The sequence below is a fragment of the Ureibacillus thermosphaericus genome (genome assembly GCF_012396605.1).
GTDB lineage: Bacteria > Bacillota > Bacilli > Bacillales_A > Planococcaceae > Ureibacillus > Ureibacillus thermosphaericus.
The window spans coordinates 1-43,886 of record NZ_JAAXPW010000028.1 but is presented as its reverse complement, the minus strand read 5'-3'; the positions used below and the strand labels follow the sequence as shown (position 1 = coordinate 43,886).

40 protein-coding genes are annotated in these 43,886 nt (G+C 33.5%); 10 read left to right on the top strand and 30 right to left on the bottom strand.

All coding sequences use genetic code 11. From position 1 onward, the window contains the following. Positions 1-131: 131 nt before the first annotated feature. Positions 132-770, bottom strand: a complete 639-nt coding sequence (locus HF990_RS11140) for an HAD-IIIA family hydrolase (protein WP_168412609.1) — start codon at positions 768-770, stop codon at positions 132-134. Positions 771-988: 218 nt separating this feature from the next. Next, a complete protein-coding gene (locus tag HF990_RS11135) occupies positions 989-1,753 on the bottom strand; it encodes an SDR family oxidoreductase (protein ID WP_016838455.1) in 765 nt (254 codons plus the stop codon). Positions 1,754-2,031: 278 nt separating this feature from the next. Between HF990_RS11135 and HF990_RS11130 the strand changes: the two genes are divergently transcribed. Further along, complete coding sequence (locus HF990_RS11130; protein ID WP_016838457.1) at positions 2,032-2,151, top strand: YjcZ family sporulation protein; 120 nt, start codon at positions 2,032-2,034, stop codon at positions 2,149-2,151. An 83-nt stretch (positions 2,152-2,234) separates the two neighbouring features. Here the strand turns inward: HF990_RS11130 and HF990_RS11125 are convergent, their stop codons facing one another. Next, complete coding sequence (locus HF990_RS11125; RefSeq protein WP_016838459.1) at positions 2,235-2,963, bottom strand: YqjF family protein; 729 nt, start codon at positions 2,961-2,963, stop codon at positions 2,235-2,237. 136 nt (positions 2,964-3,099) lie between these two features. Between HF990_RS11125 and HF990_RS11120 the strand changes: the two genes are divergently transcribed. Both HF990_RS11120 and HF990_RS11115 read left to right on the top strand, forming a co-directional pair. Beyond that, entirely contained in the window at positions 3,100-3,279 is a 180-nt protein-coding gene (locus tag HF990_RS11120; RefSeq protein WP_016838461.1) for a small acid-soluble spore protein H, read from the top strand. A gap of 194 nt (positions 3,280-3,473) precedes the next feature. Continuing rightward, positions 3,474-4,418 (top strand): TRM11 family SAM-dependent methyltransferase, encoded by a 945-nt coding sequence (locus tag HF990_RS11115; protein ID WP_168412608.1) that lies wholly within the window; start codon positions 3,474-3,476, stop codon positions 4,416-4,418. Between the two features lie 218 nt (positions 4,419-4,636). Here the strand turns inward: HF990_RS11115 and HF990_RS11110 are convergent, their stop codons facing one another. The 6 genes from HF990_RS11110 to HF990_RS11085 form a co-directional block, all read right to left on the bottom strand. Beyond that, entirely contained in the window at positions 4,637-4,843 is a 207-nt protein-coding gene (locus HF990_RS11110) for a zinc ribbon domain-containing protein (protein WP_016838465.1), read from the bottom strand. 146 nt (positions 4,844-4,989) lie between these two features. Beyond that, positions 4,990-5,490 carry a CarD family transcriptional regulator gene (locus HF990_RS11105; protein WP_168412607.1) on the bottom strand — a complete coding sequence of 167 codons (501 nt, stop codon included), beginning with the start codon at positions 5,488-5,490 and terminating at the stop codon, positions 4,990-4,992. A gap of 614 nt (positions 5,491-6,104) precedes the next feature. Further along, positions 6,105-6,908, bottom strand: coding sequence for an MBL fold metallo-hydrolase (locus HF990_RS11100; protein ID WP_016838469.1), 804 nt, complete (start codon positions 6,906-6,908; stop codon positions 6,105-6,107). Between the two features lie 67 nt (positions 6,909-6,975). Continuing rightward, on the bottom strand, positions 6,976-7,221 hold the full coding sequence (locus HF990_RS11095) for a hypothetical protein (protein ID WP_016838471.1): 246 nt from the start codon (positions 7,219-7,221) through the stop codon (positions 6,976-6,978). A 144-nt stretch (positions 7,222-7,365) separates the two neighbouring features. After that, a complete protein-coding gene (locus tag HF990_RS11090) occupies positions 7,366-8,130 on the bottom strand; it encodes a formate/nitrite transporter family protein (protein WP_096551410.1) in 765 nt (254 codons plus the stop codon). A 137-nt stretch (positions 8,131-8,267) separates the two neighbouring features. Beyond that, positions 8,268-8,708 (bottom strand): GNAT family N-acetyltransferase, encoded by a 441-nt coding sequence (locus HF990_RS11085; protein WP_184656238.1) that lies wholly within the window; start codon positions 8,706-8,708, stop codon positions 8,268-8,270. A gap of 377 nt (positions 8,709-9,085) precedes the next feature. Here HF990_RS11085 and HF990_RS11080 point away from each other — a divergent pair, with 377 nt between their 5' ends. The 3 genes from HF990_RS11080 to HF990_RS11070 all read left to right on the top strand — a co-directional run bounded on the left by HF990_RS11080 (position 9,086) and on the right by HF990_RS11070 (position 11,385). Continuing rightward, positions 9,086-9,886: an amino acid ABC transporter substrate-binding protein gene (locus tag HF990_RS11080; protein ID WP_168412606.1), complete on the top strand. Its 801-nt coding sequence runs from the start codon at positions 9,086-9,088 to the stop codon at positions 9,884-9,886. Between the two features lie 84 nt (positions 9,887-9,970). Beyond that, positions 9,971-10,627: an amino acid ABC transporter permease gene (locus HF990_RS11075; protein WP_016837228.1), complete on the top strand. Its 657-nt coding sequence runs from the start codon at positions 9,971-9,973 to the stop codon at positions 10,625-10,627. Positions 10,628-10,638: 11 nt separating this feature from the next. Further along, entirely contained in the window at positions 10,639-11,385 is a 747-nt protein-coding gene (locus HF990_RS11070) for an amino acid ABC transporter ATP-binding protein (protein ID WP_168412605.1), read from the top strand. Between the two features lie 35 nt (positions 11,386-11,420). On the opposite strand, the gene HF990_RS11065 is transcribed toward HF990_RS11070, so the two are convergent. Further along, a complete protein-coding gene (locus HF990_RS11065) occupies positions 11,421-11,906 on the bottom strand; it encodes a hypothetical protein (protein WP_168412604.1) in 486 nt (161 codons plus the stop codon). 169 nt (positions 11,907-12,075) lie between these two features. Between HF990_RS11065 and HF990_RS11060 the strand changes: the two genes are divergently transcribed. Further along, positions 12,076-12,534, top strand: coding sequence for a DinB family protein (locus HF990_RS11060; RefSeq protein ID WP_168412603.1), 459 nt, complete (start codon positions 12,076-12,078; stop codon positions 12,532-12,534). A gap of 38 nt (positions 12,535-12,572) precedes the next feature. On the opposite strand, the gene HF990_RS11055 is transcribed toward HF990_RS11060, so the two are convergent. Continuing rightward, complete coding sequence (locus HF990_RS11055; protein ID WP_168412602.1) at positions 12,573-13,073, bottom strand: hypothetical protein; 501 nt, start codon at positions 13,071-13,073, stop codon at positions 12,573-12,575. 284 nt (positions 13,074-13,357) lie between these two features. Between HF990_RS11055 and HF990_RS11050 the strand changes: the two genes are divergently transcribed. Beyond that, complete coding sequence (locus tag HF990_RS11050; protein ID WP_168412601.1) at positions 13,358-14,389, top strand: hypothetical protein; 1,032 nt, start codon at positions 13,358-13,360, stop codon at positions 14,387-14,389. A gap of 187 nt (positions 14,390-14,576) precedes the next feature. Beyond that, positions 14,577-15,101 carry a hypothetical protein gene (locus HF990_RS11045; protein ID WP_016837221.1) on the top strand — a complete coding sequence of 175 codons (525 nt, stop codon included), beginning with the start codon at positions 14,577-14,579 and terminating at the stop codon, positions 15,099-15,101. A gap of 805 nt (positions 15,102-15,906) precedes the next feature. Here the strand turns inward: HF990_RS11045 and HF990_RS11040 are convergent. The 17 genes from HF990_RS11040 to HF990_RS10960 form a co-directional block, all read right to left on the bottom strand. Beyond that, positions 15,907-17,898 carry a methyl-accepting chemotaxis protein gene (locus tag HF990_RS11040; RefSeq protein WP_016837220.1) on the bottom strand — a complete coding sequence of 664 codons (1,992 nt, stop codon included), beginning with the start codon at positions 17,896-17,898 and terminating at the stop codon, positions 15,907-15,909. Positions 17,899-18,242: 344 nt separating this feature from the next. Next, positions 18,243-19,151 carry a glycine betaine ABC transporter substrate-binding protein gene (locus HF990_RS11035; RefSeq protein WP_016837219.1) on the bottom strand — a complete coding sequence of 303 codons (909 nt, stop codon included), beginning with the start codon at positions 19,149-19,151 and terminating at the stop codon, positions 18,243-18,245. 443 nt (positions 19,152-19,594) lie between these two features. Continuing rightward, the gene (locus HF990_RS11030) at positions 19,595-19,732 is read right to left on the bottom strand and encodes a hypothetical protein (protein ID WP_168412600.1); all 138 of its coding nucleotides are present in this window, start codon (positions 19,730-19,732) and stop codon (positions 19,595-19,597) included. Between the two features lie 72 nt (positions 19,733-19,804). Beyond that, complete coding sequence (locus HF990_RS11025) at positions 19,805-20,797, bottom strand: DUF4179 domain-containing protein (protein ID WP_168412599.1); 993 nt, start codon at positions 20,795-20,797, stop codon at positions 19,805-19,807. Continuing rightward, a complete protein-coding gene (locus tag HF990_RS11020) occupies positions 20,790-21,341 on the bottom strand; it encodes a sigma-70 family RNA polymerase sigma factor (RefSeq protein ID WP_016837216.1) in 552 nt (183 codons plus the stop codon). The genes HF990_RS11025 and HF990_RS11020 overlap by 8 nt, the downstream gene beginning before the upstream one ends. 151 nt (positions 21,342-21,492) lie before the next feature. Next, on the bottom strand, positions 21,493-22,347 hold the full coding sequence (locus HF990_RS11015) for a Gfo/Idh/MocA family oxidoreductase (RefSeq protein ID WP_016837215.1): 855 nt from the start codon (positions 22,345-22,347) through the stop codon (positions 21,493-21,495). After that, complete coding sequence (locus HF990_RS11010) at positions 22,325-23,608, bottom strand: hypothetical protein (protein WP_096551424.1); 1,284 nt, start codon at positions 23,606-23,608, stop codon at positions 22,325-22,327. The genes HF990_RS11015 and HF990_RS11010 overlap by 23 nt, the downstream gene beginning before the upstream one ends. 66 nt (positions 23,609-23,674) lie before the next feature. Next, positions 23,675-24,721 (bottom strand): dihydrodipicolinate synthase family protein, encoded by a 1,047-nt coding sequence (locus HF990_RS11005; protein WP_168412598.1) that lies wholly within the window; start codon positions 24,719-24,721, stop codon positions 23,675-23,677. Then, positions 24,721-25,737, bottom strand: a complete 1,017-nt coding sequence (locus HF990_RS11000) for an NAD-dependent epimerase/dehydratase family protein (protein ID WP_168412611.1) — start codon at positions 25,735-25,737, stop codon at positions 24,721-24,723. The genes HF990_RS11005 and HF990_RS11000 overlap by 1 nt, the downstream gene beginning before the upstream one ends. A 14-nt stretch (positions 25,738-25,751) precedes the next feature. Next, complete coding sequence (locus HF990_RS10995; RefSeq protein WP_168412597.1) at positions 25,752-27,011, bottom strand: Nramp family divalent metal transporter; 1,260 nt, start codon at positions 27,009-27,011, stop codon at positions 25,752-25,754. A gap of 898 nt (positions 27,012-27,909) precedes the next feature. Beyond that, positions 27,910-28,482, bottom strand: coding sequence for a PepSY domain-containing protein (locus HF990_RS10990; protein WP_168412596.1), 573 nt, complete (start codon positions 28,480-28,482; stop codon positions 27,910-27,912). A 1,529-nt stretch (positions 28,483-30,011) separates the two neighbouring features. Beyond that, a complete protein-coding gene (locus HF990_RS15320; RefSeq protein ID WP_210730801.1) occupies positions 30,012-32,003 on the bottom strand; it encodes a response regulator transcription factor in 1,992 nt (663 codons plus the stop codon). Positions 32,004-32,348: 345 nt separating this feature from the next. Beyond that, entirely contained in the window at positions 32,349-33,383 is a 1,035-nt protein-coding gene (gene cheB / locus HF990_RS10980; RefSeq protein ID WP_168412595.1) for a chemotaxis-specific protein-glutamate methyltransferase CheB, read from the bottom strand. An 8-nt stretch (positions 33,384-33,391) separates the two neighbouring features. Beyond that, entirely contained in the window at positions 33,392-34,195 is an 804-nt protein-coding gene (locus HF990_RS10975) for a CheR family methyltransferase (RefSeq protein WP_168412594.1), read from the bottom strand. Between the two features lie 70 nt (positions 34,196-34,265). After that, on the bottom strand, positions 34,266-37,991 hold the full coding sequence (locus HF990_RS10970) for a methyl-accepting chemotaxis protein (protein ID WP_168412593.1): 3,726 nt from the start codon (positions 37,989-37,991) through the stop codon (positions 34,266-34,268). 25 nt (positions 37,992-38,016) lie between these two features. Then, a complete protein-coding gene (locus tag HF990_RS10965; RefSeq protein ID WP_168412592.1) occupies positions 38,017-40,530 on the bottom strand; it encodes a chemotaxis protein CheW in 2,514 nt (837 codons plus the stop codon). A gap of 11 nt (positions 40,531-40,541) precedes the next feature. Then, complete coding sequence (locus HF990_RS10960) at positions 40,542-40,991, bottom strand: chemotaxis protein CheW (protein ID WP_168412591.1); 450 nt, start codon at positions 40,989-40,991, stop codon at positions 40,542-40,544. A 417-nt stretch (positions 40,992-41,408) separates the two neighbouring features. On the opposite strand from HF990_RS10960, the gene HF990_RS15245 reads away from it, so the two are divergent. Beyond that, positions 41,409-41,543 (top strand): hypothetical protein, encoded by a 135-nt coding sequence (locus HF990_RS15245; protein ID WP_281727724.1) that lies wholly within the window; start codon positions 41,409-41,411, stop codon positions 41,541-41,543. Positions 41,544-41,862: 319 nt separating this feature from the next. On the opposite strand, the gene HF990_RS15390 is transcribed toward HF990_RS15245, so the two are convergent. Both HF990_RS15390 and HF990_RS10950 read right to left on the bottom strand, forming a co-directional pair. Beyond that, entirely contained in the window at positions 41,863-42,069 is a 207-nt protein-coding gene (locus HF990_RS15390; protein WP_409373617.1) for a phage terminase large subunit family protein, read from the bottom strand. Positions 42,070-43,314: 1,245 nt separating this feature from the next. Beyond that, positions 43,315-43,695, bottom strand: a complete 381-nt coding sequence (locus HF990_RS10950; RefSeq protein WP_168412589.1) for a hypothetical protein — start codon at positions 43,693-43,695, stop codon at positions 43,315-43,317. Positions 43,696-43,886 lie beyond the last annotated feature (191 nt).

The window sequence follows — 43,886 nt, the reverse complement described above, 5'->3', positions numbered from 1 at the left end:
GGCTTGAGCCGTGCCCGCGGAAAGCGTCGGCCGGAACGGAGAACAACGTTTTCCATAAAAAATCGTCACTTCATGAAAAATCATAAGTGACGATTTTTTATTAGCTAGGGTTTTGTCCCAAGCTCTTCTATTTATGTAGTAATTGTTAACTTACTTAATTCCTCCACAATTTCTTTAGGCGTATGGACTACATAAGTTGGATTCTCCTTCATGATAAGCTCAAAACTATCCAATCCCCAACTAACCCACATAAAAGGCACTCCCACTTTGTTGCACGCTTCAATATCTCGCAATTCATCTCCAACATAAAGTATACTTTGAGGTGTAATTTGATGATGCTTCATAAACTTTTTCATCGCTCGATCTTTACCAAACAGCTTTTTTACAGAAATCACTTCAGAAACGGTTGAAATTTGTTCTCGTTTTAAAATAGCTTCAATATTTTCCTTTTTATTTGAAGATAAAATAGCAATTGTATATCCCATAGAAGATATGGACTCAAGCATTTCTTTTACCCCATCAAACAACTTCACTTCATGAATATGCTCATGAAAATATTGATAAATTTTTGGTAAGATGAATGTTAGTTTATGCATTGGAAATTGATATTTTTTTGCTTTATTGGCATGGTCAAGATGTCGAATTTGTTGTAAATCCTCCAATTTTAACGGCAAATAGTTGTATTTCTCTGCATAAGCATTCCAAGCATCCACATACACTTCCGCAGAGTTGGCAAGAGTCCCATCAAAATCGAAAATAATGTATCTCACATTTCTATCCCCTTTTCTAATATGCTTCTTTTTATTTAAATTTTGCCGATAGTCAATTCATTCTTATATGGACAACAATACCAAATTCAAAATGAAGAAACAAAAAAACACACCATTTTCAATTAATGGTGTGGGCTAAAAATGTGGAGAAACTCGCTTATTAGAGCTGAAAAAATTTTTTACGACTAGTGTGGAATAGGAAAATGATTCAACCTTCTTTAGAATGCGGAAGTCCAACCGCCATCCACAACTACTACTGTTCCATTCATGAAACTTGAATCTTTAGATGCTAAGAAAAGGGCAACTTGAGCAATTTCTTCTGGTTTTCCTGAACGTGGGGATAGTTTATGAGTTAATCCTGATCGTTCCATCCCCAATTGACTAACGTTCGTAATGCTTGCACCGATATTTGTTTCAACAGCTCCCGGTGCTATTCCGTTTACACGTATTCCTTTATGTGCATACATAAAACCAGCATTTTTCGTTAATCCAACAACTGCATGTTTTGATGCTACATAGGCAGCACCGGCATGAGCACCATTTAACCCCCCAGTTGAAATCGTATTGATAATCACACCTTCTTTGTTTTGTTCCAACCAATAATTAACAGCTTTACGCATAGCACGCATTACACCTTTTAAATTAATATCAAAAATGCGATCCCATTTTTCATCTGTAATTTCTCCTACAGGTTCAAATCCATCCATTATCCCTGCATTATTAACTAAAATATCTAAAGTGCCATATTCATCAATTGCCGTTTGGACCATGTTTTCAACATCTTCTAATTGAGATACATCTGCTTTTACAGCGATACAAGTGCCACCATTTTCTGCAATACTTTCCTCAACCGCCTTTGCTCCTTCTAAATTGTAATCCGCTAAGATGACTTTCGCTCCTTCTTTTGCATATAACTCTGCAATCGCTTTTCCCATTCCTGAAGCTGCACCTGTCACAATGGCTACTTTATCTTGTAATTTCAATTTCATCCCTCCGATTTTGCATTTTTTGAACACCCATCTTAATTTTCATTTTATTTTTACAAAAAAAGTTATTCAAGTTCCACCGATTGATAAATTTGTAAATTTTATGAAACTATTTACATTTTCCATTAATTCTCCTTTTGATACTTGTTTACTTATTCATTGAGCACTAGAAAATGATTAAAAATAATAAGATAAAAATCTCTCTTTATCTACACAAATGTACTTACCCTCTTTCAAAGCAATTCATACATTAGATTCAGAAGGGGGTGAGTTGAATGGGTTACAAATACGATAACTACGGCTATGGCGGTGGATATTGCAATGGCTTCGCTTTACTCGTAGTGTTATTTGTTTTACTAATTATCGTTGGAGCAGGATTCAAAGGATTCTATTAATTCGTCCGATTATACCACCACCTGTCCCAAATCGACACTACGATGAAAGTTAATAAGTCCCAACGAAATTTTTGTTGGGACTTTTAAATTGAAATAAGAGGCCATATATGAACACTCAATTGTTTTGAATAATGAGGAATTGGATTAATAGCTTTAGAACTAATATTCAATGCTGTTGATAAAATATTATGTTCTACTTCCATTAACTCTACATCATGAACAATCCACGGTTCATGATAAATATCACAACGAAGTAATTTTCCTTGTGGATTTGTTGTATAAAAGCAATATCTTTCCAATAACCATTCGCCTAACGTTCCTTGCTTCATACGGGATGCTTGAGAATGAACATTATATTGACATTTGAATGGTAAAGAATAGATTCTACTGCTTTCAGAATGGAATTGCTTTTCTGATTTTAATAGCGACATATCCAAGTATATATACGGTAAATGAAACAACACCTTTGCCAATTTGGCAGTTACCCTATGACGAATCGCCAACTGAAAAAAATAGATACCTGGTTTATTTCCAGCTTTTACATACGTTCGCACATTCAACCCTGGAATTCCTCTACCCATCGGAACAGATGGTATGCCACGAATGCCAATCGCCTTCGTCAAGTATGATACAATCGTAACCCAACCTTGTCCTTCAAATGTATCAAGCATAAGATTTGGAGGAAGGTGTGCTTCTAATACATCTTTTTTTACTGGGTAGTGAAGAAATAAAATATCAGTCCAAGTTTGTTTCATCAACCAAGGGATTTTTTTTGGCAATACATCTTTATTCGCATTATAAATTTCTCCCATATCCATCCTCAATCATCGATAGATTTTTCTATAATATTTACAATTTTTATTGAAATTATGACTAGTAAGCGAAAAGTATGAAATTTTTCAACTTGTCAATAATGATATTAGAATAGAGAAATCGGGAGGCTATTTCATGAATTTACAACGCGCAAAAGAAATCGCCGAATCAGGTGCAATCGCAAATGTTTTATATAACGGACAGCGCATCTACATTCAGCATGTTGATGAAACGAAAGGAACAGCCCGTATTTATCCTTTAGATGACCCAGAAAATGAAAAAGAAGTACCCGTTGAACAATTATTAGAAAATTGATATCCCTCTTTCATTATTGTAAATGTACGCAAAATAGTTGCGCACTTTTATGATTGGCGCAAATGCAAAGAACGAGATATAACAACTTACTTTTACGTTTTTAAAAAAAATATGATATATTTAATGAATGTCAAACAAGACGGTCGAAATGGACTGTCTCTTTTTATTAACATATTTTCAAAAGGAAGATGAAATTGATTAAGCAACCGAAATATATTTATACTTTTGTTTACCATCCTGACGAATTTGAGCTTTGTCGAATGGAAAGGCGCTCTTTATTTGGAATTGATACTGAACAAAATTTTATTATCACCGATCGTAAAATCAATCCTAGCCGTAGTCCTTTTATAGAAGATTTCTTAGAAGTGTATGTTGAGGCACATAGTTTTGAGGAACTAAAACAGATCATTAATGGTATAAAATTTACGGATTCTTCTTACAAAGTCGTATGTCTTAACAAAATGGATATCGGAAATACAAAGAAAATCCATCATCCTGAAAGACGAAAAATTGAAAGGCAAATTGGACAGGCTATTGATGGAGAACCAGATTTAAACCAACCTGATGTTATTTTTGGTTTGCTTTACATAAATGAATGTTGGTATTTTGGAAAAGCGACAAAAGCTGAATCAATTTGGCGTAAACATTTACATAAGCCGAACAGTTATTCAACGGCTCTTAGCACGAGAGTGGCTCGAGCGATTGTTAACATCGCAATTCCCGAACCAGAAGGCATTCGAGCTATTGACCCTTGTTGCGGTATTGGAACAGTATTAATCGAAGCGTTATCTATGAATATTGATATTGTCGGAAGAGATATTAGTCCGCTCGTTTGTGTTGGAGCAAGAGAAAATATCGCCTATTTTGGATACGAAACGACTGTGACAAAAGGCTCCATTGCAGATGTAACAGATTATTACGATGTAGCAATTGTGGATTTACCATATAATATTTATTCTCATCTTTCACCAGAACAAGAATACGATATCATTCAACACGCACGGCGCATTGCTAACCGGGTTTTATTTGTCTCCATCAAACCGATTGATGATTTAGTGCAAAAAGCTGGATTTACTATAACAGATCGCTCAGTTGCAAAAAAATCAACTTTTGTTCGATTTATTTTATTGTGTGAATAAATTCTTTACATTTGGAATACATCCTTAATGAGAATGTTTTTTATGATGATTATCTTTCTTATATTGGCAAAATATGATTAAGTATTTACTAGATTTAAGATTTATTAATTGACTTGCTCATTAATGTAAATGAAAAATCATCCGCTCTTGATTGTCGGATGATTTTTTATTTTAAATTTATATCAACTAATTTTTTTGAAACTATTCTCCTTTTAAAATCATCCTCCAAAGAATAGATCAAGTATGTTCGATGCCGTTGATGATTGTTTATTATAAAATTCTGAATATCCACAGCTTTTACAGTAAACAACAATGAAATGATTATGTTGAATATCAAACATTTTTGATAAACCAGTACCCGACATGGCTACTTCCTTTGTTGCTGCGTTGCGACTTCCACATTTAATACACCCATTTTTTTGCAAAATTATCCCTACTTTCCTTTCCATTCTTTTCTATTCTATACGATTTCAATGTCCCTATAGTTTCAACAATTTGAAAGCTTAATAGAAAAAGGAAAACATCACCTTTGTCTTAAGTGAAAAAGGTGATGTTTTATCTATTTCATCATTTATTGACTTGCAGCTACCATTTCATTAATTTGTTTTGATATGGCATCCTTTGTCGTTGAAAGTGTAATAGCTAGTTCGTTATACAAAAGATTGCTTGCCTCTTCCAATAATTTTGTTTCTTGTATTGGTAACTTTTTTCCTTCATTTTCGAATTGTATTTTTCTTCTTAACAACGTATTCAATAATTCTGCTAGCTCTTTACGATTTTCACTGCTAAAGACGGAATTGAAAAACTGATTGAGATCTGTATTTTTTTCAATCCATTCTTTTGCAGGTTGTTTAAAAATATTCATTAAATTTTTTGCTTCTTCTGCTGACAACATTTTTTTTAATTTCGATTGGTCACCATCTACAGGATAATATAATTTTAAATCTGGATAACTAATAGGATGCAAGACATAATATAATTTTTCTTTACCAGAAAAAAGTTTCTCTGCAACATCATCAATTACACAAACACCGTGACCGCCATATAATAAATATTCACCTACTTGGTACATGAAAAATCCTCCCTGCAAATGTATACCTATCAACTTCGTTAAGGTTTGTAATCATCATTCAGCCGACTATTTAAACCTATTACACTCTATCTCTACATGAAAGATATTGATTGAATGGCGAGTAAAAGTAAAAAAGGAGTTTAATATAACTGCTTATAAGAAGAAGCAATACAATTAACGAGGAAAGCAATGTACCGATATGATTTCAAATTGGCATATTTTATAACATTAATACGTCTATCTATACAGTGTGATTAACAAATAATCAGCACATCAATAATTAAATAGAAACTTCTACATAAAAATCCTATGAGTTTTATACAAAATATGGGAAAAGTTTCCATTTAGATATTATTCATTTAAAGAACGCGGAGTTTTTATATTCAGGAAATTTTCCATTGCTAAAAGAATTGCTGAAATAAAGTTAAGAGGGTATTAGTGAGGAATATGGAATCGAACAGCTTTAATGAAAAGATTATTACGGAAACAGCACACCATATAGTATATGCATGAAATAAAAAAATGATACCATCATGAAATTAACCCAAGAAATGTTGAAATCACCGCATTTCTTGGGTTCTTGCTCTTTCCTATTAAATTACCAATTTACGATTCTACTCCGATAAAATCGAAGTAATCATATGTTTTGAATCCCACTCGCCTCTAGAGATTGTAGAAAGTTGATATTTTCGAGGGAACAATTGTTGATGAATTTCATCAACAGAATACCCTTTCTTTGATAAACTTTTCACCTGATCCGTTAACATATATAAATAATCGAGCTTTTGCCGAAATGCTTTTTTACCATCTTTTATATACCCTGCATGACAACAAAACATTTCTCCGAAATCAAGTTGTAATACTTTTTCGATTGATCGAATGATTTGCGGTATACTTTCTTCACGTAATATAAGCTTTGTACGTGGAGTGACAAATAAATCACCAGCAAATAGTTGGCCAGTTGATTCGTTTAAAAATGACACATGATCTGCTGCATGACCTGGTGTTTCAATGACACGCCATCTATATTTTCGTGATTCGAAACTTTCCTCATGGGGATTTGCACGATATGGAGGCCGAATCCCCCAAAAAAACTTTCGATATAACATATAATTTGCTTTTTTCTTACTTTTTTCAATTGACATAGGATGCAAATATATTGGTATACCTTTATCACTCAAATATTTCGCACAACCTTCATGATCTTCATGGGCATGGGTAATCACAACGCGGTCAATGGAGAGCGGTTCATAAAATCCCATAAACTGTTTTCTCATGACATGTGCTCCGCAGTCAATGACTACACCATCTTGGTAAAATGAATAAACGTTTAACTTGACTTGTGAAAATGCATTCTTCCCTTCAAAAAGTTTAACATCCCCTTGTATGCTTTCGAAAAAACTTTGTTTTAGCAGCAACTAAACCACCCCAATTTGCTCATTTATCGAACGTTGTATATTACTTCAGTAGCGTATTATGTAAACATCAGATTTCTTGAATGAATTGCACTTCGTCATAACCACACTCTTGACATACCATTAAATGTGGACAAACTTGGTCCCGTGCCGTATTCGGATAGCCGTCTCCCATTTTCACCGTCTCTTCGTCATTATAATGTCCATAAGGATCGAAATAATCGGAAACCTTCCCTGAATCCTCCAACTTATTCTTGCAATTTGGACAAAATACTTCTAATTCCTGCAAAGAATTGCAAAGTGGACATTGTGCCATCCTTCATTCACCTCAATCATCATTATTCACATGTAAAGAAAAAAGCATTCCTTCAAGGGAAAGAATGCTTAATATCTTATCCATAAGCTACATTAGATGTACACAATGTAAGCAAATTAAAATCTATTAAAACAAACAGCATTCTCATACATTTTTTAAATAAGCCAAATAGTAAAACAAACTTACAAAAATAGCTCCTCCAACTGAATTTCCCAAAAAGACAGGAACAAAATTTGTTATATACTGACCCCAAGTCATTTCACCTGCAAAAATAGCTGCAGGAATAATAAACATATTTGCTACAACATGTTGAAAACCGATTAATACGAAGATCATGATAGGAAACCAAATGGATAAAATTTTCCCAGAAAATGATGTCGTTCCGTAACACAACCATACAGCTAGCGCTACAAGCCAATTACAACCGATTGCAGAAACGAAAGCTTCAATAAAACTTGCATTTACTTTCGCCAATGCTGTACTTACCGTTTTGTTTAAAAAATCTCCTTCCGTTAGTCCAACGACATGTCCAAAAAAATAAGCTACAAATAATGCACCAATCAAATTAAAAACGGTAATCCAAAACCAATTTCTTAAAAGCTTTGTAAAAGTAATCCTTTTGGCAAAATAGGACATTGCAACTGCCATCATATTTCCAGTAACTAATTCGCCACCAGCTAACAAAATTAATATTAATCCAATTGGGAACACAGTTGCTCCCATGAAGGTTACAAAACTCCCCCATTCATCAGGCATTGTTCCCGTTATCCGAATAAATGCCAGATACCCCATTGAGATAAATGCCCCTCCTAAAAATCCTAAAATCAGCATTTGAAAAAGGGACATATTCGCCTTTTCTTCCCCTTTTTGAACGGTGATTTGGGCTATTTCCTTAGGACTGTAATCCATGTTAGACCTCCCAAGTCCTTTATTTTATAGAATAAGAGCTAGATAGCCCGCGTTAATTTTTATAAATTTAGGAAATTAGTTGTTCAGAATATTTTTAATTCTTTTTATAGATTTAATTATTATTAGGAGACAATATGTTATTCAAAATATTTTACCATTAAATAATGAGGGATACCTTCCTCCAAAAATTCATCCGAATTAATGATATAACCTAGCTTTTCGTAAAAAACTTTCGCATGAGATTGTGCATGTAACTTTACTTTTTGGCAGTCTTTTTCTTTTGCCATCTTCTCTAATTCTTGCACGATTAATTTTCCAATGCAAATTTTACGATATGGTTGTAATACACAAATTCTTTCCAATTTACCAAAACCATCTACGAAGCGTATTCTTCCAGCCCCAACAGGCTTGTCATCGACAACAATCAATAGATGTTCGCAAGGAGAAAGAAGGTTATCATACTCATCTATTTCGCTTTCCATTGGAACACCCTGTTCCTCAACAAATACTTCTTTTCGAATTGAAAAAGCTTTTTCTAATTGTTCCTCTGTCGACACACGAATTACTTCAATCTTCATGTTATCCCCTTCCCATTTTCAATAAAATCTGTATATTAATTTACCATTATTAATATAAAAATACATGTATTTTCAATTGATATAAAAAAAATCTAATATACTAAATAATTAGTACTTGGTAATAAACAGATGGAGTGATATTTATTAGAGTTCATCAAAATAAACATTAATATGTTATAAGATTGTTAAATTTTTAACTAGACATCACCCTCAATGGCGGTTACTATAGTATACGAAGGTATTCTGTAAATCTAAATGTATTAGATTTTGTTTTTAAAAACACGAATCATTAATTTCGTGTTACATTTTTTGCTAATACACTTTAGTTTACTAAACAACTAAATAATTAGATTACTAATATAAGGAGCGTATACTACATGAAACGTAAAATAGCTTTATTTTTCTTCATGACGTTGATCATCTTAGTATTAGCTGCGTGTGGTTCATCATCTAAAGAAGAATCAAATGGCACAAAAGATGAAGCAAAAGATAAAGAAACTTTAATAATTGGTATCGATGATAAGTTTGCACCAATGGGATTCCGTGACGATCAAAACGAAATCGTTGGTTTTGATATCGACATGGCTCGTGCTGCTGCAGAAAAAATGGGTGTTGAAGTGGAGTTCCAACCAATCGATTGGACTACAAAAGAAACTGAATTATCCAGTGGCCGTATCGATTTAATTTGGAACGGTTACACTATAACAGATGAACGTAAACAGAAAGTATTATTTACAAAACCTTACTTAGAAAACGCACAAGTTGTTGTAACATTAGTAGATTCTCCTATTACAAAAATCAATGAACTTGCTGGAAAACAAGTGGGAGTTCAAGCATTGTCTTCTGCATTGGATGCGTTAAATGAACATCCTATTAGCAATGAAGTAAATTTAAATGAATACAAAGATAATGTACTTGCATTAACAGACTTAAAAAATGGTCGCCTTGATGCAGTTGTAATCGACAAAGTTGTAGTTGAATATTACATGACACAAGAACCAGATACATTTACAATTCTTGAAGAAGAACTTGCTCCAGAACAATATGGAGTTGGTGTGAAAAAAGGAAATGAAGAATTACTTGAAAAACTGCAGGCAGCATTAGATGAAATGAATGAAGACGGTACTGCAGCTGAAATATCTGAGAAATGGTTCGGTGAAGATCGAGTATTAAAATAATATATATGCTAAAATAGAATGTCATTATTTTCGATAAGAGTTTCCATGTGACAATGGAACTCTTATTTTTTGGGAGGAAACATCATGGTTGATTACTGGAATCGGATTGTTTGGCCGATGCTTGAAGGAGCTCAAATGACCATTTTGCTCTTTTTCATTGCCATTCTTGTATCAATTCCATTAGGATTTATTCTAACACTTGCGGTACAAAGCCGTTTTAAGCCCCTTGCATGGCTTTCACAAATATATATTACCGTCATGCGAGGCACTCCCCTATTATTGCAGCTCTTATTAATCTGCTTCGGATTGCCGATGCTGCCTGTGGTAGGGGAATATTTAGTATTTGATCGTTTCGTTGCGGCTTGTATTGGATTCGTATTAAACTATGCAGCCTATTTTGCTGAAATCTTTAGAGGCGGGCTCATTTCCATCGACAAAGGTCAATATGAAGCAGCAAAAGTACTTGGCTTAACAAAATGGCAAACGACAACACGCATCATATTACCCCAAATGTTTCGAGTAGCCTTGCCTGCTGTTGCCAACGAATCCATTACGCTCATCAAAGATACCGCGCTACTTTATGCAGTTGCAGTGCCAGAATTATTACACTTTGCACAAACAGCTGTAAACAGAGAGTTTACAATTGTCCCTTACTTTATTGCGGGAGTAATTTACTTAGCGATGACACTCATATTGACGGTATTCTTTAAATGGTTAGAGCGTCGATATAAATACGAATAGAGGTGAAAAAATTGGCGCTAATAGAAGTTACAAATTTGAAGAAATCATTTGGGAACCAGGAAGTATTAAAATCCATTTCATTTTCGGTAGATAAAAAAGAAGTTATTGCAATGATCGGCCCTTCAGGTTCAGGAAAGAGTACATTGTTACGCAGTTTAATTCATTTAGAAGAAATTGATAACGGTAGTATTTGTATCGACGGCGATTTTTTAGTAAAAGATGGGCAATATGCTAACCAAGCAGATATACGAAAAATTACAGGAAAAATGGGAATGGTGTTTCAACACTTTAACTTATTCCCTCACTTAACTGTTAAAGAAAATCTGATTTTAGCCCCGAAACTTAGAAAATCCGAATCGATGGAAGAAATAGAAAAACGCTGTATGGATTTATTGCGAAAAGTGGGATTGTCCGATAAAGCGAATGCTTATCCTAGCAATCTGTCAGGCGGTCAAAAACAGCGTGTTGCTATTGCACGATCCCTTATGTTAAATCCACAAATCTTGCTGTTTGATGAACCTACTTCTGCCCTTGACCCGGAATTAACGGGAGAAGTGTTGAAAGTCATGAAGGATTTAGCAGAAGAACATATGACGATGATTGTCGTAACGCATGAAATGGGCTTTGCAAGAGAAGTGGCAAATCGTGTGATCTTTATGGATGGCGGAGAAATTATCGAATCAAATGAACCTGAACAGTTCTTCCAACATCCTCAACATGAACGTACGAAAGCATTTTTACATAAAAATTGGAAATGAAAAGGTCGTCTATTTTCAGACGACCTTTTGTCATATTAATCTAACACTACAGTTTCGTTAAACAATATTCCTAGATATCGATATTTGATATGTACATTATGAATATCTTCATGATGATTTACAGTTAATCCATAAATTGTATCCTTTTCTATCGCTGAACCTTCATCTAATTTCTTTAACAGTTCTTCCGGTATCGTTCCTTTTGGAATGGAAATATCTTCGATGTTGAAATATTGAATGTGACTAGCTGCAACTGAATTTTCATCAATTGTTCCTGCAAAACCTACCAAAGCATTGCTAACTTGGATTTTTATTTCATTCGGATCCGCATGATTATTGACTTTTACACTAGTGACTTCCAAATCTCCAATCCCTTTATTCCCTATTGCAATTGCAACGGTATGATGATCTTGACCCTTAAAAATCGTTCCTATTACTAATGGTGGTGTCACTTTAATATAGATAAAAAACCCACCAATTAATAAAACGAGTATGAACGCAACAAGTAAAATTTTTTTCAATGTTCTCATCCTTTAAAGTAAATTTCCAAACCAATTATCCCTCTTTCAGTTTATACTACTTTCATGCAGAGAGTAGAATGTAAAATTTAAAACTATGTGAAAAATTTTTCAATGTTTTTAGTCATATCATTAAAATTTTATAGTAAAGATAAATTAAGGGGGAATTTACATGGGAGAATATATTAAAATGCAATTTACTCGTACAAGAATGGTATTAAAGCAAACTTTAGAAAACATTACACCAGAGGTCTATTCTACAATTCCAAAAGGTTTTAATAACAATATTTTATGGCAAGTAGGACATGTATTGATGACTACAGATTTTTTACTCTTCAACAGTAAAGTGACGATACCAAAAAGTTATCAAAAATTATTTGGTCCTGGTACCAAACCAGCAGATTGGCCAATGGATGTACCATATCTTGAAACTTTGCTGCAACAAATTGAAGAACAACTGGAACGTATTCAATCAATCGATACCAATACCTTTAATGAAAAACTGCCAAAAAGTATATTTGGAAATGAAACAAAAGGAGAATTGGCTGCTTTTGCAGCATTCCATGAAGCAATGCATGTTGGACAAATTCAAGTAATGAAGCGATTGATTGAAACTATGAAAACAAAGTAAAAAATGATGAAAACCGCCATCTTCTGGCGGTTTGTTAATCATTGTATGAACATAACTGTTTCACCGATATTATATTCTTTCTGTTTCTCCTCTCCATCTTCTATCCACTTTACGACAAAGACACCTTCTTTTAAACGCTCTTTTATTTCTTCCTCAGTTATTTCACCCGTATAAAGGACGATTTCTTCTTGAACAATATACTCCTTTTTATCGATATTATCGTATTCAAAACCTTCTCCCGTCCAGTATACATTTGATGATAATAAATTTCTAATTGACTCAGACATTTCCGTATTAATGTTTTCTACTTGATTAGAATATTTAAATTTAAACGTAAAAAGCATTTTTCGGAAGTTTTTCTGATCAGGGTGTTCGACATATTCTAATGCCCCAAGGGTTTGATAAGTTTCATCATCGATTGGTGTTATTTCAGTACGAATTTGCATATATGGATTATTTAAATAATACAAATAACCTGATATAAAAAGAACGATAAAAAGAAACATCGTAACAATTAATGCAATCACTTTTCTTTTCATCATATCCCCTCTTTTTCTCGAATTTGTTCTATCAGAAGGTATCCATTTTAAATATTTCTTTTTGAAATCATGTTTCCCTGTTATTAAAATAAAATTTCTTTTGAATAATTTATTTTCTCATCATTAGTATCTCTATTACTCATTCAATTACTCCATATCAATAATCTTAAAATTTCCGTACATAATTTTTAATTCATTCATAACTAAATCAAATGCCTTCATTTGACACTTTTCATAGTACTCTTTATTATCAACTTAAAGTATAAGAAAGGTGAAGAGGTTAAATGAAACCACCATTAACAAAAGAGGAACGAGAATCCCTTTTCCCTTATGCAACTAAAGAACAACTGGATTTTCTCTTAAACCATGTTAAACAAGGCTTCAAAACAAAATTTTTAAATATAATGGCCGATAAAAAAGTAACACTCGTTCGTTCTCAAGATGTCACGTTAGTAGAGATTGAAAAAGATGCTAGTAGCTGGATTCTTGAAGATTATATTGATTATGGAAAAGGCAACTACCTCGGCCGATGTGCCTGCAACAGAAAATTAAGACGAGTATTTACTGTAAAACATGTAGTGACCGGAAGAAGAATTGATTATGGTGAAGATCATCTTATGCAATTTCTCGGCATCGATGAAAATATTTTAAGAGACATTGTTAAAGATGCTTCCATTATTCATTTAGAACTGGATGAATTGCTCATAAAAATCAAAGAAAACCAATACGGCTATGAAATATTGGAAGATTTAGACGGAATGGAAATACCAGAAGATATTCAGGCCCATATCAATGCGAACGTCCCCTTATTAGATCGACAAATAAATCGTTTATATCGAAAATTGCGTGAAATTGAAAGGAATGTAAGAAAACAGCAAGAAGAATCATTAATGAAAGCTCTGTTGGAAGAAAAAAATCGAATGCTTCAACAAATAGAGCGGGAACATAGAAGATTGGAAGCAATAGTGGAAAAAGTTCGTCAAAATCTCCCACCAAACCCAACAAAAGAAATGATTGCACTTCAACTTGTATTCAACGGCTTCTCTAGCACATTAGAAATATGTCACATCTTAATTGATTACTTTGGTCAAGATGGCTCTTTATCTGCCGGAGTCCATAAAAGACCAAGAATTTTTCCATCCATTCTTCAACATTTTCTAGAACAAACAGAAAAGGGAAATTTAATACTTATGGAAAAAATCGGTGTTGAAGATTGTATCTTTATTCCAAATGAAGATGTAAACATCCGATTAGAAATGGAAGATACTATTGAGGAAAATAACGAAGGGGAAGAACAGTTAACTTTATTCTTATAAAATTTTATAAAACTCCTTCGCCATGTCGTTATCTAATTTAATGATGATTTCATCGCTTGTAAGTTCATTTTCATGATGAAATTTTTTGATTTGAATATTTCTAAATAAATAGCAGTAAATCATATAAACAATTTCAGAACAGATTTTAAGCTGTTTATTTAGAAATGTTCTCCTAGGAGGTCGTTCAATGCTGAAAATTTTTACACATCTTTTAATTCCCAATTCCAACAACAGTCAATATGTCCGAATAGATAATGACATAAACATAGAAATGATTTCAAAATACATTTTTAATACATTTAATCAATATTCAATTGAAATTATTTACAATGAAAATTCTTTAACTGAGTTTCAGATTGTAACGATCGAACCATGGGTTACTTATTTATTGCTGATGAAAAATTATTTAATTAAAGATTTCGCCAGAGTCACCGACTTATCTAAACCCATTACTTACGTTTTTACTAAAGACGAACATGGACAATTCGTTTTTCATATCAATGATAAATTAAATCAACTTACACATCAGGTAATACTACCCGAAAAAGAATTTTTTCATACGCTTTATGAAAGTTTAATGATATATTTACAATTCATGAAAAGATGCAATGTGAATTATTACCAATACTGGATGAGTCGATACGAAAAACATATCTATATTGTTAGAAAGCAAATGGAATCAAAGTATTTTCATACATCATTTAATCATTGATGTACATCATGACCTCCCTAAAAAAGACATGCGACGAATTGTCCATGTCTTTTTTATTCAGCTATCATCGGAAAAGGCAAGTAATATTATATCTTTTTTACTTGCCTTTTTTCCTGTGAAAATATGTTTATATTACTAGTAATGAATAGGTAAAGAATACTTCATTCAGCAAATGATTGTTGGTAAAATGCACGTAAAACTTGCTAATCTAATCCTTGTCCATCCTTCTAGATTTTGCGTAATTGGCGAATACGATTAAGGAATGCAAAGTCTAGAATATATGACTGTGGAATGATAGTACTTCCGATAATTGCAGTATTAAGGAATTAGAAAACATTGTCATATTTTAGAATCAAAAACATACTTTTTTACCAGAAAACTTTGCCGAAAAATATTCTTTACACTATTAACTCAATTATCCATTAAATTTGTAATAATGGAAATACTGATATCATAATTGACGATTTTTCTGTCATAAGTGACTTTTTGTATAACTGTTTACTTGGTATTTTTTGTAATTTCTAACAATAAATTCTTGATTACCGCTACAAAATAAAAAATTATCAATGTTAGAAGTTATCTTCCATACTTTTTCTAATATAAAAAAAGTCGAGAGCAATTAATGATGTAAGCAGTCCAACTACTACAAAATTCGGTTCTGATTCATCATTTTTAATTTTATCAAAATAATTTTTACATCGTTGGAATTCTCATTTTTGGTTTACCCTTTAATCTCCCCGATATAATATCGACCCTCATAAAAAAGGCAGTGAACTTACCGCCCACTGCCCTTTAAAATCGTAATTTATTTTCCATCGTCTTCAGTTTTAAATCTTCGAATTAACATGTTCAGTTCCTCTGCCCAAGTAGCTAAAGTTTTTGCAGATGAGGATATTTCCTCCATCGACGCTAGCTGTTCCTCTGTAGCAGCAGCAACCTGTTGAGATGCAGCAGCATTGGATTGAGCAATTTGTGAAAACTCATCTGTCATGATTGATAATTTTTGTACTTCACTAGAAATTTGTTTTGAGTAATTAGCGATTTTTTCCATTTGTGGTGTGATATCTCTTGCACTTTGCAAAATAGCATTAAATTTTTCAATCGCTTCGCTGGAAACTTTGACTCCTACTTCTACGTCATTTTTCACTTTCGTCATCATATTAACGGAGCTCTCTGTATCTTGTTGAATAGCTTGAACAATGGATTGAATTTCTTTTGCGGAAGTTTGAGACTGTTCAGCAAGCTTGCGAACTTCTTCTGCAACTACAGCAAATCCTTTTCCATGTTCTCCAGCTCTTGCTGCTTCAATTGCTGCATTTAATGCCAACAGATTTGTCTGTTCTGCTATATCTGAAATGACGTTTAATATTGAATAGACTTCCTTCGAGCGTACTGCTAAAGAAGATATGATGGCATTGGATTTATGAACTGAATCATGGATATTGTTCATTTGATTCACCGTATTATGTACAGCTAATCCGCCATTTTCCGCATGATTGCTCGCTTGTTGTGCTAATTCTAGTACTTCCATTGTATAATTTGCTATTTGTGTTATATCATTGGAAATTTCTTTTATTGCTTTTGAATTTTGATCCACATTATTTGTTTGTTGCTCTGCACTGCCCGCAATTTTTTGAACAGAATCAGATACTTGTTCTGTTGCCAACATAGTTTGTTCTGCGCTAGCACTTAATTGTTCTGATGAGGAAACAACATGAAATGAATGTTGTTCTACTTCGCGTACTAGACTTTTTAAGCGTTCTTGCATCTCTTTAAAGGCCTTACTCAACTGGCCGATTTCATCATTGGTTTCAACTTCAATTGTTTCAGTTAAATCGCCTTTACTAATCGTTTCCGCTTGTTCTTTTAATCTTTTAATTGGTTTAATAATCGTTTGAATAATGAAAAATAGCAATAATACACCTATAAAAATAGAAATACAGATAATGAGAATCGTTTTAGAAAAAATCGGTGATGCCGTTTCATCAATTTCAGATGTATACAAATTACCAGCCAATTTCCATCCTGTTAAATTATTTGTTGTAAAGGCCATTATATTTTCTTCACCATTTAATTCATATTCAAATTGCCCATTTTCCATTTCATATAGCGCATTGTATAGAAGTTCATCAACTTGTTCGCCACTTTCATATGTAGGATGAACAATTGTTTTTCCATGCTGATCGAATACGGAAGTAAAACCATTTTTTCCAATTTTCACTTGATTCGCTAATTGTTCTAAATAACTTAAACTTAAATCAATTCCTATTACACCCGAAGCATCAGACAGAGTTTTAGATATCGTTACAACGATATGTCCATCACTTGCAGAAACATATGGTTCGGAAATAACAATATTTCCTTGTTTTTCCATCGCTTTTATGTACCAATCTCTAGTCCGTGGGTCAAAATCATTTCCTAAATCGATATTAGGCTCTAAGATAATTGAACCGGCAGTCGTACCAATAAATATCATTTCAATTTCAGGATGTAATTGTCGATACTCATCTAACTTGCCTCGTAATGTTGGAAGATTTTTTTCTTCAAATAATTCAGGTGAAATGATTTCGATGAAATATTCTAAATCATGTATTCTAGACTGTATTTCATTCGTAACAGTAATATTTAGCAATTTTAAATTTTCATCAACACTTGCCAGCATCTCCTTTTTCACAGTCTCTTTTGCAGTCAAAAATGCTGAGAATCCGACTATCATTGATGGTATAACTAAAAAAATTAAAAATGCTAATATGATTCTCGCCTTAAAGTTTTTAAAAATACTAAAGTTATTTTTCATGATTAAAAACCCTCATTTCATCAATCATTCATATGTGAGTAAGTTAATTTATTTATGAGTAACAAACTCTTTTAATTATATAATAAAATGTCGAAAAATGTTCAAATTTATTTGAAAAATATTCTATTCTTTCATCTATTTTCTTTTAAAATAAAAAAGCGATTGATTAAATTGAATCAATCGTTAAAAAGTGTTTGGCAATGGGGTTTGCTGAATTGATGAAAATCATAAGTGCAATTAATAAGCAATTCTTAGTAACCCGTGTCGCTGTACGTGTTTTTCACCCTTATTGCAAGTAATATTTTAGGCTGTCTAAAAAATTTAGACAGCCTATATCTCTTTTTTTATTCTTTTGGCTCTAAATCTTCAATAGAATCTATATCCATATAGCTTGGTACAACTAATCCAACTTTTGCCCCCACCAAATTTTCGCCTAAATCGATTATATCATCTTTGTATTGTTCATAGAACGATCCGTGCGTTACAGGCAACCAAGGAGCAACTGAAGCATCCCCTTCCCCGTTAGCAATTGCTTGGAACATGATAATTGGATCTACTGGTGTGATCGTTACATCATAGCCAAGTTGCTCTAATACAAATTTTACAACATGACTTGATGCTTCTTCCGTTTCCCATGGAGTCGACACCAATTCAAATTTCTCACCGTTAACGGATTGTAAACCTTCCATCCACTCGTTTACTTTCTCTTGGTTTTGTTCTGCCCATTTTTTTGCAGCTTCTTCAAATGTAACTGTTTGGGCATCTAGCATCACTTGCTCCATATCTTCTGGTTCCCAGTAAAAGCGATCCAACATTTCATAAGCAGTTGGGTGTTCTTCTTTTAAGTCTTTTCTAACAATCGTATTAATATTTTCCACTTCACCGAATGTGCCTTTTGGATCTTCTAAATATTTCAAATCATAAGTTGCAAATTTCCAATGAGGATTCCAACCTGTCACAATAATGGGCTCCTCACTTTGAATGGCTTTATCTAACATCGTCAACATGCCAGCAGTTGAACTTTCTGAAACTTTCCATCCTTTTAGATTTTCATATTCATTTAACGCCATTTCTGTTAATTGCATCATTCCAGCGCCCGGTTCTATACCCGTTATTGTATAATCGAGGGCTTGGCTAATACTTACTTGCTCTTCATTGCTTTGAGTTCCCTGAGATGTGTTGTCGCCACAACCTGCTAATACTAAAGATGCGGCGACTCCAAATGTTGCACCAATCGTTTTCACATATTTCATCTTATCTACCCCTCCAAAATGAATATCATTTCGGTAGGTTGTTCAAATCAATCCTATACGAAAAGTTTTATAATGCATTGCAACTGAATAAGCACACCCAACTTCAATTTACCGAATATTCAGATATAAAACTTTGTGATGTACGTTGTAATGCCTGGTAAAACTTCTCATCAACTTATTTTTGCCCAACCGACCGATAGTGTAAGGTTAACATGATTTATATCTCATTACTAGGCATAGGGTTCCAATCGATTGGATTTCGTACTAATTTACTAAATTTTATTGATTTATTTTCTATTTTTTTCAAATATCCCCATCGTTTTTGGCATTCAACCATGCAAAATGAGATGGTGATTTATAATCAAAAATCTCCCAATTAGGAATTAGTTCATTCATTACTTACCTAATTGGGAGAATGACTAAACGGTTTTGGTTACTGTTTATTACGATTTATCATTCGTCTTGCGGTTTCGTTTATTGGCAACATTGTGGTCAAATTCTCTTGCTATCTCTTCTGCTCTTTTTCTTCTGTTATATTTTTGACTGCCTGAATTAAGATTCATTTTATTTTTCTTTTTCATCCTTTTCACCTCCGTTGTCTTATTTTGTACAACTTTAGGTGAAATTGCGTATGCCACAATTTAGCAACATCATTATTTTGAAATTGTTACTTCAAAAGAATCAAAGATGATTTCTTCATTATCATTGTAAAGTTTCGGTGTAATGATTAGTTCTTTTGTTCCGCTTTGAATGTTTGCAAACGTAAAAGACCCTTTCGCCGCGTGTTTCGTCGTACTGCCTGTCAAATTCGTAATCATTTCGTAAGTATTACCGAACTCGTCTTTCACATCAAAACCAGTCACATACGGCAAATTGTATAGCGCGTAATTGGACGGCATCTGAATCTTGTAATGAAGATTGATTGTATAGCCAGTTATATCAAGTGAAGGAACAAAGATTGTAAAACCATTTTTCGAATCTCGATAATTGGCTTTTATTCCTTTCACATCAATCTTTTTTAAGTGAAATTCATAAGCCCAATCACCTTCAAAGTTTTCATTTGTATCATGATTCCAAACACTTCTAGGATTCCAAGTTAGTTTTACAGTGCGTGGCGATCGTCCATTTAATTCAGGTGTCAGCGTAATAACCCCAACATAAGATGTATCTGACCGTTTTTTCGTCCAAGTAACGGAAGAGCCTTCGATTTCTCCATTGATTTTAATAGGCTTATCAAAACTTGGATGTTCACCTAAATCTTTTTCCGTTTCAATGGCAAAGGTAAGCGTTACTGTCGTTCCGTCGTAAATTGCATCAACAATTTCAATTGTAATTCCATTGCTTTCTTGAATGGCATCAATTCCCGTTGCATAGTCTTCAAAATACTGAAATTGCGATGTCTCGCCTTTAAAATATTCGACAATTTGGTTAGCTAATGGGATATGGGAAGCGATTGTTGGCGATAAAAAGACTGCGGTTGAACCAATTCCTCCAGCAAGTAAACAAGATGCAGCGATATATTTCATTGAATGGTTCTTTTTTTTCTGTAAAACAAATTGTAATACTCGTTTTTTCTCAAAACGGCTGACTTTTTCAGGCTCAATTTCATCCACATTTAATTGAAGCATTTTCTTTAATTCATCCATTCTTTTCACTCCCATCAGAAAGGATTTTTCCTAACTTTTTCTTCCCTCGATATAATCGATTTTCAACGGCAGATTTGGTAATTCCTAATGCATCTGCAATTTCTCCATTTGTAAGATCTAAGTAATATTTCATTAAAAATAGTTCACGTTCTGACTCAGGCAATAATTGCATTTTTAATAAAATCCTTTCTTTTTGTTCTTTGTTCAAATAAAGCAATTCCCCCGTTTCGAAATTTATTTGTTCATTGGAATGCTCCAATGAAACCACTTCCATTTTTTTCTGTTTTCGATATATGTCGATCGCTTTATATTTTGCAATTGTGCCAATCCATTTTTTTAATTCTTCTTCACTTCCCCTAAACTTGTCACTATTTTGCCAAACAGCTAAAAAAACATCATTTATACATTCATCAACCGCCCAGTTTCCACATGGTTGTTCTAAAATTTGTTTAGCGATGGCCTTTACATAAGGCATATATGTATCAATAACATAAGCAAGTGCTTTTTCATGTCTTAGCTTCAATTTCGAAATCACATCTTTCACTTGCTTCACTCCTTTCACTTATACCAACGAAAAAAGCTGAAAACACTCTCGTAAAAACAAAAAAACATATCCTCTTTCATGAGAGATATGTTTCATTATATAGAAAATGTTTTAACTTGAAGGAGGCTTTGTAATAAAATTCCGAACTGACCTAAAACTTTTGTAATTCTTCAATCCAAGTAATGATTCTCCGCGTACGTTGGATATTGAATGGAGGGTTTTTACTTTTAAAAAATTCCAATACTTCTTCTAATAAAGAAACATAATAAGATTTCTTCATTTTCCAAAACTCAAGCATTTTTGGAGGCAATCCTTTGCAATGGACAACTCCGCCAAACTGATCATGCCATTCATAATCCCCACGAAAAATTGCACGTCTGCCGTCCTGAAATAAAAATTCAACAATTTCATAACGTTCATATCGTTTTCTTTCAAGTTGTCGAACATCACAATCAAATAAAGCATCCATCCATTCTAGACTATGAATGCCGTACCAATAATATCCTGGCATCTTCTCTTGTAGTGGTAAAGGACCAAACCCATAGAGAAATTCAACGTCATCCTTATGAATGCCTTTTAATAGTTCGCTAAATCTGAGACTTGAAGATGAAAATATAGGCGTTTCATATCGTGTAGCCAACTCAACCATCCGATCAAAATTCTCTAACCCAATGGTAATGGGTTTATCAATGAATATGGGTTTCTGAAAGGAGGCGATTTTTTCAAACCATTGCAAATGATTTCTTCCGTCAACCGTTATAATCCACCAAGCATCTACTTCTTCATTCAATGTCTGAACATCATCAAATTCTGGTATATGATAGGATAGTAATACATTTTTATATTTTTTGGCTCGGTCCCGACTAATCGGCAAATCTTCAGAATAGCTTTCAATAAAACCACTAAACTCCACATCGTTTATATAAAAAGAATGATTTTCATCATGTAACATACTCGAAAATATTTCAACATGGGAAGTATCATTACCGATTAATCCGATTTTCATAACTTGCCTCCTTAAAGACATAACATTGTCTAGGTCTACCTCTGCCATTTACTTTTTCCAAACCGAAAAACTCAATTAAATTGGAATCTAGCCAATTTGAAATAATGCGATTGGCAGTCCGTTTTGTAACGTTTAAATTAATGGCTACCTCATCAGATGTAAAATAATTTAAATTGTTTTTCAATAAATATTTCTTAATTGTTTCAATTTGCCTCGTTTGAAATTCTTTCTCATGATCTGTTAATTGATAAACGGTCGGTATATTAATAATAATTGGCCCGATGACATTACGTTCTTCATTGACGATAAACGCAATATTCGTTGAATGTTGCTGACATTGCTTTAATGCCACATCTGCATGGAAAACTGAAACAGGGATGGACATACCAAATCCTACCCCTAACATCACCTTTAACTCTTTATATTGATTGATTTCTTTAAAGATATTTAGAACTTTATAGCCTTCCGTTATTCGTTCAAAATCGCCTCGATAAGCAATGAAATGATATTCAGTTTCACTCACGGGAATAATATAGCCATACATATCATCAACAAATCGATAAAGGGCTTTTTCTAACTTATTTTTCACTCGTGCTTTTTTATTTAGCGATTGTACATTTTGATCTTTAAATTCTATTAGGAATTTTCCGTATATCACTTGGTTCTCTCTTTTTCTTCTTTGAGTCGAAGAAAGTAAAATTCGTTCAATGCAAACGATAATATCTTGTTGCGTCGGTTTCAGCCAAACGACTGGAAGATGATATTGTTTAAGGGCATCTTGCACTTTCTTAATTGAAGTAATAATTCCTACATTGGATTTCCCTTCAATTGCTTCAAGATGACGTTGTACTATTTTTTCATATCCCTCTACTATTCCTAAATGTTCAACAATTGTATAATCAATTCCTTCAATTTCACAGATCACGCTTTGTATATATTCTTTAGCTAATCCATCGATGCTAATAAATTGAATTGGATGATCTTTAATTAAGTAAAAAAGAGCTTCAAAAAAACCAGAACCTTTTAAAGGGATGTAATATGATTCAATGGAATCATTTATATGATCTTTTACTAATAAGTAGGTTGTCCTACTGGAATACAATATGCAATCGACTTTATTCATTAGCTCTTTTGTAAAAGTAATCGCATCGTAAATTTCATCGGAAAATCGATAGACTACTTCAATATTCGGAAACATTGAAAAACTTTTTTTGATTAGTTTTTCAATCCATGTTGGCCCAATAAAGCCTATTTTGATCATCCCATTCAACCTCCAAATAAAGAATAATCGAATGATTTAATCATAAACCATTCGATTACTATTTTCTTATACTGACTGCTTATTTAGAAAATTTTTTACAAATTCATCATCGTGAAGATGAGGGTACAATTTATAAACTTCATCAATTAATTCCAACTGTCCTTTGCTCAGCACTTCCCGTTCGCTTAAACATTTATTCGAGCGAATTAATCCTTGTCGGCGCAATACTTCATTGATACCTGCAATACTTCCTTTAAAATGATTATGCGAATCGAAAAATGCTGCATTTGCATGGGTTACTTCTTGAGCAATCTTCATCCATTTGGAATGAATAACATCTTTTTCCCGTTCTTCTTTAATGCTACGGAATAGTTCCACAGCTTTTGAAGTCCAGACTGCCCAATGACCTAACAATCCACCGGCAAATCGTTTCTTCCTAATTTCACCATCGACTTCCTCTTCAAATACTGTGAATAAATCATGAATTATTGAATCGTCATTGCCTGTATAAAGGGCAATCTCATTCCAACGGCTTGAGTGTAAGACCGCCCGTGCCACATCTATTGTTAAATACCTGTCGAAAGGAGCGACTTTAATTGCATAGGCATTCGGAATTTCACAAAACTGTTTCCAAAAATCAGTCGTAAATATACGGCCACCAACTGCTGGCTGTAAATAAAATCCTATAATTGGAATAATAGATGCAATTTCCCTTGCTCGTTGCAACAATTCTTCTTCAGTATAATGAAATAGCCCATTATTGCTTAATAATACAAGATCATATCCAATTTCTTTTGCAAATTGTGCTTCTTTTATCGCTTGCTCTATTTCCCCACTGACCCCTGCAATTTTAATAAAATCCGATTTTGCATGAGCAGAAATTTCCTCTATAGCTGTTTTTAATACTTGTTGATAAAACTCGAAAACTTGGTGAATCTCAAACTGTGTCGTATGAACTCCAACCGCTACACCATCTACCCCCGACTCGATATAATATCGTGTCAATAGACGTTGCGATTCTTCATCAAAAGATTTATCTTCAAATAATGCTAACGGGTGAGCAGGTATAAATGCGCCATCCATTAATTTTTCTTTTACCACATCTCTTAACATTAAAACTGCCCCTTTCGCTCTTGGAAATGGCTCGGTTTATTGAGAAGCTCACCATTATGTTGAATCCAATCGGCAATTAATTGAATCATTTCTTTTACAGAAACGGATGGATAACCAAAAGTTTGATGTGCTTTCGACGCATTGCTTAATAATGCTGTATCCGCTTCTTCACCAACGATGTTAGCTTCTTTCCCAAAGATTTTGGCAAATTCATTTGCTAACCAACGTACCGATAACAATTCAGGTCCCGTCACATTAAAAATTGTCGGAGGTGAAGAAGCATGTATTAATGACCGAATCGCAAACTCATTGGCATCACCTTGCCAAATGACATTTACATGCCCCATCGTTACATCTATCGGTTGATTATGATAAACCGCTTTTGCAATTTCCACTAACACGCCATAACGAAGATCAATTGCATAATTCAGACGAAAAATGGACATCTTCGTTTGATTTTTATGAGAAAAATACGTAAATACTCTCTCTCTTCCTAAAGTCGATTGACCATACTCTCCCACCGGATTAGGTGTAACCGACTCATCACAGCCACCCGTTTTTACTTCTGTTAGCGGATAGACATTCCCTGTAGAAAATACGACGATTCTTGAATCTTTATAATGCTCGGCAACACGTCCAGGCAAGTAGCTGTTCATCGCCCAAGTAAAATGTTCGTTTCCAACTGTTCCAAATTTATTTCCCGCCATAAAAATGACATTTTTGGCCTTAGGTAGTTGTTGAAGCTCTGAATCATTTAACAGATCACAAGAAATTGTTTCGATACCTTTCGAATTTAGTTTTGTCTCTAAATCTTTATTTGAAAATCTTGAAACACCGATTACTCGCTGATTTGTCCCCGCTTCATTAATCGCATTTTTTAATAGATAGGCTAGAGTTGGCCCCATTTTCCCTCCAACCCCAAGGATAATAAAATCACCATTTAACTTTTTCACATCCTCAATTAATGCTTTTGTTGGAGTAGACATAAATTCTTCAAGTTGTTCAACTGTTGCAATCATTGCTTTTCCTCCTAAGATAAGAATATATTTTTGAAGTTATTAAATGCTAAATAAATGAGTAGCAATAACCCAATAATACCGAGTACATTACTTAACAATTTATTTTTCAAGTCCCCCATAATTTCTTTGGAGTTGGCGATTACTAAAATGGCAATTGCGATAAACGGAACTACAAAAATCGTCACACCTTGAGCAAAGGTAATTAAGTTCACAGGGTTTCCGTCAAAAATTAATGCAATAAACGAACCAAACAGCATTACAATAATGATGGCGATTTTCACTTTCATCGATGATAATTGATGCCCTAACCCCAGACCATCAGCCAGTAGCCCGCCTCCAATTGTGGCATTTCCTATTAATGATGAATAGGAAGCACCGAATAAACCGAGTACAAAAATAAACACTGCAAAACTACCAAATGATGGTTTTAAAATACCCGCCATTTCAATAGCATTGTTCACCAAAATTCCTTCAGGCTTTAATACAGTTGCAGCAGTGATCATGATTAAGAATGAAATAAATCCTAATAAGAATATCCCGAAAATTGCTTCAAATTTACTCTCTTGAACCTCTTTTCGACCTACTCCTTTTTCACGCACTAAATACGATTGATAGATAGCACCTACGATTGAGAATGAAGTCGCTATTAAAGCAATTACTAGTGCCATACTACCTTCAGGGAATCTAGGTACAAATCCGCTAAAAATGTCGACAATCGAAGGTTTTACGATGATTAACGTAATTAAGAAGGCGAATAACATCAAAATGACTAAAGCCAACATCAATTTTTCCAGCACTTTATAAAATTGCGTTAAAAATAATAAAGCTACGCCAAGTAAAGTACCTACAATAATCCAAACTTTTGAACTGATACCAGTAATCGCTTCAACCGCAATCCCCGTTCCAATTGCATTCCCAGCTTGGAATGAAGAACAAACTAAAAATGCACCAATTCCAATAATGACCCCTGCCCATTTCCCCCATTTTTCTTTCACTAGATTAATAAACGTATCTTTTCCGGCAATCCCTATTCTTGCTGCCATTTCTGTATAACAGGCCATTAAGATGACAGCGACAATGATAGACCACACTAATTCAGTTCCATAAATTGCGCCAATTTTTGAGTTTAATGTGATGGAACCTGGCCCTAATACAAGTGCCGAAGTAATAAGACCAGGACCTAAAATTTTCAAAAATTTCAAAAACCCATTTCCTCCATTTTGATGATTCCCAGAGATTGAAGCATTTACCTCTTTGTCCTTCATCACCATTTCTTCCATCCCCCTTTTTATTCAGAATTTTCTTTAATTTAATTTTATTGAAAATCTTAGTCCTCGAACACGACCTAAAATTGTCCTTAAATCAATAGTTGAATTTCTTTGATTTTATAAGCACTTTAATGAATTCAGAAGAACAGGCTCGGAGACTTTTGCGGATACCATCAATCGAGTAGGAGGGAGCGATTAACTCCCGTCCTCTCACACCACCGTACGTACGGTTCCGTATACGGCGGTTCAATTAAGATGATTGACGCAAGTCTTTATATAACTTCCGTGAATAGCTGTTCTCTTTATGCCAGTGGTCACTCCACCCTCCAAGAGGTCTTCCACGGGATTCACCGCTTCCTTCCTCAAGTGAGGTACTACGTTTTCTGTGTTCATCATGACTCACTGAATGCCAAGGGCTATTCTCTCTTAATTGTTCGGTCCTTCTCAGTTGTTCTAGACCAACTAATACTATGACCTCTGCTGACTTCTGACGGTTCAGCTACTTATCACTAAGTAGGTTATGAAGCGTACTTCACCTATCCGCCAGACCTCCCCGGGTAAGTACATGCACTTTCACACCATCTATCCGCCTCATTTACTCGATATGACCTTCGACAGAAAGAGCTTTGTTTTGTTTCGCAAACTCACTCAATCATACCTAGCCTTATATGAGGTTCGTGTTCCTCGGACCGGTGTTTTGCCTCCAGCTTCCTTCAGATTCCGCGTCACCACGGACACCCTTGCTCTTGGCTAACCTCTACTTCTGTCTTCGGGGTTCGGGACTTACACCCTATAGTTCATGTACATGCCGGGCGCACGAAAAAAATGCACAACGAGCAAGATACTCATTGTGCATTTACGAAAAACAATTGCATCCATTCAAATCATATAATGTTGTAAGTTAATCATCCATCTTCATTTGTATCATTTCACCTGTTGTCCCATCGATTTTAATATCGATGTCTTGTGTTTGATTTTTATACTCAATAGTATATATTGGTTTTCCTCTTTCTACTTCAAGTGACCAACCAATTGGAGAAAGGTCTTTTACTTCATCATTAGTAGCTGCCTTTTCAATAGCTTCATTTGGTTCTATGATATTTGAAAAATCTAAAGCTTCATCACGATTGACTTTTGATTCAACTTCATTGACTTTTATTTCTTTCGTCGTTGCATCAATTTCTACTTCATACTCTTTTGTAGAATCATAACCATCAATATCATAATACAATTGACCAAAATCTGATTCTAAGTCAATCGACTCGATCTTTGCATCTGGATAAGCTTCTTTAAAGATATCGATTGCCTCTCTCATCGTTACAACAGGATTTGTAATATTGGATTCATTTTGTGCAATAGTCGATTCATTCGAGTTGTTTGTCGTATTGACTTCAGTTGTAATATTTTTTGCATTCGTGCTACATGCAGCTAGTAAAGATAGCGTGAATCCAGCAATGATTAGTTTTTTAATCATTTCTATACTCTCCTTAATGGCATATTTCGTATTTATATTTTGAACAATTCTGTGATAAACATACTGTTTTGTAATTCTGTTGTTAAATTGTGAAGGCCTTCCTTGAATTCACTATTGCGACTTTTGCTATTTTCTAGGAAATAAACTTTTTTAATAAAATTAAATAGTTTTCAGCTTTCTCCCTCTCAAACAATTGCATGATAGCGTTAGTATTGTGTAAAAAACAGAAAAAAGCACCGCCAACAACATTAGCGGTGCCTGTAAGGAAAATCTACATCTTGCTTAATGTTTCCATTATCAATAATTGTTCCCATTTTCCTGAAGAGTATGTAATAAAGGGAGAAACAGATGGTCCACTTACTCGGTTAATCTATATTGACTACTTTGATTAACCGAAAGCCAAAAATTAAGGAAATAATGTATCCAATAAAGGCTAACAATAAAGTGAAATTGTTAAAGCTAAAATTGATTGATACAAGTGTTAAAATAATTATTCCTATAAGTAGATACAACATTTTATTCATATTTCTAATTATAACTTTAACTTTTGGTTCGATTATTTTTTTAAAAGCTTTAATAGAGAGCTATAAAACCTATCAGTAACATTGCAAAAATTGGATAAATTATAGAAGAATATGAATTTTTGAATGTTATATTTTGAAGTTTATACAAAACATCTACTAACAATAATAGTCCTGTTACATAAAAAACGATACCTATACCATAAACATATTTCCTATACATTAAATTCCCTCCAATTGCATTACACTTATAATCTATTTTGATTATTATGTCTATTAATTTTGAACATTTTTTACTATTTATTCTATTTATGGTATATAATACACTATACTAAAAAAAGGAAGTAATTACAATATGAGTAACAAGATACGAATAAAACAGTTCAAAAGATTGATTCTACAGCAGCGGATGCAATAGCAGACGCTAATTATAAATATATTAAACTCGTAGGAAACGTTGCAGGTCATATTGAATTGCGATTTACCGCAACAGGAAATTATTATATGCATGATACTTATATAGGTACTTCTCGTTATTGACTAATAAGTTTCATCGGATAAACCGCTATTCTAACAGCTCATGGAATTTTGTAGTGAACAAGATTTCATGAGCTTAAACGCTGGATTCTATACTACTAAATATGGTGATGTTATCAGAACATACAAGAGTTCAACAAATCTTTAAAAAGTAACCGCCTAATTAAAACTTTTAGATGTTTTGTAATCATTAAATCAACATCAAAAGGTACTTTTTCAACGAGTGGTTCAAGTGCTAAAACACATGTTAAGTAAAACCCAAAAAATGATTTTTTCTAATCTATTTCCATGAAAAAGAAAAAAGCCCGAAACCTCTTTAAATATCAAGGATTTCGAGCATCTGATTAGTTGATTAAACTTATTCGTTATTGTACAAGTAGCGTCCTAGAAGGGATTTATACCTAGAAAAAACATTGTGAGAAAAAGAAAGCCATACCCGCTAGAAACGATTCCAAGATAGCTTCTTAAAGATTATATATCTAGGTGGAGTTCCTCACCGAATCTAATACGATATACTTTTACCATTGCCTGAATCCGATCAGAAACATTTAATTTTTTAAATATATTTGTTACATGATTTTTTACTGTGTGCACACTAATATTCAAATAATCGCCCACTTCTTGATTATTTAAACCTTCTAAAATTAAATATAAAATCTCTTTTTCTCTAGGAGTTAACGTCTTTAAATCCGTCAATTCATCTAACTGTTCACGACTAATTTCTTTTTTCTCTTCTAGACTATCTTTTGTCGATTCAAACATTGCCTTATATACTTTCATAAATATTTCATTTAATTCCGCACTTAAAAAATCGAATCGTTCCTCGTCCTCCTTTTGAAAAATTACTTTATAAATAAACAACAATAATTTAATTTCTAAACTTTCATCTTTGGCATTTTTATTTTCATTTATATAAGGATATAATTTTGTCATAATTCCCCATTCTTTAGTATTGTTAATATAATTTTCTAAAAATTCCATACGATAAGGGAGAATTTTACATATATTCACCACATTTTCTTGACAATCATTTTCTACTTTAAGAATATCCATTATATTTTTTGCAAACTTAATGGATATAGTTGATAAATGATATTGTCTCTGATTCATTTCTTGCATTCCCTCTTGAAGCAAATGAAAAATGGATTCATCTTTTTTCCCTTGATTAAAAGAAACATTGTCTTTATCCCTTAATAATGTGATGATCAGGTTCAAAAGATAGATTATTTGTTGCTCATTTTCTTCATCTTTCAATACAGTATAAAATCCTCTGTTCTCCATAGAAAAGTGAATGTATTGCTCATCTACCCACAATGATGCTCTGTTATTTGCTTTTGCCTTTTGGTGGCGTTCCACCCCTTCATTGTCCATTTTTCCTATGAAAGAAAACTCGTCGTTCAATGTAAAACATGCAAATTTTCCATTATTCAACGTATGACATAATTTCAAAATTTCATTTGCAATCACCTTGCTGTCACGAACGTTCATTGCAAGATCGAGAAAATCTAGAAAATGATTAAAAACCATTTGAACATATTGATAGTGATGGATTTTGGATTGAATCATCTTCTTTTGAAAAATTAAGTCGATAATAAATCTCATGGATTTTAATAAATTTTCACTGATGATTTCATCTCGAAAACTTCCTCCAAAGATAATGCCTTTCACTGTATTATCTTGTTGTATAATATAGCCAAATAACTGTTTCGGAAAAATGCCGTACCTATTTAAAAATTCAGGATTCTCTACACTAATGCCTTTGTTCCAATAAAAATCTTTTCCCAATATAACAGCTTTACCAAGCAAACCCTCTCCCATGTAAAACCGTTTTCCTGTTAAATGACGAACATTTTCGCCATTAATATGTTGAACCACAAAAACATGATTCTCATTTTTCGTCGCAATCCCTAGAAAATCAAACGCTTTTATTTGTAAAAACTCGTCTAATATCCGATAAATGTTTTGTTCATCAAACCGATTTCCTTCCAATTCCTTCATATTTTGAAGAATATAAACGAGTTTTTCTGGAAACAAAAATTTTGTTTCAACGTTTTCCCGATTTACGAACAAATGATGTAAATTTTTAATCTTACTTAATTGCTCTTCTAATTCTTTATCATTGAATATTTTTAAAGGTTTTTGTAAAGCACAATCCATATTTGATTCTACTAAAAACGGACCTGCTACTAAGAAATGTTGTGATTGCTTCAACTTAAAAACAGGTGTAATGAAATAGAAACAGCCTTGTGGGCTTGAACAATCTGCCAAAGAAATAATCGTAGATGTATTCAATTGAAAGGCAACATTTCTCAATTCAGATAAAAAAGAAGCTGAACTATTGTCGAGTACGCAATAATGACTTTCACCTGCCATATAGTTAATTTCCCCGTCAACATTAACTAGAAAAAGGGGAAGTCCAACATATTCGGAGTAGGCTTCCATTAAATCTTCTATTACCTTCACTTTTTATATCAGTCCTTAATACTTTAATAAAATGGTTATATTATTTGAGAATTTCGTTGAATTTTCCAATTAGTTTTCAAATAAACACAACATAAGTGCTATAAAATCATTATAAGTTGTTCCTCTGCGACTGACCCTCACGCTTTCTTCGCAAATAAATTGCGAAGAGGAGAAACGTTTGATGTAACCACCGCAGAAGCAAATAATTACAAAAATATTTATCATAAGTATCTAAACCTGACTTAAAAGTTTTTCATTTTTTAGTCAGACCCATTATTTCGCATTTTGGACTTCTAAAATATTATTTCTTTTATTAAATTCTTTCAGTTTATATTGATCTACGATTCATAAAATGGAAATGATTTCTTTCGATATACTCGATATAGGTAATTGCTTATCCACAAGCCCTGCTTCATATACCACTTTTGGCATTCCATATACAACACAAGTTTCTTCAGACTGAGCAATAATTGTTCCTCCATGCTTTTTCACAGCAATGCATCCTCTCAATCCATCATCCCCCATACCTGTTAAAATAATTGTAATCATTTTCTCTTTCGCTATTTCGGAGACAGATAATAATGTAACATCAATGGAAGGTTTATATAATGTTTCAATATTGGTGGTCGTTACTTGTTTGACTATATAATTTCCAAATTCATCCTTTTTCAAAGTTGTTTGAATGCCTGCTGGCGCAATATAAACTACACCTGCTTCGAGGCATTCATTTTGCTCTGCTTCTTTTACTCGTAATTGACATATGCTATTTAATCGATCAGCCAAGGGTTTTGTAAATCCGGGAGGCATATGTTGAATTACTAATATCGGAATTGGAAGGGGGGAAGAAAATTGGGTGATGATTTTTTGTAAAGCCGCTGGACCACCCGTTGAACTACCAATAATAATAATTTCCTTATCACTCTTCATTTGAATTTCTCTATCTTTTTTCTCCTCATTCATAGGGTTCCTTTTTTCTTCTGTCCGCATTGACTTTAATCTTAAAGCAGCATCTAATCGTTTATAAAAATTTTCCAATGGATAGTCCTTCTGTTCAAGAAGCTGACTTTTCAATATACAATCGACTGCACCTAATTCCAACGCTTTGATTGAAATTTTTTCATCATTAGTAATCATAAACACTGGTACAAATCGCTCCGCTTTGGCCATTATATATATTAACGTCTGTAAACCATCTAGTATAGGCATTTCATAATCTAGTGTAACAATGGATGGCTGTAATTTTTTTATTTTCTCTATTGCATCCATACCATTTCTTGCTTTTCCAATGACAGTAAAATTTGGAGAAGCATTGATAATATCACTAATTGTTTTCCTCATTAAAGCCGAATCATCTACGACCAACACTCCATGTTTATTCAATTATTATTTCAGCCCTTTCGATAATAGAAAGTACCATTTTCATTCAACGTTTCAAAACCAATCTTTAGGTTTGAAATCGTTTCAGCATGCCCTAAAAATAAATATCCTCCTTTTTTTAAAGCACGGTAAAAGGACTTTACTACTTTTTCAATTGTTTCTTCATCAAAATAAATAAGAACATTTCTGCAAAATATTACATCAAACTCTTCATTCCGACCATTTTCTACTTCTTCTAATAAATTTACATACTGAAAAGACACCATCTTTTTCACTTCATCTTTAATTCGATAATTATTCTCCATCTCATCAAAATACTTTTGTAACCAATAAGGAGGAATTCGTCGGAAAGCAAGGGAAGATTTGCTGTAAATTCCTTCCTTAGCTATCGATAGCACTTTTTTATTTATATCTGAACCGATAATGTGAACCTTTTTTGGTTTGTAATGATCCAAATCCATTGTCATCATCGCAAGGGAATAAGCTTCTTCTCCAGTAGAACAACCTGCACTCCATATTTTTATTGGCTGTTGCACTTCTGAAGCAAATTGTGGCAATATCTTTTGTTGATATATGTATAATTGTTTGTCTTCTCGGAAAAAGTAAGTTTCATTGATTGTTAGCAAAACAATTAACTGATCCCATTCGGATGGATGCTCTTGCAAATATCGAATATAGCTCCAATATGATTCTATATTTAACTGTCTTAAACGTTTGGATACTTTCATTTTCAAGGAAGATATATTATTTAAGTAGTTTAATCCACAATAATCATATACTACTTTTCCTAAATAATATAACGCTAAGTTATCCATGTTCTTGCCTTTCTCCTATTAACATAATCAAAGTAATGAGGATGGTTTCCCATCCTCATTTTCCAGTTATTTATTTTAAAGTGATTGCAAAATTTTGGATTTCATTATTTTTTTGCTTTAATTTACCTATAGCTTTAGTTAGATGATTTAATTCTTTGTCTGTTTGTTGAGATGAATAAGAAAGTTCAAGAATTACTTTTTCAATATTTTTCACTTCAACTAATGAAAGCTGTGTAGAATCGTTAATAATTTCATTAGCATTATGTTGAACAAGCTCAAAAGCTTTCATCATCGTTTCATATTCGGTTTTTAATTGGTTCATGGAATCAGTGATTTGATTGAATATATTGCAAATCGATATAGTCGCATGAATCATCTCTTCTACTCCACTAGACTTTTCTGTTGTGGATTCTGCAATATATTCTGCTTCAGATAATATTTCATTTGTCATGGAAACAATTGAATTAGATTCTTTTACTTGAGTTTCAATCTCATGATTGATTTGTTGCATTTGTTCTTTTGCATGATGAATTTCTTTTGTTATCTCTTCTACATCATTTACTTGTGTCGCCATCGCTTCTGTTAAGTCATTTGCTTGATTTGCCACGCTTTCAATTGTATTCACAATCATTTGTACATTTTGCGATAATTGATCTGTTGCGGTTGTAATTTGATGCGCTTCTTCTCGAATCGTTACGATTTCATTATTGACATTTTCAATACCTTTCAATTGCTCTACAACCGACTGTGTTACTTGATTTGATTGATTCGTAACATTTTCAATATGGTTTACTAAATTGATGGCTTGTTTCATTTGTTCATCCATGGCAGTGGAGATTTGTTTTACTTGCTCCCGCGCATTGATAACTTCTTTCATCACATTTTGAACAATCACTTTTTGTTCATTTGTTGCGCGATTTACGTGTTCAGATTGATTTGTTACATTCAATATAGCCTTTACAATTAGTTCTGCTTGTTTTGATTGTTCTTGCGTTGCAGTTGTAATTTGGCTTACTTGCTCTCGCGCATCCATAACGCTTCTAACAATATCTTCTACCCCTGCTGCTTGCTCTTTTACTGCCTCCGTTACTTGCTTTGTTTGTTCAACCATGTTCTCCACTTCAGAAGTTATAGAACGTGCTTGAATTGCCTGCTCATCTGTTGCGACTGAAATTTGTGCTAATTGATCACGAGCATTATTTATTCCATCAATAATTTCATTTACAGCTGATGTTTGTTCAATTGTGGCATTTGTTACTTGTTCCGTTTGATTTGTAATACTTTCTAACAGGTCGCCAATATTTTTGGCATGGTTCGCTTGTTCCTCAGTAGCTGTCGTAATTTGTCTTAATTGTTCTCGTGAGTTTACAACACTTTTAATAATTTCTTCGACTCCACCTGCTTGTTCTTTCGTCGCTTGAGTAACTTGCTCTACTTGAACTTGCATGCTATCCACGGCAGTCACGATTGTTTGGGATTGAGCAGCTTGTTCCACAATTGCTTCTGAAATTTGATTTAATTGTTCACGAGCATTAACAACCCCTCTAATAATTTCTTCTACCCCTGCTGTTTGCTCGATTGTCGCTTGTGTCACTAGATTCGCTTGATTTGTTACGTTTTCTACTAATTTCACAACATCTTGTGATTGTTGAGCTTGCGCTGTTGTTGCAGTAGTGATTTCAGAAATTTGCATATTAATATTTTCCACGCTACTTACAATTTGCTCAATGGCATTACTTGCTCGAGCGGAAAGTTTGTAACCATTTTCGACTTTTTGTTCTCCAACTTCTATGGCTTTAATCGCGTCAGATGTTTCTGCTTGGATGCCTTTAATTAGAGCAGCAATTTCTTTTGTTGCAGCAGCTGTGCGTTCGGCAAGTTTTCCTACCTCATCGGCTACTACGCTAAATCCTTTACCGTGTTCTCCAGCTCTTGCAGCTTCGATTGCCGCATTTAACGCTAAAAGATTAGTCTGTTCCGCGATGTCGTCAATCACTTCAATGATGCTGCCGATTTCATCAGAGCTTTTTCCTAGATTTTGCATTACTGACGATGCTTGTTGAATGACTTTTCCAATCTCTTTCATTCCTTCAACAGATTCCAGTACAGCTTCTCTTCCATTTATGGCATCCTCTGTTACCGCCCTAGCAAATCCATTGACATTTTCAGCATTCACTGCTACTTGTTGAATGGATGCAGCCATTTCTTGCATTGTAGAGCTTGCTTCTTCGGCAGTTGCTGTTAAATTTTCTGCATTTGCGGCAACTCCTTTAATCGATTTCCCCATTTGTTCAATCGATGTAGATACTTGTTCAACAAAGCTTGCCGTATTTTGCGTATTGCCTGCTACTTGTTCTACAGAAGCAGCTAATTCTTGAATGGATGAAGATATTTCTACTGTTGAGTTTGACAATGATTCTGCATTGTTAGCTATCCCTTTAACTTGGCTACCCATTTCTTCAATAGCCGCTGAAACTTCTTCAATCGATGCTGCTGTACTTCTCGTATTGCCAGCTACTTGTTCTACGGATGTAGCAATTTCTTGCATCGCTTCTTTGACATTTTTCAAATTGTCAAACAAGACCTCCGCATTGCCTGCAATTCCCTTGCTTGAATTACCCAATTGTTCTACAGCAACAGAAATTTGTTCAACGGAACTGACTGTGCTCGTAACATTCCCTGCAACTTGTTGTATAGATGAACTTAATTCTTCAATTGCTGCACTTGTCATTTCAACAGATACTGTTAAATTACTTGCATTATTTGCTACCCCATTAATTTGTTGTCCCATTTCTTCAATGGCTACTGATACTTCCTCTACTGATGCGGATGTATTCATTGTATTTTTTGCAATTTGCTCAATAGATGACGCTATTTCTGTTATACCATCAGATGTTTCCTTCGCTGACAAAGTGAGGCTTTCCGTATTTTCAGATACTTGTGCAAAGGATACAGACATTTCTTCGATAGCAGAAGCAAATTTTTCAACAGAATCTGTTGCGCTTTTTGCGTTGCCTGCTACTTGTTGAGTAGAAGCTGCCATTTCTTGTACAGAGTCATAAGCTTCTACAGCAGTTTCTGTTAAATTTTCTGTATTTGCGGCAACTCCTTTAATGGATACAGACATTTCTTCAATTGCAGCAACCATTTGATCAATTGAAGTAAAGGTTGTTTTCGAGTTTTCTCCTATTTCAATCAAATAGTTAGCAAAATTTCTCATTGTATTGTGCATGTTCTCAGCTGAGTCAGTTAAACTCTTTGCGTTTTCTGTAACACCAGCGATGGAAGTTCTCATTTGTTCCAATGACATTGAAATATTTTCAAAAGAAGTGGTAATGTTTGCAGAATTTCCTGAAACTTGCTGCATGGATGCGACCATTTCTTGAATTGAGTTGGAGATAGAATGGGCAGATTGTGTTAAACTGTCTGCATGACCAGCTATCCCTTTAATTTTACTTCCCATTTCTTCTAAAAAGAAGGAAATTTCTTCTGATGACGTAGAACCACTTACCTCACCGAAATCTAGCTCTTCTATTTCCGTTATCATTCCTTTAAACAACTGAAAGGCCTCATTACTAGATTCTTTTAATTTTTCCGCTTTTGAAACAACTCCGTTAATTGCTTGAAGCAATGTTGAAATTTCTACTTTTGTCTGTTGAAGACATTGAATACTTACTTCGTTTCCATCAGTTATAACATTTGTGATATCAGTTAAATCATGATATTGTTTTTCTAACTCTGTTGCAAATCTTAAAATTTGTTGTTTATGTTCTTTTGTTTTATTGAATAAAACCATGCCTTTTGCCTCCTAATATGTATTTTTATTTCAGCGATTTTAATAATTCTTCAAACGCCAAAATTAAAACAATTCGTTCCTTCACTTTACTAATTCCCTTGATTAACGAGGAAAGATTAGAATATTGCTTTTTCTGTGGATGCTCGATTGATGTTTCGCTAATTTTTAATACTTGCGTTACCTCGTCTACTAAAATACCGATATCCTCTTCCCCAGCTTCTAAAACAATCACTCGAGATTTTTTTCCTTTCTGTACATCTGGTAAATTGAATCGTTTTCTTAAATCAATGACCGGCAACATTTTTCCTCGAAGATCCATTAACCCTAACACATCGTCTGGGGCCTCAACGACTTTTGTAATCGGTGGTGGCAAAATAATATCTTTTACCTTTTGTATTTCAATACCATATTCTTCAGAATCTAATTTAAAGGTTACGAACTGTTTCTCATCATTCAGTTCCGTTTTTGATAACTCGTCTTTTTGCTCTTGAATAAGTGTTCCGTTATCCCGAACAACCGATGAAACATCCAAAATTAAAGCGATGCTGCCATCCCCCATAATTGTCGCTCCAGATATGAAAGGCGGTGAACCGATATAAGAACCAAGGGATTTGATGACAATTTCTTGATTTCCAATCATTTTATCTGCAATAATCCCTACTCTTTTTTCTGCAATTCCTACAACTACGACAAATTCTCTCTTTTTGTCTTTTTCGTTTTCATTTTCTTCTCCAAGCCCTAAACGCTCTTTCATACGTACTAGTGGCAGTACTCTTCCACGAATTACCCCCACTTCTTGACCATTTACAATTTGAATGTCACTTTTATTTAACCGAATTATTTCTAAAACATTGACAAGGGGTACAGCAAAGGTTTTAGTTCCAAATTTAACAAGCAGCGAACGAATAATGGCTAAAGTTAATGGAAGTTTAATCGTAAAGGTTGTTCCTTCTCCAATAATTGATTGAATATCAATTACTCCATTAAGCTTCTCGATATGCGTTTTCACAATATCCATTCCAACGCCTCGTCCGGAAATGTCGGTCACTTTTTTAGCGGTAGAAAATCCTGATTTAAATATTAAAAACATCGCATCTTCATCGTTTAACTTCCGTGCATCATCTTCTGAAATAATTCCCTTTTCAATAGAAGCCTTTTTAATTTTTTCTGGATCAATACCTCTTCCATCATCAGTAATGGAAATGACAATATGATTTTCCTCATGAAATGCACGTAACACAACGCGACCACTTGCAGGCTTCCCCAACTTTTTCCGCTCTTCTGGACTTTCAATTCCATGATCAATAGCATTTCTTAATAAATGGATTATTGGATCGCTAATTTCCTCAATTAATGTACGGTCTAATTCCGTTTCCTTTCCTTCCATCACAAAATCAATTTCTTTTCCTGCTTGTCGAGCCGTATCTCTTACCATTCTTGGAAAACGATTAAATAATTGCTCAATCGGCAACATTCTCGTTTTCATCATGCCTTCTTGCAGTTCTGAAATTACACGACTTAAGTGATTCGTTACATCATCTAATATTTCAAATTCATGTTCCGTACTCATTCCCATTTGTAAAAAACGCCCACAAACATCGACTAATCTTGTTTGATCAATAACTAACTCACCAACTAGATTCATTAAATATTCCAGTCGATCAACATCGACTCGTACCGTTGTAGCAATTTTCCTCTTTTGCTGGTTGGCATTTTCGTTCTGGTTTGCTTCTGTCGTTTCTACCTCAAGCGACTCTTTTTGTATTGATGTCTCATTGAATAACGTCGACTTAGAGATTTCTTTTATCGTTACTTGCTCTATTTCAGAAAGATGGTTGATACATTCTAACAATTCTTCCCTCGTTCTCTTCGTTAAAACAATGAACACCATTTTCCCATGGAACTCTTCTTCACTTTCCATTACTTCGACGCTTGGAAAGGAAGCAATAATCTCTCCCATTTCACTGATAGTATTTTGTATTAAAAAAGCACGAACACTTTTCATTAAGGAATCTTTTAATAAATGAATCTCAATTTCATAAGCGAGATGTCCGAGCGTAAAACCATTTAAAAGAACATTTTTTTGATAATCATCTAACACATATTCCATCGATTGTTGCACCAACTCCGCTTTGGTCTTATGTATATTTGAATCAACATGAAATGCTTCTAAGTGTTCGATGAAAGGTTGAATATCCATTTCATCTAATGTTCCTTCAATAATGGATTCTTTCATTAGTCTAATTAAATCAATGCAGTCAAGAATGACATTGATAAGAGTAGGAGTAACTTGGATCTTTCTATGTCTTATTTGATCAAAAACGTTTTCTAAATGATGGGTAAACTCTTTCATCTTTTCAAAGCCCATTGACGCAGAGGAACCCTTCAATGTATGAGCAGCCCTAAAAATATTTTCAATCGTTTTAATATTGTTTGGTTCCTTCTCTAAACGAAGAATTTCTGCATCTAATATTTGTAGTTGTTCATCTACCTCATCTAAAAAAACACCTAAATAGTTTGATACATCAAATTCAGCCATAATAGCACCTTCTAACTAACTTGATGGTTTTCATATAATACTTTTTCTAGATTTAAAACACCGATTACTTGATCTTTATGTTTTGCAAAAAATATGACGACATCTTCTTCTAATGTTTGGTTAGAATTTGGCTCAACATGCTCTTCATCAAATCTAGTTACCATGTTTATTTTGTCTACCAACAATCCAATATTTTCATTTTTACCTTGCACAATCACGATTCTGTTTTTTTTATTTTTATTTGGAATAGGCAATTGAAAACGTTTATGTAAATTAACGACTGGGATGATATTTCCCCTTAAATTAATCACTCCTTCAATATTTGGGTTGATGCCCGGTATGCTAGTGATGGATGGAACTCGTAAAATTTCTACTACTTCTTCAATGGAAAACGCATATAATTGTTCGTTTAGTGAAAAGACAACAAACTGATTTTCATCAATTTGATCTATGCATTTCATATAAGCGCATCCTTTCCGGAGAAAATATACTATTATTTTGGACCTATTTATAATTTTTGAGTATTGTAATATATTCCTAATACGATAAAAAATAGATAGTATTAATTAACTAAATGAATCGTGAATTACTATAAGACTATCTAATATGTTTTAGGGAATGACTTTTGTTCATATAAAAAATCGATATATAAATTGATTTGAATAATTAAAATAGGATCCTTTCTAATCATTTTATGATGTTCACATTAAGGTTTGACTAATGAGTTATTCGGAACTAGTAATATATTCCCGGTATATAGGAAAAAGGGGTTGATTAAAAAAGTGTTCAAAAGGTATTAAATGCCAAAATTAAATAAGTTTAGAGAAGATAAAAGACTGAGGTATTACTAAGATTTGAGGTAAAAGGGGGGGAAGTAAATGCTCTATTACATTGGAACTGTTCAAACATTAACGATTGTGTTCATTGCGATTCTTTTTCCTATTAAAGATTTTATAAAAAAGTCCTATGGCGCTAATTGGAAAACACTTGAAAACATATATTTTTGGTGTTAATGACCATCCCCTTCAATTGAAGTGCAGCACCACGGATTTTTGGTATATTTATTGAGTATTTCAGTCTAGGATTGATACACATTTGAATGTTTCATGCCATTTATTACAGGTGACAGATCAGCGAGCTAGTTCTTATTTTGAAAAAATTTTTCCGGAAACAATGTAGATCAATTATTCATTTTATTCTCGGTCGTATTTCCATAAGGTTTTTATAGTGTTCAATCGGATTAGATTTGCTTGCACACATTTGATTTAACCTACCTTGTCCCAAATTGATTAAATCGTCGTGTTCAGCGTTTGGAAATGAAACTAATTCTTTCTACAACATTCTCTGACCATTTGTGTAAGGATTGATGTGGTAAAAAGATACATTTCCAGTTTCAAATAAAGGTGATAGAGCGTTTTTGCGCGTTTTTTTCCCGTATGGATTAACCGGAAAAATGCCACTGACTTCATCTTTCAACATATCGATTACTGCTGACCCATTTGTTTTATCTTCAATGTACTTACTGCGAGCTTGTAACATTTATCTGATATAGCACAAATTACTTTGATTGTTTCGGAGAAGTCCTTGCGATGATAATCGAAAAATTTCACCTTTACATGTCCGCACACCACACAAAGTCACCTGTGGAGAAATCTTTGAAAGTGCAGTTCCAAGATTGACACTTTATCAAAATGTGTAGGCAATATCATCACATCATCAGTTAGTTTTTGTTGTTTTGTACGAACGTAATAGCGCATCCATTCCCGCTTAAAGATGTTACCTCCTGCAGAAGAAAGTCAATGTAGATAAAGCGCTATACAGGTGTGAGAACCAAATTCTGTTTTTTTGTTCTGCGTATTCATTTCTCATCGAATCTCAATTCTTGACAAAGCGGTTCAACAATTTTACGACCAATTAAATAATCTTCATACCAACGTGTCATGATAACGATTAATGCAGCACCGTCATGCAAACGTGTAGAAAGTGTTGCTACCTATTCATCCTAGATGTTATCTCGAATAACTTGTGATGTTATTTCTTACATACTTCTTAATCGAGCATTAAGTCGGCATGACCAGTGATAGAACCGCTTTTACCGGTTGCAATCATTCCTCCTCGATAGCCCTCAATTCCTCATTCTTTTATTTCTGCATTCAATTCAGTTAATTTCAATCCAAATAATTGCGAAAAATCGTTATTTCGATCGACCAAATTTTTTTGTTAAACCATCTGAATTTGTAGCAGTAATTACACGTTTATCTAGATTTTTAGCTAAATTAAAATCCGGGAACGTTTCCGCAACAGTCATAGATTTACCAAACAGTAGTGGCTACTGAAATTGCTTTCTGTCCGCTATGCACAGAAGTACATTAAATCTATTACCACTTTTTTCACTACCTCATCATCTTACATTTTTAGACAATAATAATGGAAATTCCTTCTTAATTCCAAACAGTTTTATTTTCCCACCTTATTCATGAGATTTAAAAATCGTATCTATTTTCTTATGCTTTTGATATGACAAATGTTTTGCAATCATTCTGGTTCGTTCACATCTTTCAATCTTGATTGTGGATTACATAACACTCATCCTTCGTTAAAAATGAAAAAAACAACCGAAATTTTTTCGGCTGCTTAGGGTTATTGTCCATTCTTCATTGTTTATTATAGAATAGACCGAAGCAGATTTATTAAGCGGTGTTACATTCCGCCCCAATACTACCTTCCATTGTACAATTTAAATTCACTTCACCAGTTTCATATGTTTTGTTTTAATTAAAAATACTATTCAAATAACTTTTCTATTTCATCTAAAACGTTTTTTTCTTTTTCTTGTAAATTTTTTTCAAATTCTAATAGATCTCTTTTTATAACTTGAATACCTTCATCAACTAAATGGAATGTAAAATAATATAATATAAAAATTATATTATTAATTACAATTTCAAGATTTATTAAATGCAGATTTATTTGTTCTTCACTAATCTTATTGTAATCTACTAAATATTTATGAGGCGTAAAATTATCCTTGTCATTTACATGAACTGCTCCGGATAACTCAGAATATAAATCAAATAAATCTTTCATAATTTTTTTTATTGGTAAAACAGTATAGTATTCAATAACAAAATTCGTTAACTTTCCAACTTTATGGGTATCTTGCATACTTTTTAGTTTTTTTAAAGTTTCAGTAGCTACATAAATCCCTTGCTTTTTGTTTTCGCGATATTTGTAAACGCTAAACTAGAATCAACAGTTTTCCACAAATAGAACTCAACAGAATTCCCCAAATAAGATTAAACAGTTTCCCCACCATCAATCACTTTCAAATATACTGTTACTAGTCTATTGAAAGT

What these genes read in the sequence shown, in the direction of transcription:
- HF990_RS11130 (WP_016838457.1), top strand. Translation starts at nt 2,032, where the DNA reads ATGGGTTACAAATACGATAACTACGGCTATGGCGGTGGATATTGCAAT.
- HF990_RS11125 (WP_016838459.1), bottom strand. Translation starts at nt 2,963, where the DNA reads ATGGGAGAAATTTATAATGCGAATAAAGATGTATTGCCAAAAAAAATC.
- HF990_RS11120 (WP_016838461.1), top strand. Translation starts at nt 3,100, where the DNA reads ATGAATTTACAACGCGCAAAAGAAATCGCCGAATCAGGTGCAATCGCA.
- HF990_RS11105 (WP_168412607.1), bottom strand. Translation starts at nt 5,490, where the DNA reads ATGTACCAAGTAGGTGAATATTTATTATATGGCGGTCACGGTGTTTGT.
- HF990_RS11095 (WP_016838471.1), bottom strand. Translation starts at nt 7,221, where the DNA reads ATGGCACAATGTCCACTTTGCAATTCTTTGCAGGAATTAGAAGTATTT.
- HF990_RS11090 (WP_096551410.1), bottom strand. Translation starts at nt 8,130, where the DNA reads ATGGATTACAGTCCTAAGGAAATAGCCCAAATCACCGTTCAAAAAGGG.
- HF990_RS11085 (WP_184656238.1), bottom strand. Translation starts at nt 8,708, where the DNA reads ATGAAGATTGAAGTAATTCGTGTGTCGACAGAGGAACAATTAGAAAAA.
- HF990_RS11080 (WP_168412606.1), top strand. Translation starts at nt 9,086, where the DNA reads ATGAAACGTAAAATAGCTTTATTTTTCTTCATGACGTTGATCATCTTA.
- HF990_RS11075 (WP_016837228.1), top strand. Translation starts at nt 9,971, where the DNA reads ATGGTTGATTACTGGAATCGGATTGTTTGGCCGATGCTTGAAGGAGCT.
- HF990_RS11060 (WP_168412603.1), top strand. Translation starts at nt 12,076, where the DNA reads ATGGGAGAATATATTAAAATGCAATTTACTCGTACAAGAATGGTATTA.
- HF990_RS11055 (WP_168412602.1), bottom strand. Translation starts at nt 13,073, where the DNA reads ATGAAAAGAAAAGTGATTGCATTAATTGTTACGATGTTTCTTTTTATC.
- HF990_RS11050 (WP_168412601.1), top strand. Translation starts at nt 13,358, where the DNA reads ATGAAACCACCATTAACAAAAGAGGAACGAGAATCCCTTTTCCCTTAT.
- HF990_RS11045 (WP_016837221.1), top strand. Translation starts at nt 14,577, where the DNA reads ATGCTGAAAATTTTTACACATCTTTTAATTCCCAATTCCAACAACAGT.
- HF990_RS11040 (WP_016837220.1), bottom strand. Translation starts at nt 17,898, where the DNA reads ATGAAAAATAACTTTAGTATTTTTAAAAACTTTAAGGCGAGAATCATA.
- HF990_RS11035 (WP_016837219.1), bottom strand. Translation starts at nt 19,151, where the DNA reads ATGAAATATGTGAAAACGATTGGTGCAACATTTGGAGTCGCCGCATCT.
- HF990_RS11030 (WP_168412600.1), bottom strand. Translation starts at nt 19,732, where the DNA reads ATGAAAAAGAAAAATAAAATGAATCTTAATTCAGGCAGTCAAAAATAT.
- HF990_RS11025 (WP_168412599.1), bottom strand. Translation starts at nt 20,797, where the DNA reads ATGGATGAATTAAAGAAAATGCTTCAATTAAATGTGGATGAAATTGAG.
- HF990_RS11015 (WP_016837215.1), bottom strand. Translation starts at nt 22,347, where the DNA reads ATGAAAATCGGATTAATCGGTAATGATACTTCCCATGTTGAAATATTT.
- HF990_RS11010 (WP_096551424.1), bottom strand. Translation starts at nt 23,608, where the DNA reads ATGATCAAAATAGGCTTTATTGGGCCAACATGGATTGAAAAACTAATC.
- HF990_RS11005 (WP_168412598.1), bottom strand. Translation starts at nt 24,721, where the DNA reads ATGTTAAGAGATGTGGTAAAAGAAAAATTAATGGATGGCGCATTTATA.
- HF990_RS10995 (WP_168412597.1), bottom strand. Translation starts at nt 27,011, where the DNA reads ATGGTGATGAAGGACAAAGAGGTAAATGCTTCAATCTCTGGGAATCAT.
- HF990_RS10990 (WP_168412596.1), bottom strand. Translation starts at nt 28,482, where the DNA reads ATGATTAAAAAACTAATCATTGCTGGATTCACGCTATCTTTACTAGCT.
- HF990_RS10975 (WP_168412594.1), bottom strand. Translation starts at nt 34,195, where the DNA reads ATGGATAACTTAGCGTTATATTATTTAGGAAAAGTAGTATATGATTAT.
- HF990_RS10970 (WP_168412593.1), bottom strand. Translation starts at nt 37,991, where the DNA reads ATGGTTTTATTCAATAAAACAAAAGAACATAAACAACAAATTTTAAGA.
- HF990_RS10965 (WP_168412592.1), bottom strand. Translation starts at nt 40,530, where the DNA reads ATGGCTGAATTTGATGTATCAAACTATTTAGGTGTTTTTTTAGATGAG.
- HF990_RS10960 (WP_168412591.1), bottom strand. Translation starts at nt 40,991, where the DNA reads ATGAAATGCATAGATCAAATTGATGAAAATCAGTTTGTTGTCTTTTCA.
- HF990_RS15245 (WP_281727724.1), top strand. Translation starts at nt 41,409, where the DNA reads ATGCTCTATTACATTGGAACTGTTCAAACATTAACGATTGTGTTCATT.
- HF990_RS15390 (WP_409373617.1), bottom strand. Translation starts at nt 42,069, where the DNA reads ATGTTACAAGCTCGCAGTAAGTACATTGAAGATAAAACAAATGGGTCA.
- HF990_RS10950 (WP_168412589.1), bottom strand. Translation starts at nt 43,695, where the DNA reads ATGCAAGATACCCATAAAGTTGGAAAGTTAACGAATTTTGTTATTGAA.